This window comes from Quyinboa ferrireducens, assembly GCF_042436675.1.
Lineage (GTDB): Bacteria > Bacteroidota > Bacteroidia > Bacteroidales > UBA5342 > JBHJHP01.
Window position 1 is genome coordinate 1 of sequence record NZ_JBHMVA010000013.1, and the last position, 57,671, is coordinate 57,671.

A 57,671-nucleotide genomic window follows, 5' to 3' on the forward strand; every position below is an offset into this window, starting at 1 on the left:
TTACTTACTGGTTTTCCTTTCTTTTTGAATTTATGTTATTATCTCAAATTTAAGCCTTTCCAGATCATTTAAGAATATATCCACAAATCTAAGGTATCCACAAATCTAAGGTGAAAAGGAGGTGTCCCGACGTTTCAGTCGGGACGGAGGATTTCGGGTAGAGATTTTATATTTTTTGCTTTATTTCTTCCCTTTAAACTCATTCCCACAGCTTTTACAATAGTAGTATGTGGTATTTGAAAACGGAAAGGTCGCCAGTGCTACACTCAGCAATCCCAGAAAGAATCCTTTAATGCCTTTTGTGTTGCCGAATCCGGATTCGATTTTGTTGGAATTGCAGTTGGGGCAACGTAAGACAGTTCCTGACTCATCGGTAAAAGGAGTATTATGGATTTCTCTGTAAATTTGCAGGGCTTTTTCTTTATCCGCTTCACAGACTTTTACTTTTATACCACCTACAAACTGGTTATAGTGTGGACCCAGATTTGAGGTGTTTTCATCAAATACATGACACTCAATTCCTTCACTTTCAAGTTTCGATTGTAGCAGGTGTGCATGAAATGAGTCATTAAAAACTTCCAGTGTAACCAGTTCGTTGGGATTTTTCATGGGTGTTGATTTTAAGTATTAATTACATTTCGCCGTTCCACTCCTTGTAAAACCTGCCAAGATATGTTTCCATAAACCGGTGGCGTTCTTCAGCTATGGTCTTGCCGGTTTTAGTGTTCATCAGATCTTTCAGATGTAGCAGTTTGTCATAAAAATGCTGTATGGTTGGTGCTTCTGATTTGGTATATCCATCGTATGTGTCGGCATCAGGCTGGTTATAATCCGGGTCATAGATTAACCGGTTCTTAAACCCTCCGTAATTAAATGTTCGGGCAATACCAATAGCCCCTATAGCATCAAGACGGTCGGCATCCATCACCACAGCCAGCTCCGGGGTAAGTTCTGATTTTTTATTCAGGTTTTTCCGGAATGAAATATGTTCAATGATGTAGAGTACCTCTTGGATTATATCCGGATCAACTTTTTGGCGGGCAAGAAAATCACCTGCCAATTTTCCGGCAAGTTTTTCATCTCCTCCGTTTAGTTTAGCATCTGAAATATCATGTAAAAGTGCGCCAAGAAGAACAACAGTTTTATTGCAATATTCCTTTTCTGCAATAGATTCAGCAGTTTTATATACCCTGTAAGTGTGCCACCAGTCGTGACCTGATTCATTTCCCGACAGTTCCTGTTTTACAAAGGCAATGGTCGCTTTAATCAGATTGCTATTCATTCACAGTGCGGTAGGTTACTCCGATAAATTTCATGGGTGCATTAAATTCAAATATCAGTTTATCCGTTTCCATCAAAACCGGAAAGAAAAAACTTTGTCCTCCAAATGTGGTTTTATAACTGTGTTTTATGCCTGTTTTAGCCATCTGTGGTGTGTAGATATATACTGTTTTATCCTTTACGCTTTCAAAGCCGGCTTCCAGCATAAGCTTTTTTTCGGCTGGTAATTCAACTGTAACTTTGTCTCCGGGTTTAACCGTCTGAGGAAAAGATATATTGGTAACATCATATGTTCTGGAAATCGGTTTCGGGATATATGTGGTTGAAACATCCTTTTCGTTGAATATTTTACCTTCTTCTGGCTCCTGCCATTTTTCAGGTGAAAACTTTTTTGCTTCAAATCCTGCCTGATGCCAGTTTCCCACAAGATTTTTTTGTGCATCGAATGCGAATGTGATATAGGTTTTACCTCCAACCGATTCAGTAGTATAATTATTGGCTTTTTGACGGTAGCATTCAAATTCCTTATTGCTGTAAACTAAAATGTCGTTGTTTATTTTCAACGATATTGCCATCTTGTTATTTCCAAAATCATGGGGCGAATCCGGCGATAGGCATACAGTCAATGCGTTTTCCCCTTCAACAAGAAATTTGCGAATATCGGTCACAAACACGTGTGGATCGTCGACAGAGGCACTTGGGTCTCCATCATAAATCACAAAATAGTTGTTGACCCAAAGTTGTAATCTGCCGGTTGCAGCAATTTTTAGTGGTGCCGATTGGACCGAGTCCTTAAGTTTGAACTCGGTTTTAAAATAATAATCCGTCAATACGGTATCTTCTGTTGCCGGATAACCTATCCAGTATGGTACTTCTTCCTTTGCAGCTTTTGCAAAAGGTGTTGCAAGGATAAAAAGAAGCAGAATAAATTTGTACATCGTAAGGTTTTGTTTCGTTTGGGATTAACGTCTGAGTTCAAAATTTTCTCCAAGGTACACCTTGCGTACCATTTCGTCGTTTGCCAGGTCTTCTGCTGAACCGGATTTTAAAATTCGTCCTTCGAAAAGCAGATAGGCTCTGTCGGTAATGGAGAGTGTTTCATGAACGTTATGGTCAGTAATTAAGATTCCAATATTTTTATCTTTCAATTTCGATACAATGGTCTGAATATCTTCAACAGCAATCGGATCTACGCCGGCAAACGGTTCGTCCAGCAAAATAAATTTCGGACTGATAGCTAGGGCCCGCGCTATTTCAGTTCGTCTTCTTTCACCCCCGGAAAGTCTGTCTCCGGTGTTTTTACGAATATGACCCAGCCCGAATTCGTCTATCAGCTCTTCCATTCTTGCTTTTTGATCAGGCTTTGGGATTTTAGTCATCTCCAGCACAGAAAGAATATTATCTTCAACTGTCATTTTGCGGAATACAGAGGCTTCCTGGGCAAGGTATCCCAACCCTTTTTGGGCTCTTTTGTACACCGGCAGTTTTGTAATCTCTTCGTCATTCAGAAAAATTCTTCCATGGTTTGGTGTTATTAATCCTACGGTCATATAGAATGTGGTTGTTTTTCCGGCACCATTTGGTCCCAGTAGGCCCACAATTTCACCTTGCTGAACATCAATGGAAACCTTATTGACAACGGTTCTGTTCTTGTAGATTTTTACCAGATCTTCGGTTCTTAGAATCATCCTATCGTAGTCACTCATAGAGAAAACAATTTTATCGCTGTTTTAAAATCTGTACGAATATAAGCAAAATTACCAAGGCGCATGGATACTTTATGTTGTATGCTTGAGCTGAGCTCTGTTATAAATTCTTAAATATTAGTTTAACAGGAAACTGAAGTCATCTTCTGTAGATAATTCCAAAGGTTCTTTCCCGAATTTAAAAATTCTGCATGTTTTAGGTCCTTTTAAAATGATGCTACCATTAGTAACCAAAAACATAGTGCTTTCACGTAGTCCGGCAACCCAGATTTCGGGGTGCAATACTGTAAATTCATTGATGCGTTGTTCTCTTGTTTCACCGGCATGGCCATCCGGGTTGGCATCCATGTAATGCGGGTTGATCTGAAAAGGAACTAGATTAAGCGTTTTAAAGGATTTTGGCTCAGTAACCGGCATGTCGTTGGTAGTCATTAGTGTGGGGCATGTGATGTTTGATCCGGCACTCCAACCTACATATTTTACGCCTGAAACAACTCTTTCGCGGATAACTTCCATCAGATTTTGGTTATACAACTCTGCCACCAATTGAAATGTATTTCCGCCACCTACCATAATAGCGTCAGCGTCTTTTATTGCTTTTACCTGATCCGGAAATGTATGTATTCCCGTTACTTTTAATCCCGCTTTACTAAGGCTTTCGTTTACTTTCTCTGTGTAAGTGTTATACGAAAACCCAACAGCAGCAAAAGGAATGAATACGATTTTGCTACTCTGGTCAAGAAACTTTCTGATCTCTTCTCTGGGATATTCCAGGTATGCTTCTCCGGCATTGGTTGAATTGCTGATTAATAAAAGTTGCATGCGCTTATTTTTGTACAAAAATACAATTTATAAAAGGCATAGAAAATATCTGTCAATTTAAACCGGGTCAATTTGAAAGGTTGTGACGTGAAATTTTAGTCGTGGGTCGTTAATCGTGGAACGTGAAAGAGAGAAAAATTAATAACCCCGGGTAAATGAACAAAGTGAATGCCATCCGTAATCAATGAAGAATTATGAATAAACCTTCCTGATATAGGTCAACCCAATAAAAAGTATTAACGTGTGATTTCAAACTAAGCCTTGCATTCCCGAAAATTTGCAATTTTAATTACATTTAACTTAGGAGGATCCTCGTAAAATATCAAATCTCTGATTTGTATTTTACTGGATCTGGTTCTTTAATGTTGTGTCTAAAAAACAAGACCGCACGTTTAAACGATGTAGCGAAATACTATTTTTATATACAAAAAGAAAGCGGAACGAAACGTCCCGCTTTCAAAATATTTTAACAGATGTTTATCTGATTTTTGATCCTTTGGTTGCAAAGAAGATCAGGTAAGCATAATAAATGAAAATTGCGCTGACTGCTGCAATAACTGTTCCTGTAGCTGTCTGAATACCACCCATGATAGGCATCAGAATAGCTGCACCAATAACAGATGTAGCAATTACACCTGACGCAACATCTGAATGAGGTCCCAAATCTTCAAGTGCCAAACTGTAAATCACTGGCCACATGATGGAGTGGAAGAGACCTGTTCCAAGGAATAACCACATGCTGATGTTTCCAGACATAGCAATACTTCCGCCAAGCAATGCTGCGCCACCTAAAGCACAAATAGAGAGGATCAGGTTTGGTTTGAATTTGTTCAGTACGAAGATACCGATCAAACGGCCAACCATTAAACCACCCCAGTAGAATTTCAACATATCAGTTGTTGAAGTCTCAATGACAGCACCTTTTTTAGCAGCAAAGTCTGCAAAGAAACTTGGGATACCAATCTCAATACCCATGTAAACAAAAATAGCTAATGAGCCAAGCCAAACGTGCGTATATTTAAATGCACTTGATTTATAACTTCCTGTTTTTCCTTCTTCTTCTTCTTTCTCTTTAATGTTTGGAAGTTTAAGGAATAACATAATGATAAGTATTACGGCTGTGGCAATACCAATACCGGTAAATGGACCAGCCACAATATCTTTAATTGCAGAATTATCCAATGTTTCACCCGGAGCAAGTTCCGGAGTAACAAGTAGTATGGAAACAAAAATAGGTGCAATAACGGTCGCAACTGAGTTTAATGCATTGGTTAAGGTTAATCGGCTTGCGGAGCTCTTGGCCGGACCTAAAGCAACAACGTAAGGCGCTGCTGCAACCTGAAGGATCACAACACCAATTGCAAAAATTGATACAGCGCTTAGAAAGCCATAATATCCAAATCCAACACCAGGAATACTGGCAAAGAATCCAATGGCGATAAGTCCTAATCCGGTAAAAATTGAAAAGCGGTAGCCTATCTTGTTAATCAGGAAGCCAACCGGAATAGAAAGGATATAAGCACCATAGAAAAAAGTGTTTGGCAGCTGTTTTTGTACATCATTCAGTCCGAACGCACTTTTAAGGAACTCAATAGTAGAGTTATTCATAGTTGTAATAAATCCGAACAGGAAAAACAACGATGCCATTACGATCAATGGAAAAAGATACTTGTTTTTTTCGTTTGTCATTGTTAAACTTATTAAGGTTAAATATTATTTAGTATAAAATTTATATACACATGAATGCAGATAAGTTTCACCCGGCCTAAGGATGACCGAAGGAAAGTTTGACTTATTGGGTGAATCAGGAAAGTGTTGTGTCTCAAGGCACAAGGCATGACGTTCGCCATATGTATGACCATGTTTTCCGGTTCCCTGCTCATCTGTCCAGTTAGCAGAGTAAAACTGAACACCAGGTTGTGTAGTGTAAACTTTCATTCCTCTTCCGGAATCCTTTTCATAATAGTCGGCAGCCAGTCCCGATTCATTTTCTTTTTTGTCGATGACCCAGTTATGATCATATCCCTTACCAAATTTCAGTTGCTCATCATCCTCGTTTATGCGTGATCCGATTACTTTAAACGAGGTGAAATCCATAGGTGTCCCTTTTACAGGTTTTATTTCACCAGTCGGAATAGATACATCGTCCATTGGAGTAAAATGCGATGCGTTGATCATCAGTTCATGTCCTTCAATGCTTCCATTGCCTTCGCCGGCAAGGTTAAAGTAGGAGTGACCGGCAATGTTTATTGGAGTAGCCTGATCAGTTGTGGCTTCGTAATCCAGTTTCAATTCATTGTTATCTGTCAGCGTGTATGTGACTGAAAATTCAACATTGCCCGGATATCCCATTTTACCGTCAGGATCGGAATAACTCATTTTTACAGAAGAACCATTGTTTAGTTCTTTAACAGGCTCACAGTCAAAAACCTTCATGCTGTATCCTTCGGGTCCGCCATGAAGACTGTTTGGTCCATTGTTGATTGGAAGCTGGTACGATTTTCCGTCCAATGTAAATCTCCCTTTGGAGATACGGTTCGCGTAGCGTCCGCAAATGGCACCAAAGTATTCATGCCCCTTAAAATAACCATCAATGGAGTCATAACCTAAAACCACGTCTGCAAATTCACCATTCCTGTCAGGTGCATAGATGCTTACAATTTTGCCTCCAAAGTTGCTTACCTGAACAACCATGCCATTTTTATTCTTCAATGTAATTAATCGGGTTTCTTTATCTTCCCACGTTCCTTTGAATAAAGATTCTTCCAGTATTTTCATAATAATTTATTGTAGTTTTCCAAATATTTTGAGAGTACCTGCAAATGTAGCAACTAATATTAATTGTACAAGGGCATTTTTCTATTCTGCAACATGTTTGCTAAAAGAAATCTGGAGCTATTTTGGTTGTTTTCAAAGTATTAATTTTATTTGCTCCAAATTGGAATCAAAATAAATTGCAACTTTATATTGTAGTTCGATATTTAAGTGTTACTTTTACACTTTTAATCTTGCAACATTAACGTATTAATTAACTAATGCAATAACTATTATGGCAACTTTAGATTGGATTGTTATTGGTCTTTTTGGCCTTGCTCTGGCCGGAATCATTGTTTGGGTTTTCCGTCAGAAGCAAACTAGTTCAGGCGATTACTTTCTGGCAGGTCGTGATGCAACATGGATTGCGATCGGTGCTTCGATTTTCGCCTCAAACATTGGTTCAGAACACTTGATTGGTTTGGCCGGTGCAGGAGCATCCAGCGGGATGGCGATGGCACACTGGGAAATTCAGGGTTGGATGATCCTTATTCTTGGATGGGTATTTGTACCGTTCTATTCACGTAGTATGGTAACTACCATGCCTGAATTCCTTGAAAAGCGATATAACAAGGAGTCCCGTTCTATCTTATCACTTATTTCACTTATCAGTTACGTGTTGACTAAAGTTGCTGTAACTGTTTATGCCGGTGGTATTGTATTCAAAAACGTTTTTGGAATTGAATCACTCTGGGGAATTGACTTTTTCTGGATATCGGCCATTGGTTTGGTGCTGCTGACAGCTATTTATACTGTTATCGGTGGTATGAAATCGGTGCTGTATACATCAGTTTTGCAAACACCAATCCTGCTACTGGGATCTGTAATTATTTTGGTACTGGGACTTAAAGCTGTTGGAGGCTGGGAGGAAGTGATTCGGATTACAAGAGCAGTTCCTGTAAATGATTACGGAGATTCAATGGCGAACCTGATAAGGAGTAACCGCGACGAAAGCTTTCCATGGCTTGGGGTGTTGATAGGTTCTTCTGTTATTGGTTTCTGGTATTGGTGTACTGACCAGTTTATTGTTCAGCGTGTACTTTCGGGTAAGGATGAAAAAGAATCAAGACGTGGTACCATCTTTGGTGCGTATCTTAAATTAACACCGGTATTCCTGTTTATGATTCCTGGTATGATTGCATTTGCACTGGCACAGAAAGGTGTGGTGATCAATGGTAAAGTATTTGAACTGACAACTGCTGATGCAGCTTTCCCAACATTGGTAGCAACCCTGTTGCCGGCTGGTGTCAAGGGACTTGTTGTTTCGGGTATCCTCGCGGCATTAATGAGTTCACTGGCATCATTGTTTAACTCATCTTCCATGCTGTTTACCATAGACTTCTATAAAAAATTCAAGCCGACGGCTACAGAAAAGAAACTGTTGCAGGTTGGAAGAATAGCTACGGTTGTGGTAGTTGTTTTAGGAATTTTGTGGATACCGATTATGCGCTCTATAGGTAATGTATTATACACCTACCTGCAGGATGTTCAGTCAGTTCTGGCTCCTGGTATTGCAGCTGCTTTCCTTTTGGGTATTCTTTCTACTAAGCCTACGCCTAAGGGTGGTATGTGGGGTATGATCGCAGGATTTATTATCGGTGTTATACGTTTAGGAGCTAAAGTTCTATATTCATCCCTGGCGAAAGCGGACGGATTTACGGATGTAAAATTATGGGCTGCTGAACATGGTGTTCACAATTGGTTCTACGGATTATTTTACGATGTTAACTGGTTATTCTTCAGTGGTGGTATGCTTATTTTCAGTATGCTTGTTATTCTGGTGGTAAGTGCATTTACAAAACCTGCTCCTGCAGAACAAATTGCTGGTCTGACCTTTTCTTCTGTTACAGCAGAACAGAAGGCTGCGACACGTGCAAGCTGGAATCAGTGGGATATAATTAACTCTGCTATTATAGTTGGTATCACAGTAGCATTCTATATTTATTTCTGGTAAAATCGTAATAAATGGTAGAATTTTACAGAAAGGAACATCAGTTTATTCTGGCAGTTGACTGTATTATTTTCGGATTCGATGATGAAGGACTGAAACTGCTTTTACTTCAACGAACTTTTGAACCGGCCAAAGGACAGTGGTCATTGATGGGCGGTTTTATTAAGGAGGACGAAAGTGCAGATGGTGCTGCTGCCAGAGTACTGAATGAACTTACTGGTTTAACCGATGTATATCTTGATCAACTACAGGTTTTTAGTGAACCGGAAAGGGATCCTGGTGCACGTGTAATATCACTGGCATATTCTGCTTTAATCAATATTGAATCATACGATAAGGAATTGGTTAAAAGTCATAATGCCCACTGGGTGAAGCTGGATGAGTTGCCGGAATTGATTTTCGACCATTATAAAATGGTCGATAAAGCTCTAAAACGGTTAAGAAGAAAAGCCGCCAGTCAACCGATAGGTTTTAATCTGCTTCCGGAGAAGTTTACATTAACGCAGTTACAGCGTCTATACGAAGCAATATATCAGCGAGAAATGGATAAACGGAATTTCAGGAAAAAAATATTATCGATGGGTGTTCTTGAAAAGCTGGAAGAGAAAGACAAGATTTCTTCAAAAAGAGGTGCTTTCCTGTACCGTTTTAACGAGGAGAAATATAATGATCTGTCGGATGAAAGTTTTTCGTTCGGTGTGCCGGTTTAATCTGTATAACTTTTTACCTCATTATAGAAAATTATTCGGATAATAAAATCAGTTTTTATGTTAGATAATTTAAAAGAGATAGTTTTTAAAGCCAATATCGATTTGGTGAAGCATGGTTTGGTAATCTTTACCTGGGGAAATGTTAGTGCTATTGACAGGGAATCAGGTTTAGTTGTGATCAAGCCGAGTGGGGTGGATTACGAAGTGATGAAAGCCTCTGATATGGTAGTTGTTGATCTTGACGGAAATGTAAGAGAGGGAAATTTAAAACCATCTTCTGACCTTGCTACGCACATTGAACTGTATAAAGCTTTTCCTAATATTGGTGGTGTGGTTCACACGCATTCCACTTACGCTACGTCGTGGGCTCAGGCCGGTGTTGGTATTCCAAATATAGGCACAACACATGCCGATTATTTTTCGGATGAGATACCTTGTACCCGCCAGATGACTGAAGAAGAAGTGTTTGGAGAAAAGGGTTATGAACTTGAAACGGGAACAGTGATTATTGACACATTCAAGGATAAAAATCCGGATGAGATACCTGGTGTTTTGGTTCAGAACCACGGGCCGTTTGCATGGGGAAAAGATGCCGATAATGCCGTTCACAATGCGGTTGTTATGGAACAGGTTGCCAAAATGGCTTCCATTGCTTACGGTGTGAACCCAAATTTGAAAATGAACCCGCTGCTTATTAAAAAACATTATGAACGTAAGCATGGACCAAATGCTTATTATGGTCAGAAATAATTAAACTCAATTTATATCATGTCAGAAAAGAAATATGTAATCGGTCTGGATTACGGTAGCGATTCTGCCCGTTCCATTATTGTTGATGTGGAAACAGGGAAGGAAATGGCTACAGCCGTAAAATATTATCCCCGCTGGATGGATGGCAAATACTGTGTGCCGCATAAGGATCAGTATCGTCAGCATCCGCTTGATTATATCGAAGTGCTGGAATACACGGTTAAGGAAGCGCTTGCACAATGTCCGCCCGATGTGGCAGAGAACGTTGTGGGTATGGCATTCGATACCACAGGCAGTACGCCGGTATTAACCAACGCTGAAGGTACACCACTTGCACTTACTCCTGAATTTGCTGAAAATCCAAATGCGATGTTTGTGCTTTGGAAAGATCATACAGCCGTAAAAGAGGCTGCACAGATTAATGAGTTGGCTGCAAAATGGGAGGTTGATTATACCCAATACGAAGGTGGTGTTTATTCATCAGAATGGGTGTGGGCAAAAATTCTTCATGTATTACGTGATGATGAAGTTGTGCGTAATGCATCTTATTCATGGATTGAGCATTGTGACTGGTTACCTGCATTAATTACAGGAAACACAAAACCAGAAGAAATTAAACGAAGCCGTTGTGCTGCAGGACATAAGGCAATGTGGCATGAAGAGTGGGGTGGACTTCCAAGTGAAAAATTCTTAACAACTCTTGATCCTCTTCTGGCTGGTTACCGTGACAGGCTATTTGAAAAAACTTATACAAGCGACGAAGTTGTTGGTACGTTGACTGAGGAATGGGCCAAACGTCTTGGTTTGAGTACTAAGGTAAAAGTTGGTGTTGGTGCATTTGATGCGCACATGGGCGCTGTTGGCGGTGAAGTAACGCCAAAAACACTGGTACGAATCATGGGTACTTCAACCTGTGATATCATGGTGGCTGATTACGATGAAGTAGATAAGAAACTTATTCCGGGTATCTGTGGTCAGGTGGACGGATCTGTTATTCCAATGACAGTTGGTCTGGAAGCCGGTCAAAGCGCCTTTGGAGATGTGTACGCCTGGTTCAAGCGTTTGATCACCTGGCCATTGTCATTTCTTGATGATAAGGAACTTGCTGCACAGCTTGAAGATAAAATAATTCCGAAACTTTCGGAGGAAGCTGCCAAAATGGAAATTGGTGAAACTGCTTTGCTGGCAACAGACTGGATGAACGGTCGACGTACTCCGGATGCCAACCAGCTGGTAAAGGGTACTATTACAGGGATCAACCTTGGTAGTACAGCACCGATGATTTTCCGTGCATTGGTTGAAGCCACAGCGTTTGGTTCAAAAGCCATCGTTGACCGTTTTGTGGAAAATGGTGTGGAAATTGACCAGATCATAGCGCTTGGTGGAGTGGCTAAAAAATCAAAATTTGTGATGCAGACTTTAGCGGACGTACTGAATATGCCGATTAAGGTTCACTCTTCAGATCAGACCTGTGCTTTTGGTGCTGCCATGTTTGCTGCCGTAAATGCCGGTGAATTTAAAACTGTGACCGAAGCTCAGAAAGTGTTGGGTCAGGGTTTTGAAACATCTTATACGCCAAACGAGGAGAATCATAAAAAGTATCTGCCCATTTACGAGAACTATCTTAAACTGGGTGCATGGACAGAAAAAGAACTTTTTAACCCTGAAAATTCATAAATTTTCTTCGATAACGCAATACCAGCAAATTTGAGTTCGCTTAGCTCCTCACATTTGGGTATTTGCTATCGGGGTTTCCCGCTTGTCTCGGCTCAATGCTAACGCACATTCATGAAATGCATTTCATTATTTCATGAATAAAGCGGGTTAATAAGTAATTCTTTATACCCCTGTATATATTTAGGGCGGCCATTTGGTTGCCCTTTTTTTGTGCCTGATGTGGAAAGTCATTTTTATATTTCACGCGTTCTGCTATTTTTAGAGAAAAATTATAAAATTATGACACTCGATAAATTTATGGAAAACAAAGATGAATTACTAAGCGACCTTTTCGACCTGTTAAGAATTCCTTCCATTAGCGCTGATCCAAAGCACAAACCTTATATGGAACGCATGGCAGAACTTTGGAAGGAAAAACTGCTGGGCATCGGCATGGATGAAGCAACAGTTTATGCTACCGATGGAAATCCTGTGACGTTTGCAAAAAAGATAATTGATCCGAAACTGCCTACCGTTATGATTTATGCCCACATGGATGTGATGCCGGTTGATCCGCTGGATTTATGGCATACTGATCCGTTTGAACCAGTGGTAAAAGATGGCAGGATCTGGGCGCGTGGTGCAGACGATGACAAAGGACAATCATACATTCATTTTAAGGCCGTTGAGTACCTCCTAAAAAACAACCTGCTGAATTGCAATGTTAAATTCATTATTGAAGGTGAAGAGGAAGTTGGTTCACAGTCATTGCCTGCTTTTATTGATGCTCATAAGGATTTACTGGAGGCAGATATTATTCTGGTTTCAGATACCAGCATGATCAATCCGACAACGCCTGCCATCACAAGCGGCTTGCGCGGGTTGGCTTACTGGCAGATAGAGGTTACCGGTCCATCGCGTGATTTGCATTCCGGTTTGTTTGGTGGTGCAGTAGCCAATCCTGCGAATATTCTGTGTGAAATGATTGCTGATATGTTCGATGAAAATCGTCAGATCACTATTCCCGGATTCTACGATGATGTGCTGGAAGTTTCAGATTATGAACGCGAACTGATTAATAAAACACCTATAGTTGAAGAGGAGTACAAAAAGAGTTTGAACGTAAAAGCACTTTTGGGCGAAAAAGGATATTCCATTCCCGAACGGACGGGTATTCGTCCTACTTTTGATGTGTGCGGTATCTGGGCTGGATTTACAGGAGAAGGTGCAAAAACTGTGATTCCATCAAAAGCTTATGCCAAAGTTTCTTCGCGCATTGTTCCTGACCAGGATCCTGATAAGATTGCCGATATGCTGGTGGAACATCTGAATACTATTGCACCGGATTATGTTACCATTAAGGTAGAGAAGATGCATGGCGGTAGGCCATATGTTTGTCCGATTGATATTCCGGCTTACAAGGCGGCAGAGAAAGCCTGCGAAGCTGTGTTTGGAAAAACTCCGGTGTCTCTGAAAAGCGGCGGCAGTATTCCTATTATTTCAACGTTTGAAGAAAAGCTAGGACTGAAATCAGTTTTGCTTGGATTTGGTCTGGAGTCAGATGCTATTCATTCACCCAATGAGAACTTCCCCGTTGAGAATATTGTAAACGGTATAAAAACCAGTGTGAAATTCTTCGAGTATTTTAGCGAAATGGCTTGAGGTTCTTTTGTGCAGTAAGTTTTACAATACGATTATAATGGGGCGTTAGCCCTGATATAAGGTTACGAAAATACAAAATTTCAGTTGCATTAAATACTGAAGACCATGCCATCCTCAACAGCAGTGGTGTTGGGAAATATTTCCAATGCCTCTGCCAATACTTCGTCCGGTTCTTTGTAACGGGCAGAGAAATGCCCGATAATTAATTTGCCGGCATCGGCGAGTTTAGCCAGTTGTGCTGCCTGTGCCGAAGTGGAATGGTGAGTGCCGGAAGCCAGCAGCTCTTCCTGGCTGGCAAAGGTTGCTTCATGATAAAGCAAATCCATATTTTTAAGGATATCTGCATTTTCAGGGACAAATTTCGTGTCCGAGCAGTATGCGTAACTTCTGGGTTTATCCGGTTCTATGGTGAGCGATGTATTGGCTATTACAGATCCGTCTTCCAGTACCAGATCCTGACCATCCTTGATTTCTTTAATCTGTTTGATTGACAGACCATAAAAATCGATCATATCTTTTTTAATATTCCGTTCGCCGGGTTTTTCCCTGAAAAGGTAACCACAGGTCGGAACCCTGTGTTGCAAAGGTACAGTCCATACTTCCAGTGACCGGTCATCATAAACCACAGCGTGTTTTTTCGGATCAACACGATGAAAGATAATTTTAAAGGGCAGCTGGTGTGAAAAATGTTCAATAAATGGACGTAGTACTGCTTCGAGTTCATCAGGAGAATAGATGTGAAGATCATTGGTCCGGTTGAGCAGGCCAAAGGTGGACAGCAAGCCGGGCAGACCAAAAATATGATCGCCGTGGAGATGTGAGATGAAAATATGATTGAGCCTTGAAAATTTAAGATGCTGTTTACGCATCTGTATCTGGGCGCCTTCACCACAATCTATCATAAACAGTTTTTCCCTGAAATTGACTGCCTGGCACGACGGAAACCGTCTTGCAGTAGGCAATGCAGAATTACTTCCCAGAATATGCACATCAAAATTCATCTTCCCACTTTTTTGTAAATGTAAAAAAAAATAATTGTAGGAGGGTATTATAGATAGTGACTGTAGTAGCGGAGCAGTAAAAACAAAAGATTCATGCTATTAATAAATGTATGGAGTTAATGTTTTAAAAAAGGACTAAAGTCCTGCTTCGAAAATGATTAATTAAGAGGCTGTCCCAAAAGACAAACGAAAATATTTTGAACTTATAAATTGTAAGCAATCTTTATTTTACCCCTCCAAACCTCTCCGTCAGCTGACGGAAGGCTTTAAGTCCCCTTCAGGGGATTTAGGGGTAATTTTGTTAAAACTACTTACAATCCGTAAGGAAAGAAAATTCTGTTATCACTTTTTGGACAGCCTCTTAATGGATGATAAATTTGATTGGGTTTTAACCCATGATTTAAAATTTTAAACGAATAGCAATGACTTTCAATAATTTATATTGTGGATCAAATTCATTTGTGGTATGCTTAGTCCTTTGCTTTCTGGGAGTGAATATAATTGTAATCCTTCATGACGGTAATCAGGAATTCAACAGGTTTTAAGTCTGTTTGGACCTCCATTTTTTTTATGATCGCATCTTTTGTTTTTAAGGCAAAAAGCTGTGAGTCATGATTCTGGTTGGTTTTTCTTAAAAACTGAATCACATCATTCACTGTCCTGATATCTTCTTCGGACAACATTTCCACTTCAGGAAATTTCATCGTATAGTTTTCAGGAAGATTTAAAAACATGGAGCCTCGTACTTTTTTTTGTTTTGTACGAAGCAGAATGGTCTTACCTACAATGTCACCCAGCCTTTGATTTTTTTTTGTTCCTACAATAAATAAAGTGGCTATTGAACCAAATAATAACATGACATCAATCAGCCGGAATACCCATCGGATGAAAATGCTGACAAACGAAGCTGATGTTCCTTCCTCGCTGTAAACCCGGATATTCATAACGCTTTTACCCGGACTCTGGCCATTCATAAACTGTTCAAAAACAAGATGGTAAAACAAAACCGGTATCGAAAAGATCATTAAGACCGTTTGTTCTTTCGCTAATCCGGTAATGACCATGGTCACAAAATAATAGGCTCCCATAATGGCATAATCAATAAGGTTGGCAATGATTCGTTCGCCGATACTGGCCAAAGGTTGCTCTATGCTGATGTTTTGTGATGTGTTAATGGTAAATTGTTCCATAAAATTTGTATTCAGGTATAAATAGTTTCATTTTTTTTCTATCTTTCGTATCCGTTAGCCTGTTTATAATTAAGGTTCATGAGTTAAAACATAAATTAATCACCGATACTTTAAGTCCGTTATATATTCCTTATTGTATCCGGATTTTTTGAAGGTTATTTCAAAAAATGAACAGATGAAAGAAATAGATTTTCTGCATAAAAATATTAAAAAATGGAAAGAATTCGAATCTCTGCTTGAAGATAAAGAAAATTCGAATCCCGACAGGCTGTTTAATCTGTATATTTCTCTGACTGATGATCTGGCTTATGCAAAAACCTATTATCCTGGTGGAGAGGCATATTATTACCTGAATCAATTAACGCAGAAAGTTCACGGATTAATTTATCAGAATAAGCCGATTGAGCGGAAAAGTATCGGAAGGTTCTTGGCTTATGAACTACCACTTGTTTTTCATAGCCTGCGTAAGGAGTTTTATGTAGCACTGGCAATATTCATTGTTTCTGTGCTGGTTGGCATACTTTCAACGGCATATAAGCCTGAATTTGTAAAGACTATATTAGGGGACAGGTATGTGAATATGACCATGGAAAATATCAGAAGCGGTGATCCTATGGGTGTCTACAAGAGTGCAAATGAATTACCCATGTTCCTGGGAATTACAATCAATAATATCCGGGTTGCGTTTTTTGCTTTCGTGTTAGGGATATTCACGTCGTTTGGAACAGGTTATATGTTGTTTACAAATGGCGTGATGTTGGGTACATTTCAGACTTTTATGATTCAGAATGGTGTGGTTCTGGATTCATTTGCAACCATTTGGATTCATGGCACGATTGAAATATTTTCTATCATCGTTGCAGGTGCTGCCGGTATTGCCATTGGAAACAGTTTTATTTTCCCGGGAACATACAGCCGTGTTTATGCATTGAAACAAGCGGCCATTAAGGGAGCTAAACTGGCCATCGGACTGGTACCTTTTTTTATTGTTGCCGGTTTTCTGGAAGGATTCATGACACGACATACTGAAGTTCCTTACTGGATCAGGTTTACTATTATCGGCTTGTCGCTGGTATGGATTATTTTTTACTTTTTTATATATCCACGACTATTAATCCGCAAAACATATAACTATGCAACCCAATGAAATAAATTTTAAACAGGAAAGAGATTTCGGTGATTTGTTTAATGCAACATTTGCGTTTATCGGTGCCGAATTTAAACGGTTAGGGACGGCGATACTTTATTTTGCTGTGCCACTTTTATTAATTGCAGCCATTATAGGCGTATTTGTCGGTTTGCGGCAACAGGAAGCTGTTCGATCCATCCAGACCGGTGCCGCGAACTATAATAATCCCCTGGAAATTTATCGTGATTTTTTTTCAATCTATACCTTTTTGAATTATTTTATCATTTTGGCTGCCACCAATATCCTTACCTGTACCATAATGGGATATATCAAACTTTACGTTGATAAGGGGAAGGATAATTTTGTTTTGTCAGAAGTATGGAAGGAAGTTACACGATACTTTTTCCCTGTATTAGGAGCCACTTTTCTTTCGGCTATCATTATATCCATAGGAATTATATTCTGTATTATTCCCGGTATATACTTAGGGGTCTCTCTGAGCTTGTTTATTCCGTTAATTGTTCTGGAAGGTGCTTCATTTGGCGATGCCTTTAACCGGAGTTTTAAACTTGTGAAGCCAAAATTCTGGATGACTCTGGGTGCATTAATCGTTATAATTGTGATTGTCTATATCATCTCTATGATATTATCAATCCCGGCAATGATTATGGGTATGAAACCATTATTTTCTTCTTTACAGGAAGGACGTGATTTTAATTTTGATTTTGGTATATCGTTCTATATAATCAATGGAATATCATCACTGTTAACATATATTATTTCATCCATACCAACCGTATTGGTGGCCTTCCTGTATTATAGTCTGGTTGAAACATACGAGAAACCATCATTAATTGATAAGATTGGTCAGATATCTGCTGATGAGTAAAAAGCTCTTTTGTATATTTTTTGTTTTATGGTCTGTTTTGCCGGTTTCGGCTGCAGATACACCATTTTATACTGTTGATTCCGCACGAATTGATTCTGCTATGATCCAGGTGAGGGATGTTGATACTGCTGCATTAAATATTTACAGGCAGGATTCTGACTTTAATTACGGTCAGGGATATCAGAATAAAACCATTTCTTTTTGGGGCAGATTATTGCAGTGGATTTGGGAAAAACTGGGTCATATAAAAGGATTTTACAAGGGAATGACGATTGCCGTAAAAACTTTTTTCTGGTTGTTGGTTATAGCCATCCTTGTTTTCGCAGTGACCAAAATTCGGTTTCAACGCTTTTTTTATACTAAAGAAGAAAAGGAGGTTAAGGATTATATTATTGATGATGCAGATGAGGCAATTGAAGATCTTGATGCTGCCATTGCTGCCGAGGTAGAGAATAAAAACTTCAGGAAAGCGATACGATACCAGTTTATAAATGTATTGCGCAAGCTTGATGGTTTAGGGGTAATAAATTATTCCCGCGATAAAACAAACCGGGATTACCTGAATGAGATCCGTAAGAAGACGGATTCTGCAACGGAATTTACGGGCTTAGTCAATATTTACAACGCAGTGTGGTATGGCCATTTCAACATAGATGAAACAGATTATAACCGGTTGAGCAAATCGTTTACTAACTTTAATTTGTTGACGAATGCGTAAATCAAATCTGAAATACCTGTTTATCTCTGTCGGATTATTCATTATTCTGATCCTTTTTCAGCATTATGCTCCCAAACCGGTTGACTGGCGCATGTCTTTCGACCGAAATCACAAGGCACCTTACGGGTGTTATGTGCTTAACCAGCTATATCCTGAGCTGTTTCAGGATTCGGTTATCTATAATAATGAAGTATTTATTCATAATCCGCTACTGGATACAATGAATACAGAAAAGCATAATTTGATTGTAATTACCGATAATTTTAATCCTGAAGAAGCCGAGGTGGAGGAGTTATTGGGTTTTGTAAGATCAGGCAATTCTGTCTTCCTGTCTTTTAACAGTTTTGCATATGACTTAATGAACGAACTGAAAATGTACGTTCGCCGCCGTGCAATTGACACCGCTTATCTAAAGTCTGCAACGGATACCCTCAATTTTTATTCGCCTTCACTGAAAAAAGATTCCGGTTATATTTTCAGCAACAGACTGATGACGAATTTTTTGGTGTCTGAGGATTCCTGCAAGGCATATATGCTGGGATACGACCGGAAAGGTCATGTGAATTTTGCCCGGTTCAGTTTGGGAAAAGGGGAGTTATATATCCATACTCAACCCCTTGTTTTTACAAACATTAATCTGCTTTATAGTGATCCTGAATATGCTGCTGCAGCTCTGTCTTATTTGCCGGATCAACCTACAATTGTGGACCGATTTTACAAACCGTTTAGGATAGAAAATGAGGCACCAACTTCATTTTTGTTGTCACAAGCTCCGTTGCGGATTGCGTTTTACATTGTTGTTCTGATCCTTGTTATTTACCTGGTGTTTGGGTCACGGCGTAAACAGCGGATTATACCTGTTATAGAGCCTCTTAAAAACACATCGCTGGAATTCATTAAAACAGTGGGACGACTGTATTATAAAAACGAAAACCATGCGACCATTGCGCATAAAATTTCGACTTATTTTAAAGAATTTCTGAGGGAAAAATATTACATCAGTGATGTGGCAGAGACCGCTGAAAATATTGATCTGATCGCAAAAAAAACAGGAGTGAATAAAATGCTGGTTAAAACAGTTATTCACAAGGTGAACTATTTTCAGGATCAGCCGAAAGTATCCGGTCCGGGACTGATGGCCTATAATAAGGATATTGAAGAATTTTATAAAACATGCTTATAATATAAATGCTATGGATGAAGAAAAAAACTTTGAAGAACGCATAGGATTAAAGCCTTTACAGGAAAAAGTACAGGCACTGAAACAGGAAATCGGGAAGGTTCTGGTTGGCAAGGAAAATATTGTGGATTTGATTATCGTGGCTATTCTGGCCGATGGACATATTTTGTTGGAAGGTGTTCCCGGAATCGCCAAGACCATGATTGCAAAGCTTATGGCCAAACTGATATCGGTAGGTTACTCGCGTATTCAGTTTACGCCCGATCTGATGCCTTCGGATGTTACCGGCACCACCATTTTTAATTCGGCTACGTCTAAATTTGAGTTCAACGAAGGACCGGTTTTTTCAAATATGGTTCTGATAGATGAGATAAACCGCGCTCCCGCAAAAACGCAGGCATCGTTGTTTGAGGTGATGGAAGAGCGTCAGGTGACAGTTGACGGAAAAACGTATAAAATGAAATCGCCGTTTGTGGTTATCGCTACGCAAAATCCGCTGGAGCACGAAGGAACATATCGCCTGCCTGAAGCTCAACTGGATAGGTTTATGTTTAAAATTCTGGTTGATTACCCTACGGCTGATGAGGAATTTTTGATTTTGCAGAATATGCATAACCGGAAAGGAGAACCGGAACTGAAAAATGTAAAGGCTGTATTGTCCTCGAAAGATCTGACAACTTTCCGCAATCAGGTTCAGGAGGTGCAGGTTGACGATAACCTGATGAAATACATCGCAGAAATTGTCATTAAAACAAGAAATCATCCTTCCTTGTATCTTGGAGCTTCGCCGCGTGCATCCATCCATGCTATGAATGCGGCCAAAGCCTTTGCTGCCATTAACGGACGGGATTATGTGATTCCTGAAGATGTAAAGGCTGTGTTTGAACCCATTCTGTTGCACCGGATTTATCTGACTCCTGAAAAAGAACTGGAAGGCGTGTTTGAAGATAAGGTGGTAAAAGATATCATTAAAACGGTTGAAGTTCCCCGATAGTGAAAGGATTTAAAGAAATACATATTGCCAACCGCTTTTACCTTTCGCTGAGTGTTATTGCTGCTCTCTTTACCATCGGTTTTTTTCTTGATCCGGTTTACCTGATCGCAAAAATCCTGCTGGGTGTTTTTGTGCTGTTTCTGTTCAGTGATGCCATATTGCTCTTCTTCGCAAAAAAGTATAGCGTCTTGCTGACCCGTGAAATTCCTGACAGACTTTCAAATGGCGATGAAAACCGCATAGAATTGTATGTTCAGAATCGGCATCCTTATCCGTTGAACCTGCAGATATTCGATGAGGTTCCTGCACAGTTTCAGCTTAGAAACTTTAAAATGGAATTAAAACTAAATGCATTCGACGAAAAAAGATTGCACTATACCCTGGTTCCGAAGGAAAGGGGTGAGTATATTTTCGGGGTAACGAATGTATTGTACGCCACACAAATAGGTTTGCTGATCCGGCATAGGAAATTTGGGAATAAGGAAACACCGGTTCCGGTTTATCCATCGTTCCTGAAAATGCGAAAATATGAACTTCTGGCTATTTCTAACCGCTTATCAGAAGTAGGCGTAAAACGAGTAAGGCGGATCGGATCACACACGGAATTTGACCAGATTAAGGATTATGTAAAGGGCGATAATTACCGTACCATAAACTGGCGTGCCACTGCTAAGCGTGGTAAGTTGATGGTGAATCAATACCAGGACGAACGCTCACAAAATGTATATAATGTGATTGATATGGGGCGGACCATGCAGATGCCCTTTAACGGGATGTCGTTGCTGGATTATGCGATTAATGCTTCTTTGATTCTGTCGAATACTGCTGTGCAAAAACATGATAAGGCTGGCTTGATAACTTTTAACAAGACTATTGAATCCTTTCTGAGTGCCGAACGAAAACATGAAACACTGACAAAGATACTGGATCGGTTATATAAACAGGAAACCGGCTTTTTTGAATCCGATTTCGCAGTGCTGACCGCCGGAATAAAACGAAAAATTTCGCATCGCAGTCTACTTATTTTATATACCAATTTTGAGACTATCACATCCCTGGAACGTTATATCTCTTATTTGAGGATTCTCGCTAAAAGTCATGTGATCATCGTGGTGATTTTTGAAAATGAGGAGATCGAAAAACTGAGTCATGAACAGGTCTCGAACATGGAAGAACTTTACATCAGAACGATTGCAGAAAAACATATGTACGATAAAAAACTGATCGTAAAGGAGCTGCTGAAGAACGGAATTTATTCCGTGCTGACCAAACCGGAAAACCTGACCGCAGGTCTTATCAATAAATACCTTGAACTTAAAGATACAGGACGGTTTTAATAGTTCAATACGAATATCTGAGGGATAGATGAGTTTATACTTAAGAAATCTTTTATGATGATTAAAGTTGTCCTCCTTATTAAGAGGAGGTGTCCCTAAATTATATCATAATTAAATCGGGACGGAGGATTTTATGCATGGGTTATCTTTTCATTTTAAATCTCCCGATCCTGACCTTTGGGTCAGGACCACCCTCTTTTTCAAAGAGGGACACTTTATGCAGGCTCTTCAAGAGGACATTGGAAAAATTTCAGGAATAATGTAAAACAAATCAAGGCCGCATGTTTAAACGGATTAGTGAAATACTAATAATACCGATATCTAATACCATCCAAAATGCAATCCAATCCTGATAACATAAATAGCAACTAAACCTGCAAGCAAAGCCACGAGGGTAAACCTGCTGAGTTTCGAAAAAATTGATTTATGAGTGAATATCGCCAGTAAATCGAATACCACATATACCGGTAAAAAAATAATATTAAAGTTGAAGCTTATGGCCGAGGCTACTCTTAACCTTGTAAGCTCATGTGCAGCTCTGCTCATGCCACACAACGGGCATTCAATATGTAGCAGACTTCGGTGAATACACAAAGAATACGATTCGTCAAAAAAGAAATGTTCAGGAATAAATGCAGCTGCAAGAACAGTTAAACTGAGAATGACATATTTGATGATCTGGTTGGTATTCAAAATGAAACTATTTGGAGTACAAAGTACAGTTTTTTTTCATTTTATAGAATTGGATTGTTCAAAGTATAAAATTTGAAATCGCAACGGGTTAGATTTTTCTAAAAAATTATATATTTGCACCGCAAAACATTTCATGTGGAATTAGCTTCCCGATATTCCTGATGGTCATCGGGACAGGCAACTTCGCCAATTCAAAGGAATTATCAGGTTGCAGAAATATTTTGGGGAATTAGCTCAGTTGGCTAGAGTGCTTGACTGGCAGTCAAGAGGTCACGGGTTCGACTCCCGTATTCTCCACAAAAGCTCTCAAATTGGGAGCTTTTTTATTTTATGGAACAATCTTTTATGGAATTCTCTTATTTGCATAACGGTTCGCAATATCCTACAGTATTATGTGTATGCCCCTTTCTATACTATTACATTCATTTGTATTTAAGGATAATAAAAAGAGAATTAGTTATTTAAAGGAAGAATAAATAATGATATAACTGATCTTGTGTATTGCTTTTCTAAAATTAATTAACTAGTTTTAACATATTGATTTTTTGGAAACGTAGTTGTTTTAATATTGATAATGCTTGCATGATAAAGTTAAAGTTTAACATGTATTAATTATTAATATTATTGGATTTATGGCGAAGGAGATTATCAGAATTATAGTTTTTAGTCTTGTTTCGAGTTTTCTAATTTTTGCGAGTAAAAACTCCTACATTATAAATGTATTAATATCCAAGAATATATTATCTGCTAATGTGAAAATTGAAAATATCCAAGCGATTTTTTTCCTTATTGGAATTACGTGGGCAGGACTATGGTTACCTTTTGAGCATATTATAATTAAGAGACTCCATAGAAGTAAAAAAGAATTGTACGTTGAATTAGTGAGCTACAATAAAGCAAATTATCTTAAACTATTAAAAGAAAAGACAAATCAACATAGTGCAGAATTTTTAACACGAATTTTTAAACCAAAGCATGGTTTAATTGGTTTATGGAATAGATATTTAAAAGGAAAAATATCTTTGCATTTATGTGAGATTAAAGGAATATCTGACCCTTTTCATCATAAAACCTTACATTTTAGTGTTTATAAGAATAAAGTTGAAGGTATGGTCGGTAAATCATATATAGACAAAGCACTATGTGTTGATTTTGATTTGGAAAATAACGATTATCATTTAACTGAATCTCAAAAAACTAAAATAGGCAATTTAGGGTTTTGCTCAACTATTCCTATTTTTAATAAAGTCCAGTCGAAAGTTATTGCAGTTTTATCGATTGATTGTTCCGAAAAACTCTCCTTTAATGAATCTCAAAAGAGGGAATGGGAGTCTCATATGACATATTATGCCGCATTTATAGATAAACATATTAAATTGTAAGTCATGGCTAAGAGATTAAAAAGAAATACAACGGTTGTTAAGCTTAGTAAGAGAAAAATAAATAAAATTGAAAGGGAATTCACTAGGAAAATTGAGGAAACTAGAGATGCTTATTTAGAAGTAGAGCTACAAAAATATCAGAATATAAGAGTTATATATGACTGAGATATAATATAAGTTTGATAGTAATGAAAGCCACTTTTCGTAATTATTTTAAGAATAATAAGCTTTAGTTTGTTAAGTATGACCACCCTCAACGAATTCTTAAAGAATGACATATTTAAACTTCCATTAAATTATTCAGGTGATTTTCAAAAGTTTTTGAAAGATTTACTAGTTAATAAATTTTTGACAAAAATAGAAACCTTAAAAGAGGAAGAATTAGATAGTAATAGTTTCATGTATCCTATTGATTTTATTAAAGAAACTCAACGTAAATTCGTATATGGGTTATTAGAAACTGTATCACTATATTTTGAGGGCAAACCTAATAGAGCTTATGAAAAGTTTAGTAATACAATAAGGAGTGACTTAAAAGACTTTGACGATATTTTAAATTTTAAAGAAGTTGACCGAAATGTTAGTTTTTACAGGATAAGACTATCAGCTTCTAATTATCAACTTGATAAAAGTGAACTATTTCATATTCCTTTTGAAAAACGTGGAAATGTAAAAAGTCAACGGTTTAGTATACCAGGCTTCCCGTCCTTATATTTAGGGACATCTATTTATATTTGCTGGGAAGAAATGAATCGTCCATTAAGGAATGAGTTTCAGGTGGTAAGACTTGAAAATAAATCACCTTTAAAAATATTAGATTTGTCTCCACTTAATACTCAAGAATTATTAGATAAGAAAAAGTTATATCGTTATTTTATGACATGGCCATTAATAGCGCTCTGTTCTATAAAAGTGTCAAATAAAGACGATACATTTAAACCTGAATATATATTGCCTCAAATATTGTTGGAATGGATCAGTGACAATCATAGCATAGATGGATTATTTTATCAAACAACACATATAGATTTTGATAAAGTATCAACCAGAGGTGAACTTACAAATGCAGTTTTTCCGGTTTTATCATCTAATGATAACGGAATTTGTCCGGAATTAGCTAAAAGATTTAAAATTACTCAACCGTTCTCGCTTGAATTAATTGATTTTATTGAGGGATTTCCAGAGCTCAGAATCGAAGATATTAATGGTGATATTGACCCCTTAGATTTAAAAATTAAAAGTTTTGAAATCTTAAAAGGGAAAACTATTAAATATAGCGATTCGATATTTGGAGAAATGGAAAAATACTTGGAAAAAGAACCTTTATATGAAATTTTATAACATAATTATTTTTTCTATTCTTTCAACGGATTTGGTATTACGGGTGGCTTTTTCATCAGTGTCTGGTTAATGCTGTTGAGTTCATAATCTTCAACTAAAACAGCATCTGGGTAAATGTACGATGTAGCGCTTCCGCCTATCTGATTGGTATTTAAAACCACATTATGATCGGATGTGGCCACAATATCTTTCATGATATCAAAATCTGAAATGCCCTGATTAACGCCGGTTATGCGGGTTTCTTTACCGGTTTTTATATCCACTTTAAACACATTTATAGGGCTGGCCAGACTGCCTTTTATGGCCGGGCGCAGAATAATTGCATAATCCAGTCCCTCATCTGAAGCCATGTCAAGCAATTTTTTCTTTAGTTTCGATTCACTCAAAGCCGCATTGCTTTTTAACAATACATTACCGGGGCCAACAGTTGTGGAGACACTTCCGTTTCCAATGGCGGAGCGTGAATGCCCGGTTGAATAAGGAATGCTTTTTATGGGTATGCGGTCGGTTAGTAGCGATTTTAATATCCCCGATTCTATCAGCGGCAATGTATCTTTGGGCATCACACCTTCATTATCTACGTTATAATAGCCCATTAGTGGAGTATCATTGTAGCTTTTCAAAGAAGGAATGTCATAAACCGATATCAGATCAGACATGACTTTTTTACCCATGCGTTTTTCCAGCGTATTGGAGTTCTCGAGGTAAATGCCGCGATACGAATTATTGACCAACTCATCACGTGAGGCAACCAGGCCGTTACCGGAAGAAAACAAATCACGGAGCACCACATTACAAACGGCTTGATTCTCAAATAATACGGGTCCAGTATAAGTATCATCCCAGTTTTCCATGCCACACCGTTCTTTCAGGTTCCGGGCAAAGGTCCGGACATAACTTTTCAGTGTGTCAGCTGGTGGAAGATCATCTTCATTCAATGCTTCCAGGGACAGATCTTCACTGATCAGATCATTGTATTTATTGTAAGCTGATCCTGAAACAGACAAGGTTATCATATTTTCAGGAACGGCAAGTCGGGTCCCTTCAGAATTAACATAATAGCGGTAAACGCTGGTCTTTGAAATATAAACATGGGAACCAATAATGTCGGGATAAGCAAGAAATTCTTTGCTGAGTTCTTTGGTGAGCTGGTTAAGATCTATCGTTTTCGAAGGTTTTGGAGTTTCTTTTACGATATACTCCCGTGGTGTTTCTTTTGAAAAATCCGGTGCAGGCAGATCATCCACCGTCATGTTTTGTCGCTTCATGGCTGCCACCTTGTTTTTGTAGGTTTCGGCAGCACTTTTATAAACATTATCCGTAGCTTTCCAAAGATATCGTCTGATACCATCATAGTCAGGATCAATCGGAAGTGGCATGTATTCGTTATTTCGCATGACCCGGCCTGCCTGGTCGTTGTAGTTTTCATCCGTCAGTTCATAATCCCCGATCATCACACGCACTGCCCCGGTTATCCCTCTGTCGGAGTTCGTCATGTTTTTGCCGCCCAACGTATAAGAATATCGTTCAACATTTATATCATAAATGGAATAGGCAATATAAAACGGTCGCTCAAAATCCTTGTAAACCAGTTCGTTTATATTCCGGTTAAGTTCGTCGCTCATGGCTTTCAAAATCGTATCATTATATTCTGCCTTCAGTGCAACAGATGTTGAAAAAATGAAGGCATATATAAGCAGAATTCTTGCACTAAACATCTGGTATATTTTGTTTCTTGTGATAACTGAGTTCATGATCAATTCTGTTTAGCGGTTTTGGGTGATGGAAGAATAACAGGTTTTGAGAAGGTTTGTGCACTCCGTTGAGTTTCAACTTTTTTAATGAAAAGGGCAGGGGCAATGGTTGTGACAGGAACTGAACCCGATTCTGCTCCACAGAACCCGTTAAAGATGTCCTGCCTTTCTCCTGCTGCCGTAATTTCTGAAAACATGGCTAAGGGTGTTCCAATAAAGTTTACGCCGCGGACAAGCTCATCTGGTCGTCCGTCAACATAAATCCTGTAAACCTCGGTTGGGGTTATATTGAATACATTTGGCGTATAACGGCTGTTGTTGGTAAATCCTCCGGAAACCGTTTTAATGTAATACCCATACGTCTTGTGTTGTTTTTTACATTCTTTAATGAGTTTGTTTTTCAGTTTCTTTTCGTTAAGCGGTTTTGATGATTCAATGAACATGTTGGACTGCCGTGCTACAGGTGCCTGTCCGGCAGAAGCCCTTCCGTGTCCGTTACTATGAGGGAGACCCGGTGCAGGTGTTCGGTTCATTAAAAATGTTTTTAGTATTCCGTTTTCAACTACATCTACCCGTCTTGCCTTTATTCCTTCATCATCATACACATAGTGACCATTGAGATACATATTGTTGAGGTATGTTTCCGTCGGATCAAAATAAACATTGAAACTTTTGGGAAGAACCAGCTTGTTCAGTTTGTCTTTAAAAGTATTACCGTTGTTCTCATCTTTTAGACGGTGGCCTTCAAGCCGGTGACCGAAAATTTCGTGAAAGAAAACGCCTGATGCCATGGGCGACATGATAACTGGTCCTGCATAAGGGTCCGCTAAAGGCGCTTTATTCAGTTTTAGCAACATATCCTTCACCTCTGCAGCAGCAACCATCAACTCTTCATCAGAGGGAAGTTTGTCGGTCGATTCGGCAATAAAATTCCGTTGATAGGGGGTGTAATCGCCATCCTCTGATTTGATAACGCCCATGATGTTAAGCATGGCGGTGGAGTTGTTTTGTACGATACGGCTGCCTTCAGAATTTATATAGTAGGTTCTGCGATCCAGAAAATCCAGTGATATATTGCCGGCAACGATATTGTCGCTTTCACTAAATGACTCACTGTATCTTACAATCCTGGATTTCCAGATGTCCTGCTGATCTTCAGGAAACGGGATATCTTTTTCTGGTTCAATATAAACACAGGAAGGCTCAACTGAAAAATCATTCTGCATGCTAATATCTTCAGCCTTCATGGTGTTTTTTAACTGAATATAATCCGTTTTAACCCTGTCGAAGAGTTTACAGGTATTGAACCAGATCGTCTGACGGATTGCTTCGGAACTGTTCATAGGGATCAGGAAAGCAGTCGTATTTGAACTGCGCCTTTCTCCTTTTAATAAATGCGTATTGTCGAATTCGTGATTACCATAACGCATGGAAACTGTACAGTAAGAAATCTCATTTGTATCATCGCCGGTTAAATAACCAAATGCAGCATTAAAGCTGAACGCTTTTACCACATCAACCCTGTAATCCATGTAATATAAGTTGCTGTCTGCATCCCTGAATTCATTAAATTCACGGTTGAATTCCTGCTCCAGAATATTGTAAAGTTCTTCATTTCCGGCAAAGGCAGGGAGCATTGTTATGCATAACAGAAATAGCATGAAAGGTTTTTTAATCATATGTACATTATTTTACAGGTGAATTGAGATCCCTTTTTACAGTATAAACAGACCTGATTAAGATTTACCTCTAAAGATAATATTGTTTTCGGAAAAACAAAGAAGTTCATGTAAGATAGAGTTTTGGAAATTAGCAAAATCCTTAAACCTGTCATTCGTTGTATGAAATATAAAACTGTTAATCACCTTTAATTTTGTAAATGAACCAATATTCTAAGTAATTTAGCGCTTCCAAAGACAAATGTATGATTCAGGATATTTTTCCGCACCGTTTTGAAAACCAGTATCTCTCTGATCAGAAATTAAATAAAGAAAGCTTTGTGCTTCATTTTAAAGGGAATGATCTATTACTTAAAATGAATGGGGATGAAAATGAACTGCCGAAGATTAGAGATATTTCTTTCAAAAAGGATCAGGTGAGTTCGACCTTTTTGTTTACGTTCGATGAAACGCCGTGTTTTTTATTAACAGGTGATATTGCTTTGAAGGATCCTGGTCTGGTCTATAATGAGATAAGCTTTTTCAGGCGGATCGGTCAGCAGGAGATTGCCTGGGTAAGTTTAGCTGCATTTCAACTTAAAAACTGGTACGAGCAAAACCGGTTTTGTGGAAATTGTGGATCGAAAACACGGCATAAAAAAGAAGAAAGAGCATTATTTTGTCCTGAATGCGGAACTGTTGTTTATCCTAAAATTTCACCGGCTATTATTGTCGCAATCCTGAGCAATGATAAAATACTGCTCGCGCGTAATACTAATTTCCCGGGAAGCTGGTATTCATTAATTGCAGGCTATGCTGATATTGGAGAAACCCTCGAAGGTACTGTTGTACGTGAAGTAAGAGAAGAGGTAGGAATAGAGGTTAGGAACATTCGCTATTATAAAAGTCAACCTTGGCCTTTCTCCGGTTCAATGATGATTGGATTTATTGCAGAGGCAGATGAAACACAACCTATAATAATTGATGAAAAGGAAATTGCCGAGGCTGCCTGGTTCACCCGTGATAATTTGCCGGCACATCCTTCGCTGATAAGTATAGCCGGCGAGATGATTGAAAAGTTTGAAAGAGGAGAACTTAAATAAAACGGCCTGCTCTCCGATGATAGAAAACCACATGGGCATAAAGGTATACTTGTAAATCACACAACAACATATTATCATTAACAATCTCTTAGATATTTTATTAATTTTATGCCCGCTTTAAATGTTGAATTATGGGTGATAAAAAAATAAAGTTTGTTGTTGTTGGGTATGGGCACATTGGAAAGCGTCATGCCGAAATGATCCGTAGGAATCCCGATGCTGAACTTGTGGCCGTTTGCGATCAGCTTTCACTGGATGAACTTGCAATAAAGGATTTGGAAGAACCGTTCTTTCAGAGTTATGAAGATCTGCTAGCTTCAGGACTTGAGTATGATGTGGTAAATATATGTACACCAAACGGGTTGCATGCAGATTTCAGTTTGAAAGCACTTGCCAGACACAAACATGTGGTGGTTGAAAAACCCATGGCGCTGAATAAAGTTGATGCCGAAAAAATGGTGTTTAAATCACTGGAAATGTCACGTCACGTATTTTGTGTGATGCAAAATCGCTATTCACCGCCTTCTGTATGGCTTAAGCAAATTGTTGAAGATGGTATTTTGGGTGATCCTTACATGGTTCAGCTCAATTGTTACTGGAACAGGGACGACCGCTACTATAAAAAAGGAAACTGGCACGGTGATGCAAAACTGGACGGGGGAACACTTTTTACACAGTTCTCGCATTTTGTGGATATCATGTACTGGCTTTTTGGTGATATAACTAACATACGGGGTAATTTTAACGATTTTAACCATCAGGATTTGACAGACTTTGAAGATTCTGGTTTTGTAAGTTTTGATTTTATTAACGGCGGAATGGGAAGCATAAATTATTCCACATCTATTTATAATACAAACTTTGAGAGCAGCATTACTATTGTTGGATCAAAAGGAACAGTAAAGGTTGCCGGTCAGTATATGAACGAAGTGGTATATTGTAATGTAAAGGATTATGAAATGCCGGAGCTGCCACCTTCAAATCCTCCAAATGATTATGGCCCCTATAAAGGTTCTGCACAAAACCATCATCTGGTTATTCAGAATGTGGTAGATAAACTGAAGGAGAAGGGATCAATTACAACCAATGCCCTGGAAGGTCTGAAAGTAGTGGATATAATCGACCGCATTTATGAGGTGAAAAACAAGTCATTCTCAAAAAAGAAATAAGGAAAGTAAAAGAATATCAAGTTCTGAGAAAAAATAAAACCACCCATGAAATTTCATGGGTGGTTTTTGTATTTTATGTAACAGTTTTCTGTTAAACAGATTTGATCTTCTCGGCCATTGCTGCTCCTAATGAAAGACATTCCTGTAGTTTCTCATCATTCATCCTTAGCTTTTCTTCAACCGGTATGCCTACGACATCCCATTTCATTTCTTCGGCAAACTGCTGGAAATACTTATGCGTAGCACCGGACCATGCATATGAACCAAAATAACTGAATACTCGCTGTTTGACGCCCCGTATTTTAATTTTATCAAGTAGAGCCTGGACAAGTGGAAACAGCTGATTAGAATAGGTAGGGCTACCAATAATTAATCCGTTATATTTCCAGATATCTGAAATGATATAGGAAGCATGTGATTTGGATACATCATGCATCACAATATTTTTTACCCCGTTTTCAGAGATGGCATTCGCTATGGTTTCGGCCATTTCTTCTGTATTGCCATACATTGAACCATAGGCGATAACCACACCACTTTCTTCAGGTTCATATTTGCTCCAGGTATCGTATTTGCCAACAACTTTCGGGATGTCGGTTGTCCATATTGGTCCGTGTGTAGAACAAATGACTTCAATGTCCAATCCACTTAGCTTTGAAAGTGCTTTTTGAACAGGATTGCCGTATTTACCAACTATGTTGGAATAATAGCGTCGCATTTCATCCCAGATGTGATCCAGGTTTATATCTGTATCAAAGATCCCTCCGTCCAGCGTGCCCCATGTTCCAAACGCATCGGCACTGAAAAGTACTTTCTCTGTAGCATTATAGGTTACCATTACTTCAGGCCAGTGGACCATGGGTGCCGTATAAAACTGAAGTTCGTTTTTCCCTAATGTAAGCGAATCACCTTCTTTTATCTCAAGTTTATTACATTCCATACTGAAGAATCCATCCAGCATATCAAAGGTCTTTTTATTGCCAACTATCGTAATATCAGGGAACCGGTTTTTAATCATACGGATACTGCCACCATGATCCGGTTCAATATGATCCACAACAAGGTAGTCTATTGATCGTCCTTTCAGTACAGTCTCAATTTTTTTTAGATATTGCTCAACAAAGCTGATTTCTACGGTGTCTATCAGAGCAACCTTTTCATCCATTATCAGATATGAGTTGTAGGAAACACCACGTGGAATCGGCCACATATTTTCAAACCGCTCAGTTTTTCTGTCATTTACGCCAACGTAATAGATATCGCCTTTAATTCGTTTAGAGGTGTACATTTTTGCTTCAGTTTTAAATCGCTGCAAAATTAGAAAATTATCCTAAATGGTTTAAATACATTATTAACTAATATCAGGTTTGAAAAAACTATTTGCCTTAAATTGCAGGAAAGGTTTTACGTTTTGTCAGAATTTTGTAAAATTAATACTGATGGTTTTATTAAAATACATATTGGCTGAACCGAATAACCCTATATTGTTAATTACTCAATTAAACAAACCTTAATATCAATTGTTTTGAAGATGAAACTAAGAAATAAATAGTGCTTTAGCAGAATTTTGTGTGGATAAATCTGTAGTGAACAAAACCGTTGGAAATAAGTTCTGTTAGATTGAATGTAGCAGATAACAAATATTACATAAATGGCAAGTTTTAATATTGTAATGCCCAAGATGGGCGAAAGTATTCAGGAAGCAACCATTACCAAATGGTTTGTAAAGCCGGGCGACAAAGTCGAGGAAGACGATGTGCTGCTTGAGATTGCAACCGATAAAGTTGATTCCGAAGTTCCTTCCCCTGTTGATGGTGTGGTGAAGGAAGTTTTGTATAATGTTGATGATACAGTAGCTGTTGGCGAGATTATCGCTGTTATTGATATGGATGGAGAAGCAGGAGCGGATACAGCTGAAGAAACATCCGGTGATGAGGTTGAGAAAAAAGAGGAAAAGGATAGTGGAAAAGAACAGGTAGAAGAGACTAAGGTTGAAGAAGGTGAAGAGGGCAAAGAACCTGGGGCAAGAAGTAGTTCTGGCAAATTTTTCTCTCCGGTTGTCCGAAAAATTGCAAAGGAAAACGGACTCAGCGAATCTGATCTGGAATCCATTAAGGGAAGCGGATTAAATGGTAGGGTAAATAAAGAAGATGTTCTCGCATACCTGGAAGATGGTGGTGCTAAATCAGAAGTTAAGGCTGAACCAAAAACTGAAAAAGCATCTGATCAGCCTAAAGCTCCGGCTCAACCGATACAGGCTGCAAAAATTGAGGTTCCTGTTTCCGGCGAGGATGAAATTATTGAAATGGACCGTATGCGGAAGAAGATTGCTGAGCATATGGTGGCATCCAAACAAATTTCGCCACATGTTACTTCAGTTGTCGAAGCAGATGTGACTACGTTGGTAAACTGGAGAAATAAAGTGAAGGATCAGTTCCAGAAAAAATACGGACAAAAGCTGACCTTTATGCCGGTATTTGCCGAAGCAGTTGCCAAAGCATTGCGTGATTTTCCCTGGGTGAATGCATCTGTTAATGGTGACCAGATTATTCTTAAAAAGAATGTCAATATCGGTATTGCCGTGTCTCTGCCAAGTGGGAATCTTATTGTTCCAGTAGTTAAAAATGCCGATATGATGAATCTTGCAGGGCTGGCTTCCAATATTAACGGGTTGGCTTCCAAAGCACGCGATAACAAACTTTCCCCGGACGATATTCAGGGAGGAACGTTTACCATTACTAATTTCGGATCTTTTGATAATATTATAGGAACACCAATTATTAATCAGCCTCAGGTAGCCATTCTTGCCACAGGATCCATTAAGAAGAAAGTATCTGTAATTGAAACTCCGGAAGGAGATACCATCGGTATCCGCAGTAAAATGTATTTGTCTCTCTCATATGATCATCGTATCGTAGATGGTATGCTGGGAGGCCAGTTCCTGAGACGAGTAGGTGACTATCTTGAAAATTTTGATCCGGAAAGAACGGTATAAAACTCTCAATTATGAAGCGAAACGAAAAGAAATACGGCATAATTCAGTCGGATAAAGAAGATTTAAAAAAGTGGTTTTACCTGATGACCCTTGGCAGGGCGCTTGATGATAAGGCGCCTAATTACCTGAAACAGGCCATTGGGTGGTCGTATCATGCTCCTGCAGCAGGTCATGATGCCATTCAGTTGGCTATCGGACAGCATTTCAGAAAGCAAAAGGATCATTTATTTCCGTACTACCGCGATTTGGTAACTTCTGTATCTGCCGGATTGACTGCCAAAGAGATCATATTTAACGGAATTTCCAAAGATACCGATGTGGCAGGTGGCGGTCGTCATATGTCAAACCATTTTGCAAAACCGGAATGGAACGTGCACAACGTATCATCATGTACTGGAAACCATACTTTGCATGCCGTTGGTGTGGCCCGTGCTGTAAAATATTACAAGGACAAGGCGGTTGTGATTAGTTCACAGGGAGAATCTTCGGTATCCGAAGGTTATGTATATGAAGCCATAACCGGAGCTGACCGGGAGCATTTACCAGTTGTTTTTGTCTTTCAGGATAACGGATATGGGATATCGGTTCCTAAAAAAGACCAGACTGCTGCCAGAAAAGTTGCGGATAACTTTGCAAGCTTTAAAAATGTAAAAATCATTCATTGTAATGGTAAAGACGTATTTGATTCCATGAATGCAATGGATGATGCCGTGGAATATGCAATGAATGAACTTAAACCGGTAATTGTACATGCCAACTGTGTGAGGATTCATTCTCATTCTAACTCTGACAGGCATGATCTTTATCGTAATAAAGGAGAGTTGTCGTATGTAAAAGCATATGATCCGCTAAGCAAGTACCGCCGCTTGTTGCTGCGTTATAATCGTTTTACCGAAGAGGAGTTGGTTGCTGTGGAAGAGGAGGTAAAAGCAGAGGTGAAAGCTGCACATAAAGCTGGTCTTGCTGCACCGGATCCTGATCCGAAAAGTATTTATGATTTTGTTATTCCGGATCCTTATATATCTGAAAAGTATCCCGAGGGATTACATAATTCCGACAATGAGCCCATTAAATTTATTACCGCACTCAACGAAACATTAAAGGCTGAGTTTAAAAATAATCCGGAGACCTTTCTTTGGGGACAGGACATTGCCAATAAGGATAAGGGCGGTATTTTCAATGTTTCAAAGGGAATGCAGCAGGAGTTTGGAAAGGAACGCGTGTTCAATGCTCCGATCGCAGAAGATTTTATAATGGGGACCGCAAACGGGATGAGCCGTTACCGTAAAGATTTGCGTGTGGTGATTGAAGGTGCTGAATTCGCAGATTACTTTTGGCCGGCTATGGAACAGTTTGTGGAAACAACACATGAATACTGGCGTACCAAAGGTCAGTTCTCGCCAAATATCACGGTACGTCTGGCATCGGGTGGATATATTGGCGGAGGTCTCTATCATTCGCAAACAATCGAAGGTGCCATGGCAACCTTCCCGGGTGTCAGGGTTGTTTATCCGTCTTTTGCAGATGATGCAGCAGGTTTATTGAGAACATCTCTCCGTTCTGAGGGGATGACGCTTTTCCTGGAGCCTAAGGCATTGTACCAGGATCCCAAGGCCGCAACATCTGTACCGGACAATTTTGAAGTGCCATTTGGTAAAGCCCGCGTAAGAAGAGAAGGTGCTGATCTTACCCTGCTTACCTACGGTAATACCACACATATGGCATTGGAAGCGGCTAAAAAAGCTGAAGAAGAAGGTTTGGGGGATGTTGAAGTTATTGATTTAAGGTCACTTTCACCTCTGGATACGGACACCATTCTGGAATCTGTTAAGAAAACATCTCGTGTGTTGATAGTGCATGAGGATAAAGTGTTTGGTGGATTTGGTGGTGAACTTGCAGGAATTATTTCAAAAGAAGCATTCGAATATCTGGATGCACCAATTGTAAGGGTTGGTTCTGAATTTACGCCGGTTGGGTTTAACAGAATCCTTGAAAGAGCCATTCTTCCAAACAGTGAAAAAATTCTGAAAGGAATAAAAGAAGTACTGGAATTTTAGTTTTTATAATTAATCTTATTGTATGCCGGAGCCACTAGGTTTCCGGCTTTTTACTGTACTCAAATGGGTGAATGTGTAGTTAGCGTTATGCTGTTGTTTAAATTATTTATCCACAGCTTTTTACTTCTTTAATCAACATTTTGATTCCTTTGGTTTTGTTAATAACTTCGTACACAATTTATTCGCAAATTTACGTTCTATAAAAGATTTTTTAATTTTCTTTGCGTTGAAAAGAAGATTTACGATGGGTAAAATCATAGCTTTAGCAAACCAGAAAGGAGGCGTTGGTAAAACAACCACTACTATTAATTTGGCGGCAAGTCTGGGTTCGTTGGAAAAAAAGGTTTTGGTTGTAGATGCGGATCCGCAGGCCAATGCAACCTCAGGCATGGGAATTGAAGTCCGCGATGTGGAATACAGTCTTTATGAATGTATTGTGGATCAGATTGACACCAAACAGGCCATTCTGCCGACTGATGTTGAGGGCGTATATTTGTTGCCGTCACACATTGATTTGGTAGGAGCCGAAATTGAAATGCTGGATCTTCCTGAACGGGAAAAAATGCTGAAAAAAATTCTGGAACAGGTCCGGAACGATTTTGATTTTATCCTGATTGACTGTTCTCCGTCACTTGGATTGATTACCGTAAATTCTCTTACTGCTGCCGATTCGGTTATTATTCCGGTTCAGTGCGAATATTTTGCATTGGAAGGTTTAGGTAAATTGCTGAATACCATTAAAATTATTCAGGGAAGGTTGAATCCGGAACTGGAAATTGAAGGATTTCTGTTAACAATGTATGACTCTCGCTTACGCCTGTCTAACCAGGTAGTTGAGGAAGTACGTACACATTTTCAGGATATGGTGTTCGATACCATTATTCAACGGAATATCAGGTTAAGTGAAGCTCCCAGTTATGGAACTCCGGTTTTGTATTATGATGCAAATTCCAAAGGGGCAATTAATCATCTGAATCTGGCACAGGAAGTTATCGCAAAGAATTCAAAATAAACTAATATGGCTAAAAAAGCTGCTCTGGGAAAAGGATTAGGTGCATTGATTGAAAATGCCAACGAAACAAAAAAGACACATAACGATATGTTCGATGAGGTTGAAGTGAACCTTATCGAGGCAAATCCATTTCAGCCCAGAACAGTTTTTGAAGAACAGGCATTGGAGGAACTGGCCGATTCAATTGCAAAAATTGGTGTAATTTCACCTATTACACTTCGTAAGCAGGGTGATAAGTACCAGATTATTGCAGGTGAACGCAGATTCAGGGCTTCAAAGAAAGCGGGGCTTGAGAAAATACCGGCATATATCCGAAAAGCAGGTGATGATAGCATGCTGGAGATGGCCCTTGTTGAGAATATTCAACGTGAGGATCTGGATGCCATTGAAATTGCACTTTCTTATCAACGCCTGATGGATGAATTTGATCTGACACAGGATGTGGTAAGCAAAAGAGTAGGTAAAAAAAGAGCAACAATTGCTAATTATCTTCGCCTGTTAAAACTTCCTGCAGAAATTCAGCTTGGAATACGTGACAGGAAAATTCAGATGGGGCATGCACGAGCTATTCTGGGTATTGAGGAACCACCAACACAGCTTATGGTTTACGAACAGATTCTGGAATATGATTTTTCGGTTCGTAAAGTGGAAGAGATTGTTCGGGAGCTGAATGAAGAGAGTAAGGAGGAGCCTCAGCCGGAACCTGTTCCTCGGAAGAAGCTTCCTGCTGAATACAAGGCTTTGAAGAACCACTTGTCATCTTTTTTTGGTGTTAAAGTTTCTTTTTCCAGAGATGAAAAGGGGGAAGGAAGGATCACAATCCCATTCACATCTGACGAGGAACTGGAGCGCATAATCAGTATTTTGGATAAATTACAGTAACTAAACATTTTGAAAAAGTATATTCTTTTCTTGTTTGTTTTATTCTGGATCAGTGCGAGTATGGTGGCGCAGGAAAATAAAATGCGCGCAGATTCGTTACCTGATATATCAGGTGGACAGAAAATTAAAAAGCAACACAAGCTCGATAAAGTATATATTCCCAAGAAAGCTGCTATGTTTTCTGCTGCATTTCCGGGTCTGGGGCAGATTTACAACCATAAATGGTGGAAAGTGCCAATATTGTATGCTGGTTTTGCTGCCTGTGCGTATGGTATAAATTATAATAATGAACGCTATAGCTTATATCGTTACGCTTATATAGATTTGGTTGACAGCGATCCTTCGTCACGAAGTTATATTGATGCACCTCTGCCAATGCTAAGGGAAGAAAGAGAGGCTTATATATTATCAAATAAATCTTATTTTGAGGGTGTGTTTAAAAGCAGAAGAGAAAGCTTTAGAAGGGATAGGGACTTAATGATCATAGTTACTGTGGGAGTATATATAATAAACATTATTGATGCCAATGTGGATGCACATTTGGCAGATTTTGACGTGAGTAATGATTTATCAATGAATTTCAGTCCGGTAGTGTTAGGAGACCTTTCCGGGTCAGGGAAATCAACACTGGGATTGTCATTAACATTAAACTTTTAGTATGAGGGGGATAGTATTAACTGCTTGTTTGGTAATTTTTACAAATATTTGGGCTGTTGGAGAAGGGGAAAGTAACGATACTACTGTTACAGATGTAAGTTATAAAGATGCATTAGCGGAGGCAGAACAGTTTATGAACCGACTGGATGATAAGGTTTCTGGTTGGTATTCCGACCGTGCATTTTCTTATATTGATACTGCATTCAATGATTCAACATCCATAGCAAATGTACCCGACTCTGTTTTCATTCAACGCCTGAAAAAACTATCAGAAGAAACAGTTATTGAGCTCCCGTTTAATGAGAGGGTGAAGGCACATATTGCAGTTTATACCGACAAGAAAAGGGCGGTAACATCAGAGATTCTGGGTTTAACAGATTATTATTTTCCGATTTTTGAAGAGGAACTTGATAAAGCTGGATTGCCTATCGAATTAAAATATATGCCGGTAATTGAATCTGCACTGAAACCAAGAGCCTTTTCACGGGCAGGGGCTTCCGGTTTATGGCAATTTGTATATTATACAGGTAAACAATATCACCTGAATGTAAATTCATATGTGGACGAACGTCGTGATCCAAGAAAATCAACTCAGGCTGCCATAAAATATTTAAGCGATTTATATGACATATACCAGGATTGGTATCTCGTTATCGCAGCCTATAACTGTGGTCCGGGTAATGTAAATAAGGCTATCAGAAGAAGTGGAGGTAAAAGGGATTACTGGGAAATCTATTACCGGCTTCCAAGGGAAACCAGGGGATATGTACCTGCTTTTATTGGAGCAATGTACGCGCTGAATTATTACAAGGAACATCATATTATTCCGGTTAAGGCAAATATCCCAATGCATACAGACACGTTAATTATTCAGGAACCGTTACATTTTGATCAGGTATCTGCTGTACTGAATGTTCCTGAAGAAGTTTTAAAAGAATTAAATCCACAATACAGAAGGGATATTATTCCGGGAGGTTCAAAGTCTTACACTTTGACTGTTCCGGTAAGTGTAACCGGGCAGTTTGTAGAGCTCCAGGACAGCATCTTCAATTACAAAGATGATATTTATTTCAGTGAAAAGCGTGAAACAGTAGATCCAACAGCCAGTTCCGGATATGTGCCTTCATCAATCGCAGGAAAAACAAAACTTTATTACACCGTAAAATCAGGAGATAATCTGGGGTACATTGCAGATTGGTACGATGTAAGGATTTCTGATCTGCGTTACTGGAACAATATTTACAGAAATCTTATTCGTGTGGGGCAGCGTCTTGTTGTATTTGTTCCCACGTCTCAAAAGAATAAGTACGTAAGCATTAACCAGATGTCCTTTGCTCAAAAACAGGGCACTGCAAGTTATACTGCATCAACAGCACCTGTGCAAACAACCACAGGACATGATCCGGATTATATTTACTATAAGGTGAGATCAGGCGATAATTTATGGCTGATTGCCCGAAAATTTCCCGGAATTTCAAGTGACGATATTAAACGGTTGAATAATCTCACGTCAAACTCTATTTCTCCCGGACAATTGCTTAAGATTAAACCCAAAGGTTAGATTAGTATGGCATACAAAACCGTGAAACAGTTCACGGTTTTTTTGTGTCCAGATATTACATTTTTCGGATATGTTTATTTTTGAATTTTTATACATTTGAATTCAAAGAATAAACAATAACAATTTGTGTTGACCCAAAATATCATATTCCCGTAATATACTTTGGTGGAATTATTTATTAATTTTGATAGTTATTTAAATTGTTGACCATGAAAAAGATCTTAATTACATTGATAGCTTCTTTTACATTGTTTTCAATGGTTACAGAGGCTCAGACGCTCCCGAATTATTTAAAGAAAAAGGTGGAAAAGTCTATAAAGAAAAGAGCAGACAAAGAAGTAGATAAAGCCGTTGATAAGGCTGTAAATAAAGCTGCCGATAAAATTCTTGATTCAGCTTCAGGTAAATTAGAGGAAGCCACAGACAGTATAAATAATGCTAATGGAGCAGATGCGGAACCTGCAGGCGAGGGGAAACGTGAATCGGAAAAGCGATTTGATGCTGCCATGGGAAATTATATGAAGTCTATGGGAGTAGGTGTGGATGTGCCTCATAAAGATACATACAATTTTGGATCGCGGATGAAAATGCTTGTTGAGCAGACCGATGCGAGTGGTAAAATAGAAGATCCGATGTATTACAATGCCTATTTTTCTGAAGGTAAATCTGATTACGGGATGGAGTTTACAAATGAAGAAGGCGCATTTACTTCGTTTGTGTACGATACCGAGAATAATTGTACTCTTATTTTAATGAAAGATGGAGATAACTTAACCGGAATTGCTACTAAAATCAGTCCGGAACAAATGTCGGATGTGGAGGATGAAGCCCAGGCTCAGGTGGAGGAAAATCAAATGCCGGAGAATTATAACCTCAGGAAGACAGGAAAAAGTAAAACAATTAACGGTTATCAGTGTGATGAATACATCGCCGAAGATGACGAATCTTTGGTCACACTTTGGGTAACCAAAGATCTTAATCATAAAATTAATTCGAGGGTGTATAATAATCAGTTGTTTGCGGGTAGTTTGTGGCTTGCAGGTAAAACTGACGGAGTTGTCATTCAGTATGACCGAAAATCCAAAATAAATAAAGAGCATACGGTTATGACGGTACAGGATATTGACTTTAATTCTGTACATTCTATATCAACTAAGGGATATACACTCACCGGAATATCAATGTGATTTATACTTTTATCGAACCAGAAAACTATATTAACTATGGAAGTTGAAAAATCTTATGTTTTGAATGTAAATGAAAATGCTGCACATTATTTGTACAAGAGTGCACAGTGGTCTAAATTTTTTGCCATTCTTGGGTTTATATCGGCCGGACTAATGATACTGGGAACCATTGCCTTAGTCGGTATGGGATCGGTTTTTCCCGCAATGGGTCAAAGTGCAACAATGGGAGGACCTGCAGCAGGCCCAATGGCATATCTGTCCACTTCGGTATTTGTACTCATTGGTATTCTTTATCTGGTAATGGCAGTGGTAAATATTATAATTGCACTTAAACTTTATCGTTTTGCTGATAAAGCAATTGTGGCGCTTAAAACCAACGATGATGAAATACTTGAACTGAGTTTTAAGAATATGAATAGCTTCTTACAGATTCTTGGTATTCTGACCATCGTCATGATTGGTCTTTATTTCATTACATTTATAGTAATGATGCTGGCAGGATTTGGTGCCGCACTATTTGCACGGTAGTATAATTCCTAATTATATGGTCTGACCCGGAATAATATTTCCGGGTTTTTTATTGGTATATCCATATAAATCGGTTGATAAAAGGTTATTATGTTTCCGGTTCAATGACAATAATCATATCCATGAATATAATAAAAATGATTATCTTGTTAACCTTAAAAAGTAAATAATAAAATATTGATATTAAGATAATTAACAGATGAATACTGATCGTTTTGTTTCCCGTCATATTGGTCCGCGTCCTCATGAAGTAGAGTATATGCTAAAGGAGCTTGGAGTGCATAGCATTCAGGAACTTATAGAGCAAACTGTTCCATCAGATATATTACTGGATAAGCCGCTTGATTTGGCCCCAGGGTTGACCGAACGGCAGTATTACCGGAAAATTCTTGGTCTGGCTTCCAAAAACAAGGTGTTTAATACCTACATTGGAATGGGGTATTACGATACCATAACACCTTCTGTTATTCTACGCAATGTGCTTGAAAATCCTGTTTGGTATACATCTTATACACCTTATCAGGCAGAAATTTCGCAAGGAAGACTTGAAGCCTTGTTGAATTATCAGACAGTGGTTTGTGATATGACCGGAATGGAACTGGCAAATGCAAGTTTACTGGATGAAGCAACAGCGGCTGCTGAAGCTATGATAATGATGTATAACTGTCGTTCACGTGCACAGGTTAAGGAAAATGTCAATATGCTTTTTGTGGATGAAAATATCTGGCCGCAGACGCTGGCAGTTTTAAAAACAAGAAGTAAACCGCTAGGAATTGCAATTCATGTGGGCGATTTCAGAACCTGTGAATGCACTGAAAACATGTTTGGAGCAATTGTACAATATCCGAATTCTGATGGTCGCATACTGGATTATAAAAATTTTACCGATAAGTTTCATGCCGGGGATAAAAAAGTTGCAGTTGCAACAGATCTTCTGAGTCTTGCGTTGTTGGTTCCTCCGGGAGAATGGGGAGCTGATGTGGTGTTGGGAACATCGCAACGCTTTGGTGTGCCGATGGGATATGGCGGACCTGCAGCTGCTTTTTTTGCTACACGCAATGAATTTAAACGGAATATGCCGGGCAGGATAATTGGGGTCACGCGTGACAGGTTTGGAAACCGTGCCCTTCGAATGGCTCTTCAAACCCGCGAGCAGCATATAAAGCGCGAAAAAGCAACATCGAATATTTGCACTGCACAGGCGCTTTTGGCTAATATGGCTGGATTTTATGCTGTATATCATGGCAGGGAAGGGATTGAACGCATTGCAAAACGAATTCACAGCATAGCCTCGTTTATCTCCGAGGAGGTAGAAAAGTTAGGATACAAACAGTTGAACGATAATTATTTCGATACACTCAAGATCAGGATTCCGTCGCAGGTACGGTTATCAGATATTATCCGGTATTCCACAGAACTGGAAATGAACTTCAGGTATTTTAATTCAGGAGAAGTTGGGATCAGCATTGACGAAACCACGAATATGGACGATGTGAACTGGATACTTGAAGTATTTGCCAAAGCCAATAATAAAGCGGTTCCATACGTTGAGGATGTCCCTGAAAATATTACGCTGGGTAATAAATTCGTTAGAACCAGTGATTACCTTGCGCATGAGGTATTTGCGAAGTACAGATCAGAGACAGAAATGGTGCGCTACATTAAAATGCTGGAACACAAGGATATTTCATTGACACATTCCATGATTTCGCTGGGTTCATGTACTATGAAACTGAATGCGGCAACCGAAATGTTACCACTAAGCTGGATAGAATTTAACGGCATCCATCCCTTTGTTCCGGTTGACCAGGCTGCCGGGTACCATGAGATGTTTAAGGAGTTACGCCATGATTTAGCCGTAATAACGGGCTTTGCTGATGTGAGTCTGCAGCCAAACTCCGGTGCTGCCGGTGAACTTGCCGGGTTAATGGTAATCCGGGAATATCATCTTAGTCGTGGTAATGATCAGCGGGATGTGGTGCTGATACCTTCATCGGCCCATGGGACTAATCCTGCAAGTGCTGTTGCTGCAGGAATGCAGGTGGTAGTTGTAAAATGCGACGAGAAAGGAAATATTTGTCTGGATGACCTCAAACAAAAGGTAGTGGAAACCGGTGAAAAACTGGCGGCATTTATGATTACCTATCCTTCTACACATGGTGTTTATGAGGCCAGCGTTCGCGAGATGTGTAACATTATTCATGCTGCCGGAGGGCAGGTTTATATGGATGGGGCCAATATGAATGCACAGGTTGGGTTGACGAATCCGGCGATGATTGGGGCCGATGTTTGCCATTTGAACCTGCATAAAACGTTTGCTATTCCTCATGGTGGAGGTGGGCCGGGTGTTGGTCCTATAGCAGTGGCCGAACATCTTGTCGATTTTCTTCCGGGTCATACCGTATTAAATAATGACCGCAAAGGGAAACCTGTTGCTGCTGCGCCTTATGGGAGTGCGAGTGTGTTGCCGATAACATACGGATACATAAAAATGCTGGGTGCAGATGGATTAAAACAGGCATCGGAAATTGCCATTTTGAACGCAAACTATGTGGCTCACAAACTCAAGGATACATTTGGTGTTTTGTACGTGGGAGAAAAGGGCCGGGTGGCTCATGAAATGATTCTGGAATGCAGGCATTTTAAAGCATCAGGGATTAATGAAGTGGACATTGCCAAACGCTTGATGGACTACGGATTTCACGCGCCTACGCTATCATTTCCGGTTCATGGTACATTAATGGCTGAACCTACCGAAAGTGAAAGTCTGGAGGAACTGGACCGCTTTGTGGATGCGCTGAAAAATATTTACAATGAGATTCAGTCAGTTGAAAAAGGTGAGGCGGATAAAACGGATAATGTTTTGAAAAATGCACCACATACTGCACAGGAACTAGTGTCAGATCACTGGGGGCATGCATATAATCGTGAAGCTGCGGCTTATCCTGTGGATTGGCTCAGACTGAATAAATACTGGCCGCCGGTTGCCAGGGTGGACGATGCGTATGGTGACCGAAACCTGTTCTGTACATGTGGCGAAGTTTAAGGGAATGAGATACAGCAAACGTTTTGTGGATTTCAATAATATGTATTACTTTTAGTGCTGATTATCATTGGGTTAAATATTTCTGAATGAAAAGGATTCTCTTGCTGTTATTATCAGTTATTGCATTTACATCGTGCGTGGAGATGGTGGAAGGTGAGGGAGATGTGATTTCACGTGAGTATAACCTCAAGGATTTTAAAGGTGTAATTCTGGATGTGCCAGGTAAACTCTCTGTAGCACAAGGAGAGAAAAGTATAACGGTCACGACAAATAAAAACTTGTTTGAGTGGCTTAATCTGTACGTGACAGACAGCATTTTACATATTTATTTACAGGACAAGGTTAATGTGTGGCGGTTTGATGAGCTGGACTTTAAGGTGACATTACCGGATGTGAATTTTATTGGACTGAATGGTTCCGGAGATATTGAGATCCCTGAAGAAGTGAGAGCTGGCGACGATTTAAAAATTTGTATTAATGGCTCCGGGGATGTTGTCGCTAAAAAACTTAATGCAACTTTGATGGAATTGCAGATTGATGGTTCGGGAAATATTCGTTGTGACGAAGCCAATACAATTGCTGTAAATGCAGGCATTGATGGTTCAGGGGATATTCGCCTGACAGGATCGACAAAGGATATATCTGTATATATTGATGGTACCGGAAGCCTGCTTGGTTTTGATATGGCATCAAAAAATGCCGCAGTACAAATTGGTGGTAACGGAGATTGTCAGTTGAGCGTTGTGGATTCGTTGAATGTAGAAATTGGCGGATCAGGATCCGTTTATTATAAAGGAAATCCCGAAACTGATATTAGGATAGACGGTACCGGTACTGTTCAAAAAGTAGGAGACTGATTTTAAATGAAAAGTGAATAATGAACAATTAATAATTATCCACTTTTACGATACTTTAATGTTTTTATTCACGCCTAACGATTCACGATTAATCCTTATTCTCGCATCCACAGCAAAAATTCTGTTTCCCTGACCGATAAGTGGATTAATGTCAAGTTCCACAATTTCAGTGGCAAATCTCAACAGGGAAGACAACCGAACAATAATCTGTGCAAACAACATTTCATCTACACCTTCATGTCCTCTTGTGCCTTTAATTAATGCATAACTCTTTAAGGACCGGATCATCGACACGGCCTCTTTCAGGGTTAAGGGCGCAAGCCCTGAACTAACATCCTTCAGGACCTCAATAAATATGCCCCCGAGTCCGCACAAAATAACATGTCCGAATGTCGGTTCGTACTTGGCCCCGATAAATAATTCATGCCCGGTAATCATGGGTTGAACCAAAACGCCTGTTACGTCCTTAATTTTCATCATTCGTCTGAACTCTGCCAATAGATGATCCTCAGAGTGAATATCCAGTACAACACCTCTGACATCTGTTTTATGGACAGGTCCTACAACCTTTACAACGCAGGGAAAACCAATTGTTTTAGCGGCATTCAATATCTCTGTCTCTGTTTTTCCTGTAATCTCCTTCACTCTTGGAATAGAAGCACAATCCATGAGTTTTTCAACCTGATCCGGAGATAAATAGCCGTTTTCTGCATCATCAATAATTCTTCTGGCAGCAGGAATATTAACCTGATCCAAATCTATTTTTTCTTCAGCAGGATAATGTGTGTTGAAGATCTTGACCAGTGCATTTCCAAGTTCTACCTCATCCGGAAAATTCACATGTCCTAAAGATGTAAAATATGTAATATCATCAGCAACATTCACCACTGATGGCAGTATAGGATAAATTGGTTTTTTGCATAATCTGATTTTCTCATCCAGAACCTTATATACATCTCTTACAGGAAACAAACCAGGGCTGCCAAAAATAACAGCCATGGCATCGACCTGATCAAAATCGCGTTCGCACGCATCTATAATTACCCCAAGTTGTTCTGCTGTGCCTGTTGCAAGAAAATCAACCGGATTTGATACCGATGATCCCGGAAATAATTTTGCTTTCAGGGCATCCGCTTTTTCTCCAGAAATGGCTGGAATATTTATCCCGCCATCCGAAAGAGCGTCTGTAAGCATGACTGCCGGGCCACCGGCGTGTGTAATAATAGCCATGTTTTTCCCTTTCAGTTCTTTGCACATGAATACACCGGCAACAGTTGTCAGTTCATCACGGCCATAGCAGCGTACTATGCCGGCTTTTTTTAATAATGCATCCACTGCAAGATCGCTGCTGGCAAGTGCTCCCGTATGCGAAGTTGCAGCCCTGCTTCCCGCTTCTGAACCACCGGCTTTGATGGCTGCAATTCTGCATCCTTTTCGGATCAGGGATGAGGCATGTTTTAAAAGTTTATCTGGATTTTGAATACTTTCAATATAGAGCAGTTTTACAGGTGAGCTGGTTTCGGGATCAAAAGAGTTATCCAGATACTCAAGAATATCTTCCACACCTGTCTGCGCGCTGTTGCCAACCGAAAAAACACTCGAAAAAGTCAGTCCTTTTTTCATGCCGGTTTCAATAATGAATACAGCTGTTGCACCTGAACCGGATATTAATTCACAACCTTTCGGGTCAAGTTTGGGAATGGGAGAGGTAAATATGCTTTGATGAAACGGCGTAAGTACGCCAATGCAGTTAGGCCCGATCAATGTAGCACCATATTCATTCACCATTTTGGTGATTCTGTCTTCCAGAGCTTTCCCTTCTTCGTGCTCTTCACTGAAACCCGCAGATATAATGATAAAGGCTTTAGTACCTTTCTTTAGCAGTGTTTCAACGACCGGAGGACAAAACCTGGCCGGAATCGCCAAAATAGCCATATCAACCGGTGGCAGTTCTTCCGGTGAATTATGTGCAGGTATTCCGGAAATATTTTCCCGTGACGGATTTACAACATACAGTTCGCCGTCAAAATTACCATTTTTAAGATTGTAAAGTATTTTTCCTCCTGGTTTCTGCAAGTTCTCTGAGGCCCCGATTACAGCAATACTTTTAGGATGTATAAGTTCGTTCTGGATCATTAGTATCGATTTGATCCTAAAGATAAGACCAATGAATAAAACAGAGTATGATGTTTGTTAGAAATATAGAAGCAAGATATAAGACACAAGATTTAAGACTCAAGACAACTTATATTAAGGTAAGTCCTCCTTTTTGGCAAAAGGAGGTGGTCCTGACTTTTTAGTCAGGATCGGAGGATTTTATAAATTCAAAATTATTCCTTCTATTCGGCGTAGTTTTTAACTCGTCAGGGAAAAATCAAAACTACTGCTTTGCAATAAAACTGATTGTTAGAATATTTACGACGTAGCGAAAGACGCTACGCCGAGCGGAGACACAAAGTGCAAGACTGAAAATTACGTTGCTATGTAAAGGGAAGCTGGATATACTTCCTTGTATTACATCCAATGTTAGTTTTATCTCCGTTACTGTAATAATCCAGACATAATAAAAACAAATGTAATTCTATTTCAACCTATTTAGGTACTTTGAATATATTAATAATTGTGATATATTTAAATAAATTTTTATCTGTTATTTGAATAAATTTTACCTCATGAAAACAAAAATTATTCTTAATCTGATCCTGTTATGTTGTGTATATTCTATTAGTGCCAAGGATATTATATATAATATTTCTGGTAGTGAAGGAATCAATAAAACATCTTTGGATTCAATTCGCATCGAAAACCTTTCGAATAGCTCCATGCTTGTGTTCAACGATTTGCCTATACGGGACGAGTACCTTATAAATCTGACAGAACAAAAACTTGATTTTAACACTGGTGGAAATTTTAATAATGCACATGGATATTGGAAAACGGAGGTTATTATGCCTGGTTATGTAGGATTAACTAATTATATGTATCCTGAGGAAAATACAACTTTAACTATTTATAATATAGGTGGACGAAGAGTATTTGAAGAATCTGTACCTGAATATGTTTATAAAATAAATCTTTCACTTCCGAATTATGGTTTTTACATCGTTGATTTGCACACAGGCCAACGTAATTGTTCTTTAAAGGCTATAGGTGGTTTTCAGCGATATAATCCGATTAAAGTATCTTATGTGGCTGGAAATAATAGTGTTGAAAATAAGTCTGTTCGAACAAATGATTTCAGTTTTAGTATTGAAGATACGTTTAAAATTACAGTTTTTAAAAATGGCTATTCGGCTGAACCTAAAATAATGGAGGTTGTAGGTGATCAGGTGCTGGAATTTAGTTTAATTAATTTGACATGGACTCAAGAGGTTTTAAATGATGCTTATGAAGCATGGAGAGATAGTCGCATTCATTCAGGAGGCCTGTTTTATGAACTTAGTGTTTGCAGTTCAGATGCAGAACGTCATCCTGAAAAATATTTGGATCAGCCACGACATGTACCGGAAAACTTATATTACGGTGGGACTTCTGCGTTTACGGATATTGATTTTGGTGCAGTTCCTTGGGATAGAGGATATGACATTATAACGTATTGTAATGGAATAATATCGGCATTTGAATCATCAGATATCTATCAGGATTGGATGAAAAGTAAGATGCCATGTCAGTATGCTAATATTTATGGACAGGCAGTAGCCTTAAGGGCAACTGTTTATTATGAATTAACGCGCTATTTTGGTGATATTATTAATAAGGTCTCTAATGTTGATGTGGATTCCTTTTTATCTTCGCGAGATTTTATTTGGGAATATCATATCAAAGAACTTGAAAAAGTTGTGCCGTTAATGTATAGGGCAGGAGTAAACGAACAGGCTGTGAAAACAGTGATGAGCAGATCATATGTTGAAGGTTTAATCGGTAGAATGTGTTTACTGGCAGGAGGTTACTCAACCCGCCGGACAGATTTGGGTATTCATTTCTACCACGATCTGGAAGGCATTGATATTTCATTCGAACAAATTGGAGATGAGAATAGTGGCGCTGTTTACAATCGTCGTACAGATTATAAGAAGTTTTACGAAAAAGCCAGAATATATTTAACAAATCTGGTAGAAAATTCAGGAACAGCAGAATTGATTAACGCAGATCCCCGTGGTACAGGAATAAATGGTGAGCAATTTGGAAATCCGTTTCAGTACAAATTCCAGCAAATGCTTGACCTTAATATTTCAACCGAATCTGTTTATGAAATTCCTGAAATACAAGGTGTCTATTCAGAACGTCCTTATGCTTTTGGTCGACCATCAGGAGGAGGAGGTTCTAATTCGTTCCCATGCAAAAGTTATGGGCAAAGCAGGATGCATCCAACCTTTTATTATGGAGACTTTGATCCATTTGATATGAGACGCGACGTAACTGTTGCTGTTACCGCAAGTATTGGTAATGGTAGAGAAGTTTTGTTGGGTTTTGATCCGGGTAATAAAACCCATGGAGGATTAGCTAATAATAAATGGGACGAGAACCGTATGAGTCCACCATATATTTATAGGCAGAAAGCTTCAGGTGTGAATAACAATTATTTACATATGTCAGATGTGATTCTCATGTTGGCTGAGGTAAAAGCGGTACTGGGTGATGAAGCTGGTGCAAAAACAGAGTGGAAAAAAGTTCGTAGCAGGGCATTTTCTGAAGATATGCAGGCTGAAAAAGTAGATGGCTATATCAACAGTAAATCCGGTGAGGCTTTGTTGGATGCTATTCTTGACGAAAGAAAATTTGAATTGGCAGGCGAGGGAATTCGCAAATGGGATATGATCCGTAACGGTAAGTTTCCTCAGATGATTGAATCGCTTAAAGCTAAACTTGAAGCAATGATTGATGGTCTGGAAAGCGATGGTTATTATACATTTGAGAATGGGAATACAATATCGAATTATGTCTGGACGAAAGAAGTTGATGCAGGTTCAGAACTTGGGTATCGTTTAACCTCACAATGTACAGATTATTCCAACCCAATACTCTTCCCTGGTTGGAGAGGTCAGTATAACGAATGGGAAAATGTAGGTGGCTCAGGTATAGGCGCAAATTATAACGGTGATTATGGTACAAATACTGCCATTAAAGGCTTGTTTAACCATATTGAACCAGGTAGTGAAGAAGCTCAGACTTTGGAAGCAAGTGGATATGAAATGCAAAAATGGGGTGAATGGTTGGTTGAGTACCGTGAAGAATATTCCACTTATGTATTTCGTGGTTATCAGGAGGGCAAGGCGCCAATTTATCTGATCCCATTAAATGCACAGACCATTTCTACCTCCGGCGGTAAAATCACAAATGGTTATGGCTTCCCACAACAGTAATATAACTTTAGTTAAAAGTGAAAAATTACTCTTTAAGTTCGGTGTAAAATGAAATATTTTGTTAAAGGTTGGGATTAAAATCTATAATCCACACCAAAATGGATTAGTCCTTTGTGTCCGAAACCGGTTTCAACGGTCACCCCAAAGTCTTTCCCATAACGAACCCCAAAAACATTTAAGTGACTGGCAAGATACATGGAAGAAAGGGGGAGGTATTTTTCAAGTTTTTGTAATAAACTGTCATCAATAATATTGGAGATACCTATATAACCGGGTCCGAGGCTTAGTCCGGAATAAAGTTGAAAATTATTTTTGTTGAGATAGATATAATTGGCACTGAGTAAAAAGGCATACGTTTTTACAGCTGGTGAACCGTAGGAATAGCCGCTAAAGTTTATGCTATGCCGGCTAAGCCAGAATTCAGCTCCAACTTCAAATTTATTGAACCGTCTCATGTAGGATATCCCTAAGGGACCTGTCACAGTGTATCCTGTGCGGTTAACCTCATTACCGTATTCATCAATTAAATAGTCAACCCCGGTTGCCACTAAATAAACACCAATGTTCATGGTGGACAGAAAACCATATTCTACTGAAATGCTGTTCAGTTTTTCAGGGGCAGACCTACGGCCATAATATGAATTATATTTTTGTGAAAATCCTGAGAAACTTATTAAGCATATAGCTGATATTGTAAGAAGTGCTCTTTTGATCATATAAACCGGTATGTGATATACCAGTTAAACGGATAGTGTTATGATTTCGTATTAACCCGCTTTATTTATGTAAAATTGAAATACATTACATGAATGTGTGTTGGATTGAGGGGGTGAAAATCGGGAAACCGGCGTAGTTTTTAACTACGTCAGGCAAATAAATTTTTAGTATTGTTTGCGACGTAGCGAAGACGCTACGCGGAACGGAGGAATATAGCTAATATTGTAAGAAGTGCTCTTTTAATCATATAAACTGGCTTGTGAATACACCAATTAAACTGATGGTACGATGAATTCGTATTAATCCTCTTTATTGACATAAAATTCAATGAATTTCCCGGGTCAGGCAAAAGGAAGATAAATGACTTTCTTCGTTTCAAAGAATTCTTCAGAAAAATAATCAGAAAGTTTAAAAACGGCCACCTTATCTTTAAAATTTGAAATTTCTTTGCTGAAATCTCCACCCTTCAGGTAAATTATTCCGTTTGGCAGTCCGTTTTTGTGATCATCCGAGATATTATTCCGGGTCATTTTAACAAATCGGGGAAATGAAGTCACAGCCCTGCTGACCACAAACTCGTATTTTGCTTTTATCTGCTGTACCCTTTTCTGTTCTGCTCTTACATTAGCCAGTTCAAGCTCAGTAGCTATTCCCTGTACAACTTTAATTTTTTTTGAAATAGAATCTATCAGATGAAAATTAGAACGTGGAAAAACAATGGAAAGCGGAATTCCCGGAAAACCGCCACCGGTTCCTACATCCAATACAGATGTGTTGGGCTGAAACCGGATCATCTTTACGATACCCAGAGAATGCAGAATGTGATGAACAGCAAGGTTGTCTATATCCTTGCGGCTCACCACATTAATTTTTGTATTCCAATCCTGGTATAACGGGATCAGTGCCTCAAGCTTTTCGTATTGTTCAGTCTCAAGATTTGGGAAATATTTTTTTATCAGATCCATTCGTCGGAGTTAAGCAACCAAAAATAATGAATTATTCATTAGGAACTTCACGCATTTTTAAATTCTCTCCCGCACTTTTGACGACATCCCTGTAATATTCATCAGAATATCCTGGTTGATCAGGGTATTCAGGTAAGCCGTAAGGATTACGCATAAACTTCCCATCCTTTTCCTGTTTTATGTTCCCGTCCATATATTTCACCAGCAAATACTGGCCCAGTTTAGTCCATTTATCCATCATAAGTTTGGACTGGTTAGATGAAAAATTGGTGATGTAATCGTAAAATTCTGTTTTATTGGAAGCAAATATGTTCTTAGCTTCTTCGTCGGCAGCATCAACAGCTATCTGATAATAGTTTTCAAGCTCATTTTGTACCGGCTTTATATCTTTAATCATATAACTGTAACGTGTATAAGCCCAGTTAGAAACCCAGTTGAATACCCAAAAAGCGGCGTCCCATGTAAATGTCAGCATATCGCCATTTCCAACTTTAAAACATTCAGGAACTTGTTTTATTCCAGAATATATTGGAACATAAACCGAGGTTGCAGCATCATCAACGCCAAACCAAAGTATGCCTTTCATTGGGGTGGGGTAGCCTTCTCCACGCATTTGAGCCACAAAAGAAAACCCGGTTTGTTGTGTGGCAATAGCTCTCTCATTAAAATACTCAACGCTGTCTACCTCCCATGTTAACGGACGCCATCTGTAAGGTAATGCAAAAGATCCGGCGCCGGCATCCTTTGTCATATCCAGAGGAGTACCTTCGAAGTGATCCCGCATGTAATTCTGAACATCGCGGTAACTGATTTTTTTATCCGGTTTGATCCAAAGCGGCATTCTTTCATTTGTTTCACCCATTATGTAGGGCAGATCCTTTTCACCTTGTTCCGGATTTATATGATTAAAAAAACTCCAGACTCTGGCATCACAAAATCTTACAGCACCATAATCAAGGGGAGCATAAGCAGCCGAGAAATCAAAATCCTTATCATTTCCCTCAAAATATTTCATTTTACGTGCAAAATCAATCACATCGGGTGCGTAAAGGCAATTTTTTTTGTCTTTAAAGTCAATGGTTGTAATCCTTGCCTGGTTGGCATGGGCACAAACATAACCGTCGGGTATACGTTTGGCAACCCAAACAGCACCTTTTTCAAAAGGGCCTTTGCTGATCATTTCCATAATCCATACCTCATTAGGATCGGCAATAGAAAATGATTCGCCAGAACTGTAATATCCGTATTCTTTAACCAGGGAAGTCATTGTATGAATGGCCTCTCTGGCTGTCTTTGACCGTTGTAATGCGATATACATCAGACTGCCATAATCCATAATCGCAGTTGTGTCTATCAAATCATGTCTTCCTCCATAGGTAGTTTCTCCAATTGAAACGGCATATTCGTTCATATTTCCAACAACCGAATATGTTTGTTGTACCTGATCAATTTCTCCAAGGTATTTGCCTGTATCCCATTCATAAACTTTGAGTTTTGCCCCTTTCGGATATGTTTTTGCCGGCCAGTGATAAAGTTCTCCGTAAAGCGTATGTGAATCTGCAGCATAACTTATCATGCTGGCATTTTCGGCAGATGCTCCTTTTGTAACCAAAAGATTTGTACATGCATTGGAGGACTGAAGAGATACCAGTATCACTAATGTGATAGTAATAAAGAAGTGTTTCATTTTATGTTGACTTTGTTTGTGTGTTCGGTTATAATGCTTTCATTTTTCTGATTGTCTCAAAACGGTCGGTTGCGCTAAATACAAAACTACCTGATACCAAAACATCCGCTCCATGTTCCAGCAATTTTGGCGCGGTGTCAAAATTTACACCACCGTCAATTTCAATAAGTGTATTCAGCCCTTTTTCTTCAATCATCAGTTTAAGTTCTGAGACTTTTGACAGGGTATTAGGGATAAACTTCTGGGCGCCAAATCCCGGATTTACCGACATCAGGAGCACCATGTCTACTTCACTTATAATATCTTTTAATAAATGAACCGGAGTATGCGGATTGAGTGTAACCGCCGCTTTCATCCCGGCTTCCTTAATCTGGTTCACCACCCGGTTTAAATGTGTGCAGGCTTCGTAGTGCACATTCAGCATATGGACTCCCAGGTTACTGAATTCGGGGATGAATTTCTGTGGCTCAACAATCATAAGGTGCGCATCCATAGGTTTTTCGCATATGGCAGCTACCTTTTCAATGACAGGGAAGCCAAACGATATATTCGGAACAAAAACGCCGTCCATAATGTCCAGATGCAGCCAGTCGGCATCACTCTTGTTGATGAATTCAATCTCTGACTTTAGATTTGCAAAGTCTGCTGCTAAAAGCGATGGTGCAATTAAGTGGTTCATTTTTATATTATTGGATTCAACCTGTATGCCTTCGTCATAAAATAAAAAAGGGCAGATTGTCTCTGCCCTGTAAAAATAGAAAATATTATTTATAAATATGATTTCAATTGTTTGTTGCGATGTTTCTGTTTGAGTTTTTTAAGAGCCCGTTCACGAATTTGGCGAACCCTTTCTTTGGTCAATCCAACAATTTTACCAATCTCTTCCAGTGATTTAGCTGATTCTCCTTCAAGGCCGTAAAACAATTTTAAGATTTCAATTTCCCTTGGATGCAATGATGCAAGTGAATTTGCGATCTCAGTTTTTAACGATTCCATTTCCAGGTCGTCATCCGGGGATTTGGTGTCGTTGTTCAGAAAAACATCGTACAGAGTACCCTTTTCTTCATCATTGCTGATTGGGGCATCCATTGAAACGTGGCGTTTAAAACTACTCAGTGCCTGCTGAACATCTTTAACCGGAAGGTCAAGTTCCTTGGCTATTTCAACCGCAGTAGGTTCGCGTTGCAATGTTTGCTCCAAATGGTTGTATGTTGCATTTACCTTATTGATAGATCCAATCTTATTTAAAGGTAACCTTACAATTCTTGCCTGTTCTGCAAGCGCCTGTAAAATTGACTGGCGGATCCACCATACAGCATATGAAATGAATTTAAATCCACGGGTTTCATCAAAACGTTCTGCAGCCTTTATTAAACCTATATTCCCTTCGTTAATTAAATCAGGAAAGGATAATCCCTGGTTCTGGTATTGTTTGGCAACAGAGACGACAAAGCGCAGGTTTGAATTTATCAGTCTGTCAAAAGCCTGTTTGTCGCCGGCTCGTACTTTCTTAATTAAAGCAACTTCCTCATCAGGAGTTAAAAGATCGATTTTTGAAACTTCCAAAAGGTATTTGTCAATCGAAATTTCCTCCCGGCTAGTAATTTGTCTTGAAATTTTGAGTTGTCTCATAGCAGCGGATGTGTTTAGGTGAAAAATTACGTTTGTTTGACTTTCTTTGGTTTATACGATTTTGATTTCATAATGTTCCAATTTTGTTTTAAATTGTAAGTTATTTCCTTTCAATTTGTTCCGTACATCACATATTCCTATATACGTAATTAGTATTTGGAACGTTACCTATATTAATACAATAAAAATGCTTCTATTGTTCAATCTTTTTTTGTTAAAAAAATGTATTGCGTGTATATAAGTATGTATATGATAATCTTATTTTGATAGCTGGATCTTATTTATTTTTTCTCTTAATAAAAAAAGATGTAATATTGCCGCCGATTTACCTAAGCAAACTTAAATTCTGACGGTTGTTAACAATTGTTGATAAACCGGTTCATAACCTGTTAATTCAGAGATGATACATAGTGGATTTCTTCAGCTTAAAAAAGTTGCATATTAGCGTCATGACATGTTATATTTGTTATACCGAAAAGCAATAAAGACTGCTTTCAGAAACCGGGAGGAAGGTATTAATTCTTAAGTGAGTTTTATCTGAATCGTACAAATCGAAAGGTTTGCCGGCAAAGAAAGCCGAAGTCCAAATCACGAAGGAGCAATCCGGAAAGAAGAGGCAGTATTGTGAAAGAGGTTCGTTCTTTAAAGCATTTGAGTTTGAGGCAGGATAAACCTGAAAGTAGTTTCGGCTACAGAACGGTTTAAAGAATTAATGAGTTCGCTCATTACAATTCTTAATCTCTTAGTTCCGTGAACCCCGTGTTCATAACTGAAGGGAGCCTATAAACCCGGTATCACAATAATAGATTCCAGGATTTATGAAGGTGATGCTATCCAAGGTAACGTCCTGACTTACCGGAAGATTGAGGTTTGATGAGATTCGGTTTGCCGGATTGAGTTACGCAACGCAAGTTGCAGCGGATCCGAACAATAGAAGAATTCGTTCTGATATTGCGACATGAAGCTTAGGTTATTCGGGGTGACCCGGTAACAATCCCAGGGATAAAAAATCTAAAAAGTTATGGTTCGTCCAGGCTTATGATTTGGTTCAAATGTGTGTGGAAGGTGCAAACCAGAAACAAAGGAACGGTACGTTCATTCAGAGTCTGATTCAAGAGCAAAAAACAGATGTAACTTCGGTTACAGAAAGTTTTTAGAAAAAGGTGTAAAAACCGGATTCAAAGGGACACAGGAAATAAAAGTTTCGGCTGATATTAAATGTGAACCGGGCTTGAGAATGCTTCGTTCTGAAGCTGTTTGAATGAAACGGGCAACCGTTGAAGGAAAACAGAATAAGGAACAGCCGGAATTCAAAATTGTAAGAGGTTTTGATGGAAGGTAGGGGCAGAGGAAGAAGCTGAAAAGCGGAAAACCAAAGCCGGTCATAATAAGCTATTCGGAATCTAAGACAACTACGGTCGTCGAACGAGGAACGGGGTATCAATGCAAATTGAACCCCGTTTTTTGTATGTAATAAATTCGTAGCCTAACAGAAGAACACAGTCAAAAAGATTTCAATATTGAATGATTTGGTAATTAGCTTTTCAGCTTAAATAAATGAATTTGCAATAAACAGTATCATTACAAGTAAAGCATAGGAATTAATAAATAAAAAGGCTTTTATCGTACTTCGTT

At 39.0% G+C, this 57,671-nt stretch carries 47 protein-coding genes and 1 tRNA gene (1 of these 48 running past the window's edge); 28 read left to right on the forward strand and 20 right to left on the reverse strand.

Annotated features, from left to right (window positions below):
* Positions 1 to 180 precede the first annotated feature (180 nt).
* The 7 genes from ACE01N_RS15975 to ACE01N_RS16005 all read right to left on the reverse strand — a co-directional run bounded on the left by ACE01N_RS15975 (position 181) and on the right by ACE01N_RS16005 (position 6,587).
* On the reverse strand, positions 181 to 609 hold the full coding sequence (locus tag ACE01N_RS15975) for a putative signal transducing protein (protein ID WP_380591177.1): 429 nt from the start codon (positions 607 to 609) through the stop codon (positions 181 to 183).
* A 22-nt stretch (positions 610 to 631) separates the two neighbouring features.
* The gene (locus tag ACE01N_RS15980) at positions 632 to 1,282 is read right to left on the reverse strand and encodes an HD domain-containing protein (RefSeq protein WP_380591179.1); all 651 of its coding nucleotides are present in this window, start codon (positions 1,280 to 1,282) and stop codon (positions 632 to 634) included.
* Positions 1,275 to 2,219: a hypothetical protein gene (locus tag ACE01N_RS15985; protein WP_380591182.1), complete on the reverse strand. Its 945-nt coding sequence runs from the start codon at positions 2,217 to 2,219 to the stop codon at positions 1,275 to 1,277. Before ACE01N_RS15985 ends, ACE01N_RS15980 begins: the two co-directional genes overlap by 8 nt.
* A gap of 24 nt (positions 2,220 to 2,243) precedes the next feature.
* Positions 2,244 to 2,987 carry an LPS export ABC transporter ATP-binding protein gene (lptB, locus tag ACE01N_RS15990; RefSeq protein WP_375728714.1) on the reverse strand — a complete coding sequence of 248 codons (744 nt, stop codon included), beginning with the start codon at positions 2,985 to 2,987 and terminating at the stop codon, positions 2,244 to 2,246.
* Positions 2,988 to 3,104: 117 nt separating this feature from the next.
* On the reverse strand, positions 3,105 to 3,809 hold the full coding sequence (gene pepE, locus ACE01N_RS15995; RefSeq protein WP_380591187.1) for a dipeptidase PepE: 705 nt from the start codon (positions 3,807 to 3,809) through the stop codon (positions 3,105 to 3,107).
* Between the two features lie 477 nt (positions 3,810 to 4,286).
* Positions 4,287 to 5,498, reverse strand: coding sequence for a glucose/galactose MFS transporter (gluP, locus tag ACE01N_RS16000; protein ID WP_380591190.1), 1,212 nt, complete (start codon positions 5,496 to 5,498; stop codon positions 4,287 to 4,289).
* 24 nt (positions 5,499 to 5,522) lie between these two features.
* Complete coding sequence (locus ACE01N_RS16005) at positions 5,523 to 6,587, reverse strand: aldose epimerase family protein (RefSeq protein ID WP_380591193.1); 1,065 nt, start codon at positions 6,585 to 6,587, stop codon at positions 5,523 to 5,525.
* 271 nt (positions 6,588 to 6,858) lie between these two features.
* On the opposite strand from ACE01N_RS16005, the gene ACE01N_RS16010 reads away from it, so the two are divergent.
* The 5 genes from ACE01N_RS16010 (at position 6,859) to ACE01N_RS16030 (ending at position 13,352) form a co-directional block, all read left to right on the forward strand.
* Positions 6,859 to 8,577, forward strand: coding sequence for a sodium:solute symporter (locus ACE01N_RS16010; RefSeq protein WP_375728710.1), 1,719 nt, complete (start codon positions 6,859 to 6,861; stop codon positions 8,575 to 8,577).
* Between the two features lie 11 nt (positions 8,578 to 8,588).
* Positions 8,589 to 9,284: an NUDIX hydrolase gene (locus ACE01N_RS16015; protein ID WP_380591196.1), complete on the forward strand. Its 696-nt coding sequence runs from the start codon at positions 8,589 to 8,591 to the stop codon at positions 9,282 to 9,284.
* Between the two features lie 57 nt (positions 9,285 to 9,341).
* A complete protein-coding gene (locus tag ACE01N_RS16020; protein ID WP_375728708.1) occupies positions 9,342 to 10,034 on the forward strand; it encodes an L-ribulose-5-phosphate 4-epimerase in 693 nt (230 codons plus the stop codon).
* 18 nt (positions 10,035 to 10,052) lie between these two features.
* Complete coding sequence (locus ACE01N_RS16025) at positions 10,053 to 11,711, forward strand: ribulokinase (RefSeq protein WP_380591200.1); 1,659 nt, start codon at positions 10,053 to 10,055, stop codon at positions 11,709 to 11,711.
* 279 nt (positions 11,712 to 11,990) lie between these two features.
* Positions 11,991 to 13,352, forward strand: coding sequence for a dipeptidase (locus ACE01N_RS16030; RefSeq protein WP_380591203.1), 1,362 nt, complete (start codon positions 11,991 to 11,993; stop codon positions 13,350 to 13,352).
* 89 nt (positions 13,353 to 13,441) lie between these two features.
* Here the strand turns inward: ACE01N_RS16030 and ACE01N_RS16035 are convergent, their stop codons facing one another.
* Both ACE01N_RS16035 and ACE01N_RS16040 read right to left on the reverse strand, forming a co-directional pair.
* The gene (locus ACE01N_RS16035; protein WP_380591206.1) at positions 13,442 to 14,353 is read right to left on the reverse strand and encodes a ribonuclease Z; all 912 of its coding nucleotides are present in this window, start codon (positions 14,351 to 14,353) and stop codon (positions 13,442 to 13,444) included.
* A 470-nt stretch (positions 14,354 to 14,823) separates the two neighbouring features.
* Positions 14,824 to 15,543: an RDD family protein gene (locus tag ACE01N_RS16040; RefSeq protein ID WP_380591209.1), complete on the reverse strand. Its 720-nt coding sequence runs from the start codon at positions 15,541 to 15,543 to the stop codon at positions 14,824 to 14,826.
* Positions 15,544 to 15,718: 175 nt separating this feature from the next.
* Between ACE01N_RS16040 and ACE01N_RS16045 the strand changes: the two genes are divergently transcribed.
* Genes ACE01N_RS16045 through ACE01N_RS16070 form a run of 6 tightly spaced genes read left to right on the forward strand, consistent with a single transcriptional unit; the run spans position 15,719 to position 21,790 of the window.
* Positions 15,719 to 16,690 (forward strand): stage II sporulation protein M, encoded by a 972-nt coding sequence (locus tag ACE01N_RS16045; protein ID WP_375728703.1) that lies wholly within the window; start codon positions 15,719 to 15,721, stop codon positions 16,688 to 16,690.
* Positions 16,677 to 17,561, forward strand: a complete 885-nt coding sequence (locus ACE01N_RS16050) for a DUF7847 domain-containing protein (RefSeq protein ID WP_375728702.1) — start codon at positions 16,677 to 16,679, stop codon at positions 17,559 to 17,561. The genes ACE01N_RS16045 and ACE01N_RS16050 overlap by 14 nt, the downstream gene beginning before the upstream one ends.
* Positions 17,554 to 18,279: a DUF4129 domain-containing protein gene (locus ACE01N_RS16055; protein WP_380591214.1), complete on the forward strand. Its 726-nt coding sequence runs from the start codon at positions 17,554 to 17,556 to the stop codon at positions 18,277 to 18,279. Before ACE01N_RS16050 ends, ACE01N_RS16055 begins: the two co-directional genes overlap by 8 nt.
* Positions 18,272 to 19,462 (forward strand): DUF4350 domain-containing protein, encoded by a 1,191-nt coding sequence (locus tag ACE01N_RS16060; RefSeq protein WP_380591217.1) that lies wholly within the window; start codon positions 18,272 to 18,274, stop codon positions 19,460 to 19,462. Before ACE01N_RS16055 ends, ACE01N_RS16060 begins: the two co-directional genes overlap by 8 nt.
* Positions 19,463 to 19,472: 10 nt before the next feature.
* A complete protein-coding gene (locus tag ACE01N_RS16065) occupies positions 19,473 to 20,453 on the forward strand; it encodes an AAA family ATPase (protein ID WP_375728699.1) in 981 nt (326 codons plus the stop codon).
* Positions 20,453 to 21,790 carry a DUF58 domain-containing protein gene (locus tag ACE01N_RS16070; RefSeq protein WP_380591220.1) on the forward strand — a complete coding sequence of 446 codons (1,338 nt, stop codon included), beginning with the start codon at positions 20,453 to 20,455 and terminating at the stop codon, positions 21,788 to 21,790. Before ACE01N_RS16065 ends, ACE01N_RS16070 begins: the two co-directional genes overlap by 1 nt.
* A gap of 321 nt (positions 21,791 to 22,111) precedes the next feature.
* On the opposite strand, the gene ACE01N_RS16075 is transcribed toward ACE01N_RS16070, so the two are convergent.
* Positions 22,112 to 22,483 (reverse strand): DUF2752 domain-containing protein, encoded by a 372-nt coding sequence (locus tag ACE01N_RS16075; RefSeq protein WP_380591223.1) that lies wholly within the window; start codon positions 22,481 to 22,483, stop codon positions 22,112 to 22,114.
* Between the two features lie 223 nt (positions 22,484 to 22,706).
* On the opposite strand from ACE01N_RS16075, the gene ACE01N_RS16080 reads away from it, so the two are divergent.
* The 4 genes from ACE01N_RS16080 to ACE01N_RS16095 all read left to right on the forward strand — a co-directional run bounded on the left by ACE01N_RS16080 (position 22,707) and on the right by ACE01N_RS16095 (position 25,206).
* Positions 22,707 to 22,780: transfer RNA gene (locus tag ACE01N_RS16080), tRNA-Ala, on the forward strand.
* Between the two features lie 335 nt (positions 22,781 to 23,115).
* Positions 23,116 to 23,865 carry a hypothetical protein gene (locus ACE01N_RS16085; RefSeq protein WP_380591226.1) on the forward strand — a complete coding sequence of 250 codons (750 nt, stop codon included), beginning with the start codon at positions 23,116 to 23,118 and terminating at the stop codon, positions 23,863 to 23,865.
* A gap of 3 nt (positions 23,866 to 23,868) precedes the next feature.
* Positions 23,869 to 24,030 (forward strand): hypothetical protein, encoded by a 162-nt coding sequence (locus ACE01N_RS16090; RefSeq protein WP_380591229.1) that lies wholly within the window; start codon positions 23,869 to 23,871, stop codon positions 24,028 to 24,030.
* Between the two features lie 78 nt (positions 24,031 to 24,108).
* Complete coding sequence (locus tag ACE01N_RS16095; RefSeq protein WP_380591232.1) at positions 24,109 to 25,206, forward strand: hypothetical protein; 1,098 nt, start codon at positions 24,109 to 24,111, stop codon at positions 25,204 to 25,206.
* Positions 25,207 to 25,220: 14 nt separating this feature from the next.
* Here the strand turns inward: ACE01N_RS16095 and ACE01N_RS16100 are convergent, their stop codons facing one another.
* Positions 25,221 to 26,960: a metallopeptidase TldD-related protein gene (locus ACE01N_RS16100; RefSeq protein WP_380591234.1), complete on the reverse strand. Its 1,740-nt coding sequence runs from the start codon at positions 26,958 to 26,960 to the stop codon at positions 25,221 to 25,223.
* A gap of 2 nt (positions 26,961 to 26,962) precedes the next feature.
* Positions 26,963 to 28,639: a TldD/PmbA family protein gene (locus tag ACE01N_RS16105; RefSeq protein ID WP_380591238.1), complete on the reverse strand. Its 1,677-nt coding sequence runs from the start codon at positions 28,637 to 28,639 to the stop codon at positions 26,963 to 26,965.
* A 245-nt stretch (positions 28,640 to 28,884) separates the two neighbouring features.
* On the opposite strand from ACE01N_RS16105, the gene nudC reads away from it, so the two are divergent.
* Positions 28,885 to 29,721, forward strand: coding sequence for an NAD(+) diphosphatase (nudC, locus tag ACE01N_RS16110; protein WP_380591241.1), 837 nt, complete (start codon positions 28,885 to 28,887; stop codon positions 29,719 to 29,721).
* Between the two features lie 131 nt (positions 29,722 to 29,852).
* Positions 29,853 to 30,890, forward strand: coding sequence for a Gfo/Idh/MocA family protein (locus tag ACE01N_RS16115; protein WP_380591244.1), 1,038 nt, complete (start codon positions 29,853 to 29,855; stop codon positions 30,888 to 30,890).
* Positions 30,891 to 30,981: 91 nt separating this feature from the next.
* On the opposite strand, the gene ACE01N_RS16120 is transcribed toward ACE01N_RS16115, so the two are convergent.
* The gene (locus ACE01N_RS16120; protein ID WP_380591247.1) at positions 30,982 to 32,178 is read right to left on the reverse strand and encodes an FprA family A-type flavoprotein; all 1,197 of its coding nucleotides are present in this window, start codon (positions 32,176 to 32,178) and stop codon (positions 30,982 to 30,984) included.
* 363 nt (positions 32,179 to 32,541) lie between these two features.
* Here ACE01N_RS16120 and ACE01N_RS16125 point away from each other — a divergent pair, with 363 nt between their 5' ends.
* From ACE01N_RS16125 to ACE01N_RS16170, 10 genes are all read left to right on the forward strand, one after another.
* On the forward strand, positions 32,542 to 33,885 hold the full coding sequence (locus ACE01N_RS16125; RefSeq protein WP_380591250.1) for a dihydrolipoamide acetyltransferase family protein: 1,344 nt from the start codon (positions 32,542 to 32,544) through the stop codon (positions 33,883 to 33,885).
* 11 nt (positions 33,886 to 33,896) lie between these two features.
* Entirely contained in the window at positions 33,897 to 35,942 is a 2,046-nt protein-coding gene (locus ACE01N_RS16130; protein WP_380591253.1) for an alpha-ketoacid dehydrogenase subunit alpha/beta, read from the forward strand.
* Positions 35,943 to 36,168: 226 nt separating this feature from the next.
* On the forward strand, positions 36,169 to 36,954 hold the full coding sequence (locus ACE01N_RS16135; protein ID WP_438826950.1) for a ParA family protein: 786 nt from the start codon (positions 36,169 to 36,171) through the stop codon (positions 36,952 to 36,954).
* 6 nt (positions 36,955 to 36,960) lie between these two features.
* Positions 36,961 to 37,836 (forward strand): ParB/RepB/Spo0J family partition protein, encoded by an 876-nt coding sequence (locus ACE01N_RS16140; RefSeq protein ID WP_375728676.1) that lies wholly within the window; start codon positions 36,961 to 36,963, stop codon positions 37,834 to 37,836.
* 9 nt (positions 37,837 to 37,845) lie between these two features.
* A complete protein-coding gene (locus tag ACE01N_RS16145) occupies positions 37,846 to 38,493 on the forward strand; it encodes a DUF5683 domain-containing protein (RefSeq protein WP_380591258.1) in 648 nt (215 codons plus the stop codon).
* A 1-nt stretch (position 38,494) separates the two neighbouring features.
* On the forward strand, positions 38,495 to 40,054 hold the full coding sequence (locus tag ACE01N_RS16150) for a lytic transglycosylase domain-containing protein (RefSeq protein WP_380591262.1): 1,560 nt from the start codon (positions 38,495 to 38,497) through the stop codon (positions 40,052 to 40,054).
* Positions 40,055 to 40,263: 209 nt separating this feature from the next.
* Entirely contained in the window at positions 40,264 to 41,241 is a 978-nt protein-coding gene (locus ACE01N_RS16155) for a DUF4412 domain-containing protein (protein ID WP_380591265.1), read from the forward strand.
* Between the two features lie 36 nt (positions 41,242 to 41,277).
* Positions 41,278 to 41,769, forward strand: coding sequence for a DUF5362 family protein (locus tag ACE01N_RS16160; RefSeq protein ID WP_380591268.1), 492 nt, complete (start codon positions 41,278 to 41,280; stop codon positions 41,767 to 41,769).
* 199 nt (positions 41,770 to 41,968) lie between these two features.
* On the forward strand, positions 41,969 to 44,815 hold the full coding sequence (gene gcvP, locus ACE01N_RS16165; protein WP_380591271.1) for an aminomethyl-transferring glycine dehydrogenase: 2,847 nt from the start codon (positions 41,969 to 41,971) through the stop codon (positions 44,813 to 44,815).
* An 86-nt stretch (positions 44,816 to 44,901) separates the two neighbouring features.
* Positions 44,902 to 45,672 carry a head GIN domain-containing protein gene (locus ACE01N_RS16170; RefSeq protein ID WP_380591274.1) on the forward strand — a complete coding sequence of 257 codons (771 nt, stop codon included), beginning with the start codon at positions 44,902 to 44,904 and terminating at the stop codon, positions 45,670 to 45,672.
* A gap of 45 nt (positions 45,673 to 45,717) precedes the next feature.
* Here the strand turns inward: ACE01N_RS16170 and ACE01N_RS16175 are convergent, their stop codons facing one another.
* The gene (locus ACE01N_RS16175; RefSeq protein WP_380591277.1) at positions 45,718 to 47,808 is read right to left on the reverse strand and encodes an acetate--CoA ligase family protein; all 2,091 of its coding nucleotides are present in this window, start codon (positions 47,806 to 47,808) and stop codon (positions 45,718 to 45,720) included.
* Between the two features lie 536 nt (positions 47,809 to 48,344).
* Here ACE01N_RS16175 and ACE01N_RS16180 point away from each other — a divergent pair.
* Positions 48,345 to 51,035 carry a RagB/SusD family nutrient uptake outer membrane protein gene (locus ACE01N_RS16180; RefSeq protein WP_380591280.1) on the forward strand — a complete coding sequence of 897 codons (2,691 nt, stop codon included), beginning with the start codon at positions 48,345 to 48,347 and terminating at the stop codon, positions 51,033 to 51,035.
* 74 nt (positions 51,036 to 51,109) lie between these two features.
* On the opposite strand, the gene ACE01N_RS16185 is transcribed toward ACE01N_RS16180, so the two are convergent.
* The 6 genes from ACE01N_RS16185 to ACE01N_RS16210 form a co-directional block, all read right to left on the reverse strand.
* Positions 51,110 to 51,751, reverse strand: coding sequence for a hypothetical protein (locus tag ACE01N_RS16185; RefSeq protein WP_380591283.1), 642 nt, complete (start codon positions 51,749 to 51,751; stop codon positions 51,110 to 51,112).
* Between the two features lie 342 nt (positions 51,752 to 52,093).
* Positions 52,094 to 52,717, reverse strand: a complete 624-nt coding sequence (gene rsmG / locus ACE01N_RS16190) for a 16S rRNA (guanine(527)-N(7))-methyltransferase RsmG (RefSeq protein ID WP_375728667.1) — start codon at positions 52,715 to 52,717, stop codon at positions 52,094 to 52,096.
* Positions 52,718 to 52,748: 31 nt separating this feature from the next.
* Positions 52,749 to 54,404, reverse strand: coding sequence for a dipeptidase (locus ACE01N_RS16195; RefSeq protein WP_380591287.1), 1,656 nt, complete (start codon positions 54,402 to 54,404; stop codon positions 52,749 to 52,751).
* Between the two features lie 28 nt (positions 54,405 to 54,432).
* A complete protein-coding gene (gene rpe, locus ACE01N_RS16200) occupies positions 54,433 to 55,083 on the reverse strand; it encodes a ribulose-phosphate 3-epimerase (RefSeq protein WP_375728665.1) in 651 nt (216 codons plus the stop codon).
* 89 nt (positions 55,084 to 55,172) lie between these two features.
* Entirely contained in the window at positions 55,173 to 56,036 is an 864-nt protein-coding gene (locus tag ACE01N_RS16205) for a sigma-70 family RNA polymerase sigma factor (RefSeq protein ID WP_375720898.1), read from the reverse strand.
* A gap of 1,549 nt (positions 56,037 to 57,585) precedes the next feature.
* Positions 57,586 to 57,671 carry the 3' end of a protoheme IX farnesyltransferase gene (locus ACE01N_RS16210; RefSeq protein ID WP_380591291.1) on the reverse strand. The gene runs 790 nt beyond the window's last position, so 86 of the gene's 876 nt are visible here — the last part of the coding sequence; its start codon lies beyond the right edge, outside the window — the gene reads right to left on this strand; it ends in the stop codon at positions 57,586 to 57,588.

Bases quoted from the DNA above. Each gene is read 5' to 3' on its own strand.
- ACE01N_RS15975 (WP_380591177.1), bottom strand. From the start codon at position 609: ATGAAAAATCCCAACGAACTGGTTACACTGGAAGTTTTTAATGACTCA.
- ACE01N_RS15980 (WP_380591179.1), bottom strand. From the start codon at position 1,282: ATGAATAGCAATCTGATTAAAGCGACCATTGCCTTTGTAAAACAGGAA.
- ACE01N_RS15985 (WP_380591182.1), bottom strand. From the start codon at position 2,219: ATGTACAAATTTATTCTGCTTCTTTTTATCCTTGCAACACCTTTTGCA.
- lptB (WP_375728714.1), bottom strand. From the start codon at position 2,987: ATGAGTGACTACGATAGGATGATTCTAAGAACCGAAGATCTGGTAAAA.
- pepE (WP_380591187.1), bottom strand. From the start codon at position 3,809: ATGCAACTTTTATTAATCAGCAATTCAACCAATGCCGGAGAAGCATAC.
- gluP (WP_380591190.1), bottom strand. From the start codon at position 5,498: ATGACAAACGAAAAAAACAAGTATCTTTTTCCATTGATCGTAATGGCA.
- ACE01N_RS16005 (WP_380591193.1), bottom strand. From the start codon at position 6,587: ATGAAAATACTGGAAGAATCTTTATTCAAAGGAACGTGGGAAGATAAA.
- ACE01N_RS16010 (WP_375728710.1), top strand. From the start codon at position 6,859: ATGGCAACTTTAGATTGGATTGTTATTGGTCTTTTTGGCCTTGCTCTG.
- ACE01N_RS16015 (WP_380591196.1), top strand. From the start codon at position 8,589: ATGGTAGAATTTTACAGAAAGGAACATCAGTTTATTCTGGCAGTTGAC.
- ACE01N_RS16020 (WP_375728708.1), top strand. From the start codon at position 9,342: ATGTTAGATAATTTAAAAGAGATAGTTTTTAAAGCCAATATCGATTTG.
- ACE01N_RS16025 (WP_380591200.1), top strand. From the start codon at position 10,053: ATGTCAGAAAAGAAATATGTAATCGGTCTGGATTACGGTAGCGATTCT.
- ACE01N_RS16030 (WP_380591203.1), top strand. From the start codon at position 11,991: ATGACACTCGATAAATTTATGGAAAACAAAGATGAATTACTAAGCGAC.
- ACE01N_RS16035 (WP_380591206.1), bottom strand. From the start codon at position 14,353: ATGAATTTTGATGTGCATATTCTGGGAAGTAATTCTGCATTGCCTACT.
- ACE01N_RS16040 (WP_380591209.1), bottom strand. From the start codon at position 15,543: ATGGAACAATTTACCATTAACACATCACAAAACATCAGCATAGAGCAA.
- ACE01N_RS16045 (WP_375728703.1), top strand. From the start codon at position 15,719: ATGAAAGAAATAGATTTTCTGCATAAAAATATTAAAAAATGGAAAGAA.
- ACE01N_RS16050 (WP_375728702.1), top strand. From the start codon at position 16,677: ATGCAACCCAATGAAATAAATTTTAAACAGGAAAGAGATTTCGGTGAT.
- ACE01N_RS16055 (WP_380591214.1), top strand. From the start codon at position 17,554: ATGAGTAAAAAGCTCTTTTGTATATTTTTTGTTTTATGGTCTGTTTTG.
- ACE01N_RS16060 (WP_380591217.1), top strand. From the start codon at position 18,272: ATGCGTAAATCAAATCTGAAATACCTGTTTATCTCTGTCGGATTATTC.
- ACE01N_RS16065 (WP_375728699.1), top strand. From the start codon at position 19,473: ATGGATGAAGAAAAAAACTTTGAAGAACGCATAGGATTAAAGCCTTTA.
- ACE01N_RS16085 (WP_380591226.1), top strand. From the start codon at position 23,116: ATGGCGAAGGAGATTATCAGAATTATAGTTTTTAGTCTTGTTTCGAGT.
- ACE01N_RS16090 (WP_380591229.1), top strand. From the start codon at position 23,869: ATGGCTAAGAGATTAAAAAGAAATACAACGGTTGTTAAGCTTAGTAAG.
- ACE01N_RS16095 (WP_380591232.1), top strand. From the start codon at position 24,109: ATGACCACCCTCAACGAATTCTTAAAGAATGACATATTTAAACTTCCA.
- ACE01N_RS16100 (WP_380591234.1), bottom strand. From the start codon at position 26,960: ATGAACTCAGTTATCACAAGAAACAAAATATACCAGATGTTTAGTGCA.
- ACE01N_RS16105 (WP_380591238.1), bottom strand. From the start codon at position 28,639: ATGATTAAAAAACCTTTCATGCTATTTCTGTTATGCATAACAATGCTC.
- nudC (WP_380591241.1), top strand. From the start codon at position 28,885: ATGATTCAGGATATTTTTCCGCACCGTTTTGAAAACCAGTATCTCTCT.
- ACE01N_RS16115 (WP_380591244.1), top strand. From the start codon at position 29,853: ATGGGTGATAAAAAAATAAAGTTTGTTGTTGTTGGGTATGGGCACATT.
- ACE01N_RS16120 (WP_380591247.1), bottom strand. From the start codon at position 32,178: ATGTACACCTCTAAACGAATTAAAGGCGATATCTATTACGTTGGCGTA.
- ACE01N_RS16125 (WP_380591250.1), top strand. From the start codon at position 32,542: ATGGCAAGTTTTAATATTGTAATGCCCAAGATGGGCGAAAGTATTCAG.
- ACE01N_RS16130 (WP_380591253.1), top strand. From the start codon at position 33,897: ATGAAGCGAAACGAAAAGAAATACGGCATAATTCAGTCGGATAAAGAA.
- ACE01N_RS16140 (WP_375728676.1), top strand. From the start codon at position 36,961: ATGGCTAAAAAAGCTGCTCTGGGAAAAGGATTAGGTGCATTGATTGAA.
- ACE01N_RS16150 (WP_380591262.1), top strand. From the start codon at position 38,495: ATGAGGGGGATAGTATTAACTGCTTGTTTGGTAATTTTTACAAATATT.
- ACE01N_RS16155 (WP_380591265.1), top strand. From the start codon at position 40,264: ATGAAAAAGATCTTAATTACATTGATAGCTTCTTTTACATTGTTTTCA.
- ACE01N_RS16160 (WP_380591268.1), top strand. From the start codon at position 41,278: ATGGAAGTTGAAAAATCTTATGTTTTGAATGTAAATGAAAATGCTGCA.
- gcvP (WP_380591271.1), top strand. From the start codon at position 41,969: ATGAATACTGATCGTTTTGTTTCCCGTCATATTGGTCCGCGTCCTCAT.
- ACE01N_RS16170 (WP_380591274.1), top strand. From the start codon at position 44,902: ATGAAAAGGATTCTCTTGCTGTTATTATCAGTTATTGCATTTACATCG.
- ACE01N_RS16175 (WP_380591277.1), bottom strand. From the start codon at position 47,808: ATGATCCAGAACGAACTTATACATCCTAAAAGTATTGCTGTAATCGGG.
- ACE01N_RS16180 (WP_380591280.1), top strand. From the start codon at position 48,345: ATGAAAACAAAAATTATTCTTAATCTGATCCTGTTATGTTGTGTATAT.
- ACE01N_RS16185 (WP_380591283.1), bottom strand. From the start codon at position 51,751: ATGATCAAAAGAGCACTTCTTACAATATCAGCTATATGCTTAATAAGT.
- rsmG (WP_375728667.1), bottom strand. From the start codon at position 52,717: ATGGATCTGATAAAAAAATATTTCCCAAATCTTGAGACTGAACAATAC.
- ACE01N_RS16195 (WP_380591287.1), bottom strand. From the start codon at position 54,404: ATGAAACACTTCTTTATTACTATCACATTAGTGATACTGGTATCTCTT.
- rpe (WP_375728665.1), bottom strand. From the start codon at position 55,083: ATGAACCACTTAATTGCACCATCGCTTTTAGCAGCAGACTTTGCAAAT.
- ACE01N_RS16205 (WP_375720898.1), bottom strand. From the start codon at position 56,036: ATGAGACAACTCAAAATTTCAAGACAAATTACTAGCCGGGAGGAAATT.